The sequence below is a fragment of the Chryseobacterium potabilaquae genome, from assembly GCF_902728265.1.
GTDB lineage: Bacteria > Bacteroidota > Bacteroidia > Flavobacteriales > Weeksellaceae > Chryseobacterium > Chryseobacterium potabilaquae.
In genome coordinates this window covers 1-57,671 of record NZ_CACVBR010000012.1, presented here as the reverse complement: position 1 = coordinate 57,671, position 57,671 = coordinate 1, and the positions used below count along the sequence as shown (strand labels likewise).

At 31.8% G+C, this 57,671-nt stretch carries 52 protein-coding genes and 1 tRNA gene (1 of these 53 running past the window's edge); 33 read left to right on the top strand and 20 right to left on the bottom strand.

Annotation, left to right across the window (positions count from 1 at the left end; translation table 11 throughout):
- From CHRY9293_RS08625 to CHRY9293_RS08585, 9 genes are all read left to right on the top strand, one after another.
- On the top strand, positions 1 to 314 hold the 3' end of the coding sequence (locus CHRY9293_RS08625) for a pyruvate dehydrogenase complex dihydrolipoamide acetyltransferase (protein ID WP_162032622.1). The gene continues 1,282 nt to the left of window position 1, outside the view; the window shows 314 of its 1,596 coding nt (coding positions 1,283-1,596); its start codon lies off the left edge, out of view; the stop codon is at positions 312 to 314.
- 129 nt (positions 315 to 443) lie between these two features.
- Entirely contained in the window at positions 444 to 1,112 is a 669-nt protein-coding gene (locus CHRY9293_RS08620) for an ABC transporter ATP-binding protein (protein WP_122547076.1), read from the top strand.
- A 16-nt stretch (positions 1,113 to 1,128) separates the two neighbouring features.
- Positions 1,129 to 1,701 (top strand): murein L,D-transpeptidase catalytic domain-containing protein, encoded by a 573-nt coding sequence (locus CHRY9293_RS08615; RefSeq protein WP_162032621.1) that lies wholly within the window; start codon positions 1,129 to 1,131, stop codon positions 1,699 to 1,701.
- A gap of 33 nt (positions 1,702 to 1,734) precedes the next feature.
- Positions 1,735 to 2,412, top strand: a complete 678-nt coding sequence (gene radC / locus CHRY9293_RS08610; RefSeq protein WP_162032620.1) for a RadC family protein — start codon at positions 1,735 to 1,737, stop codon at positions 2,410 to 2,412.
- On the top strand, positions 2,409 to 3,275 hold the full coding sequence (locus CHRY9293_RS08605) for a hypothetical protein (RefSeq protein WP_162032619.1): 867 nt from the start codon (positions 2,409 to 2,411) through the stop codon (positions 3,273 to 3,275). The genes radC and CHRY9293_RS08605 overlap by 4 nt, the downstream gene beginning before the upstream one ends.
- Before the next feature lie 75 nt (positions 3,276 to 3,350).
- Positions 3,351 to 4,283 carry a phytanoyl-CoA dioxygenase family protein gene (locus tag CHRY9293_RS08600; RefSeq protein WP_162032618.1) on the top strand — a complete coding sequence of 311 codons (933 nt, stop codon included), beginning with the start codon at positions 3,351 to 3,353 and terminating at the stop codon, positions 4,281 to 4,283.
- 35 nt (positions 4,284 to 4,318) lie between these two features.
- Positions 4,319 to 4,831: a DUF7935 family protein gene (locus CHRY9293_RS08595; protein ID WP_162032617.1), complete on the top strand. Its 513-nt coding sequence runs from the start codon at positions 4,319 to 4,321 to the stop codon at positions 4,829 to 4,831.
- Between the two features lie 33 nt (positions 4,832 to 4,864).
- Positions 4,865 to 5,476, top strand: coding sequence for an inorganic pyrophosphatase (locus CHRY9293_RS08590; protein ID WP_122547082.1), 612 nt, complete (start codon positions 4,865 to 4,867; stop codon positions 5,474 to 5,476).
- Between the two features lie 218 nt (positions 5,477 to 5,694).
- Positions 5,695 to 8,400, top strand: a complete 2,706-nt coding sequence (locus CHRY9293_RS08585) for a sodium-translocating pyrophosphatase (protein WP_162032616.1) — start codon at positions 5,695 to 5,697, stop codon at positions 8,398 to 8,400.
- A 74-nt stretch (positions 8,401 to 8,474) separates the two neighbouring features.
- Here the strand turns inward: CHRY9293_RS08585 and CHRY9293_RS08580 are convergent, their stop codons facing one another.
- On the bottom strand, positions 8,475 to 9,614 hold the full coding sequence (locus tag CHRY9293_RS08580) for an aminotransferase class I/II-fold pyridoxal phosphate-dependent enzyme (protein WP_162032615.1): 1,140 nt from the start codon (positions 9,612 to 9,614) through the stop codon (positions 8,475 to 8,477).
- Between the two features lie 89 nt (positions 9,615 to 9,703).
- Between CHRY9293_RS08580 and CHRY9293_RS08575 the strand changes: the two genes are divergently transcribed.
- The 5 genes from CHRY9293_RS08575 (at position 9,704) to CHRY9293_RS08555 (ending at position 13,560) form a co-directional block, all read left to right on the top strand.
- Positions 9,704 to 10,753 (top strand): M28 family metallopeptidase, encoded by a 1,050-nt coding sequence (locus tag CHRY9293_RS08575; protein WP_162032614.1) that lies wholly within the window; start codon positions 9,704 to 9,706, stop codon positions 10,751 to 10,753.
- Between the two features lie 68 nt (positions 10,754 to 10,821).
- Entirely contained in the window at positions 10,822 to 11,199 is a 378-nt protein-coding gene (locus CHRY9293_RS08570; protein WP_228455497.1) for a GNAT family N-acetyltransferase, read from the top strand.
- A 3-nt stretch (positions 11,200 to 11,202) separates the two neighbouring features.
- A complete protein-coding gene (locus CHRY9293_RS08565; RefSeq protein ID WP_162032612.1) occupies positions 11,203 to 11,574 on the top strand; it encodes a VOC family protein in 372 nt (123 codons plus the stop codon).
- Positions 11,575 to 12,205: 631 nt separating this feature from the next.
- Positions 12,206 to 12,784 (top strand): hypothetical protein, encoded by a 579-nt coding sequence (locus CHRY9293_RS08560; RefSeq protein WP_162032611.1) that lies wholly within the window; start codon positions 12,206 to 12,208, stop codon positions 12,782 to 12,784.
- A 272-nt stretch (positions 12,785 to 13,056) separates the two neighbouring features.
- Positions 13,057 to 13,560 (top strand): hypothetical protein, encoded by a 504-nt coding sequence (locus tag CHRY9293_RS08555; RefSeq protein WP_162032610.1) that lies wholly within the window; start codon positions 13,057 to 13,059, stop codon positions 13,558 to 13,560.
- A 61-nt stretch (positions 13,561 to 13,621) separates the two neighbouring features.
- On the opposite strand, the gene CHRY9293_RS18600 is transcribed toward CHRY9293_RS08555, so the two are convergent.
- Positions 13,622 to 13,768, bottom strand: a complete 147-nt coding sequence (locus CHRY9293_RS18600) for a hypothetical protein (RefSeq protein WP_185153204.1) — start codon at positions 13,766 to 13,768, stop codon at positions 13,622 to 13,624.
- A 379-nt stretch (positions 13,769 to 14,147) separates the two neighbouring features.
- Between CHRY9293_RS18600 and CHRY9293_RS08550 the strand changes: the two genes are divergently transcribed.
- Positions 14,148 to 15,941, top strand: a complete 1,794-nt coding sequence (locus tag CHRY9293_RS08550) for a hypothetical protein (protein WP_162032609.1) — start codon at positions 14,148 to 14,150, stop codon at positions 15,939 to 15,941.
- Positions 15,929 to 16,282 carry a hypothetical protein gene (locus tag CHRY9293_RS08545; RefSeq protein ID WP_162032608.1) on the top strand — a complete coding sequence of 118 codons (354 nt, stop codon included), beginning with the start codon at positions 15,929 to 15,931 and terminating at the stop codon, positions 16,280 to 16,282. Before CHRY9293_RS08550 ends, CHRY9293_RS08545 begins: the two co-directional genes overlap by 13 nt.
- A gap of 167 nt (positions 16,283 to 16,449) precedes the next feature.
- On the opposite strand, the gene CHRY9293_RS08540 is transcribed toward CHRY9293_RS08545, so the two are convergent.
- Positions 16,450 to 17,652, bottom strand: a complete 1,203-nt coding sequence (locus tag CHRY9293_RS08540) for an IS256 family transposase (RefSeq protein ID WP_162032607.1) — start codon at positions 17,650 to 17,652, stop codon at positions 16,450 to 16,452.
- A 119-nt stretch (positions 17,653 to 17,771) separates the two neighbouring features.
- Here CHRY9293_RS08540 and CHRY9293_RS08535 point away from each other — a divergent pair, with 119 nt between their 5' ends.
- From CHRY9293_RS08535 to CHRY9293_RS08510, 6 genes are all read left to right on the top strand, one after another.
- Positions 17,772 to 17,972: an alpha/beta fold hydrolase gene (locus CHRY9293_RS08535; RefSeq protein WP_162032606.1), complete on the top strand. Its 201-nt coding sequence runs from the start codon at positions 17,772 to 17,774 to the stop codon at positions 17,970 to 17,972.
- A 4-nt stretch (positions 17,973 to 17,976) separates the two neighbouring features.
- Complete coding sequence (locus tag CHRY9293_RS08530; RefSeq protein WP_162032605.1) at positions 17,977 to 19,395, top strand: anthranilate synthase component I family protein; 1,419 nt, start codon at positions 17,977 to 17,979, stop codon at positions 19,393 to 19,395.
- Positions 19,396 to 19,399: 4 nt separating this feature from the next.
- Positions 19,400 to 19,969, top strand: a complete 570-nt coding sequence (locus CHRY9293_RS08525) for an anthranilate synthase component II (protein WP_162032604.1) — start codon at positions 19,400 to 19,402, stop codon at positions 19,967 to 19,969.
- A gap of 25 nt (positions 19,970 to 19,994) precedes the next feature.
- Positions 19,995 to 21,155 (top strand): FAD-dependent monooxygenase, encoded by a 1,161-nt coding sequence (locus CHRY9293_RS08520; protein WP_162032603.1) that lies wholly within the window; start codon positions 19,995 to 19,997, stop codon positions 21,153 to 21,155.
- Complete coding sequence (locus CHRY9293_RS08515; protein ID WP_162032602.1) at positions 21,139 to 21,555, top strand: DUF3995 domain-containing protein; 417 nt, start codon at positions 21,139 to 21,141, stop codon at positions 21,553 to 21,555. The genes CHRY9293_RS08520 and CHRY9293_RS08515 overlap by 17 nt, the downstream gene beginning before the upstream one ends.
- Positions 21,556 to 21,713: 158 nt before the next feature.
- Positions 21,714 to 22,769 carry an NAD(P)/FAD-dependent oxidoreductase gene (locus tag CHRY9293_RS08510; protein ID WP_162032568.1) on the top strand — a complete coding sequence of 352 codons (1,056 nt, stop codon included), beginning with the start codon at positions 21,714 to 21,716 and terminating at the stop codon, positions 22,767 to 22,769.
- A gap of 172 nt (positions 22,770 to 22,941) precedes the next feature.
- On the opposite strand, the gene CHRY9293_RS08505 is transcribed toward CHRY9293_RS08510, so the two are convergent.
- Positions 22,942 to 23,013: transfer RNA gene (locus CHRY9293_RS08505), tRNA-Arg, on the bottom strand.
- A 478-nt stretch (positions 23,014 to 23,491) separates the two neighbouring features.
- On the opposite strand from CHRY9293_RS08505, the gene CHRY9293_RS08500 reads away from it, so the two are divergent.
- The gene (locus CHRY9293_RS08500) at positions 23,492 to 28,114 is read left to right on the top strand and encodes an FG-GAP-like repeat-containing protein (protein ID WP_162032601.1); all 4,623 of its coding nucleotides are present in this window, start codon (positions 23,492 to 23,494) and stop codon (positions 28,112 to 28,114) included.
- A 1,002-nt stretch (positions 28,115 to 29,116) separates the two neighbouring features.
- Entirely contained in the window at positions 29,117 to 29,755 is a 639-nt protein-coding gene (locus CHRY9293_RS08495; protein ID WP_162032600.1) for an NAD(P)-dependent oxidoreductase, read from the top strand.
- Between the two features lie 43 nt (positions 29,756 to 29,798).
- On the opposite strand, the gene uvrA is transcribed toward CHRY9293_RS08495, so the two are convergent.
- Positions 29,799 to 32,585 carry an excinuclease ABC subunit UvrA gene (gene uvrA, locus CHRY9293_RS08490; RefSeq protein WP_162032599.1) on the bottom strand — a complete coding sequence of 929 codons (2,787 nt, stop codon included), beginning with the start codon at positions 32,583 to 32,585 and terminating at the stop codon, positions 29,799 to 29,801.
- Between the two features lie 433 nt (positions 32,586 to 33,018).
- On the opposite strand from uvrA, the gene CHRY9293_RS08485 reads away from it, so the two are divergent.
- Together CHRY9293_RS08485 and CHRY9293_RS08480 are read left to right on the top strand one after the other, a co-directional pair.
- Complete coding sequence (locus tag CHRY9293_RS08485) at positions 33,019 to 34,830, top strand: TonB-dependent receptor plug domain-containing protein (protein WP_162032598.1); 1,812 nt, start codon at positions 33,019 to 33,021, stop codon at positions 34,828 to 34,830.
- Positions 34,831 to 34,901: 71 nt separating this feature from the next.
- Positions 34,902 to 35,618, top strand: coding sequence for a DUF2490 domain-containing protein (locus CHRY9293_RS08480; protein ID WP_162032597.1), 717 nt, complete (start codon positions 34,902 to 34,904; stop codon positions 35,616 to 35,618).
- Here CHRY9293_RS08480 and CHRY9293_RS08475 read toward each other — a convergent pair.
- Both CHRY9293_RS08475 and CHRY9293_RS08470 read right to left on the bottom strand, forming a co-directional pair.
- Positions 35,615 to 36,061, bottom strand: coding sequence for a phosphohydrolase (locus CHRY9293_RS08475; protein ID WP_122547123.1), 447 nt, complete (start codon positions 36,059 to 36,061; stop codon positions 35,615 to 35,617). The two genes, CHRY9293_RS08480 and CHRY9293_RS08475, sit on opposite strands and share 4 nt — an antisense overlap.
- Positions 36,062 to 36,165: 104 nt before the next feature.
- The gene (locus CHRY9293_RS08470; RefSeq protein WP_162032596.1) at positions 36,166 to 36,618 is read right to left on the bottom strand and encodes a hypothetical protein; all 453 of its coding nucleotides are present in this window, start codon (positions 36,616 to 36,618) and stop codon (positions 36,166 to 36,168) included.
- Between the two features lie 153 nt (positions 36,619 to 36,771).
- Between CHRY9293_RS08470 and CHRY9293_RS08465 the strand changes: the two genes are divergently transcribed.
- On the top strand, positions 36,772 to 38,616 hold the full coding sequence (locus CHRY9293_RS08465) for a M12 family metallopeptidase (RefSeq protein ID WP_162032595.1): 1,845 nt from the start codon (positions 36,772 to 36,774) through the stop codon (positions 38,614 to 38,616).
- A gap of 102 nt (positions 38,617 to 38,718) precedes the next feature.
- On the opposite strand, the gene CHRY9293_RS08460 is transcribed toward CHRY9293_RS08465, so the two are convergent.
- The 7 genes from CHRY9293_RS08460 to CHRY9293_RS08430 form a co-directional block, all read right to left on the bottom strand.
- Positions 38,719 to 40,509: an acyl-CoA dehydrogenase family protein gene (locus CHRY9293_RS08460; protein ID WP_162032594.1), complete on the bottom strand. Its 1,791-nt coding sequence runs from the start codon at positions 40,507 to 40,509 to the stop codon at positions 38,719 to 38,721.
- Between the two features lie 94 nt (positions 40,510 to 40,603).
- Positions 40,604 to 41,785, bottom strand: a complete 1,182-nt coding sequence (locus CHRY9293_RS08455) for an acetyl-CoA C-acyltransferase (RefSeq protein ID WP_122547127.1) — start codon at positions 41,783 to 41,785, stop codon at positions 40,604 to 40,606.
- A gap of 110 nt (positions 41,786 to 41,895) precedes the next feature.
- Positions 41,896 to 44,301, bottom strand: a complete 2,406-nt coding sequence (locus CHRY9293_RS08450) for a 3-hydroxyacyl-CoA dehydrogenase/enoyl-CoA hydratase family protein (RefSeq protein ID WP_162032593.1) — start codon at positions 44,299 to 44,301, stop codon at positions 41,896 to 41,898.
- 7 nt (positions 44,302 to 44,308) lie between these two features.
- Complete coding sequence (locus tag CHRY9293_RS08445; protein WP_122547129.1) at positions 44,309 to 44,761, bottom strand: MarR family winged helix-turn-helix transcriptional regulator; 453 nt, start codon at positions 44,759 to 44,761, stop codon at positions 44,309 to 44,311.
- 162 nt (positions 44,762 to 44,923) lie between these two features.
- Positions 44,924 to 45,847: an ABC transporter ATP-binding protein gene (locus tag CHRY9293_RS08440; protein ID WP_162032592.1), complete on the bottom strand. Its 924-nt coding sequence runs from the start codon at positions 45,845 to 45,847 to the stop codon at positions 44,924 to 44,926.
- Positions 45,848 to 45,980: 133 nt separating this feature from the next.
- A complete protein-coding gene (locus tag CHRY9293_RS08435) occupies positions 45,981 to 46,952 on the bottom strand; it encodes a FecCD family ABC transporter permease (RefSeq protein ID WP_185153203.1) in 972 nt (323 codons plus the stop codon).
- Between the two features lie 22 nt (positions 46,953 to 46,974).
- On the bottom strand, positions 46,975 to 47,535 hold the full coding sequence (locus CHRY9293_RS08430; protein ID WP_162032591.1) for a TlpA family protein disulfide reductase: 561 nt from the start codon (positions 47,533 to 47,535) through the stop codon (positions 46,975 to 46,977).
- Positions 47,536 to 47,567: 32 nt separating this feature from the next.
- Here CHRY9293_RS08430 and CHRY9293_RS08425 point away from each other — a divergent pair, with 32 nt between their 5' ends.
- A complete protein-coding gene (locus CHRY9293_RS08425) occupies positions 47,568 to 48,692 on the top strand; it encodes a 2Fe-2S iron-sulfur cluster-binding protein (RefSeq protein ID WP_162032590.1) in 1,125 nt (374 codons plus the stop codon).
- A 44-nt stretch (positions 48,693 to 48,736) separates the two neighbouring features.
- On the top strand, positions 48,737 to 49,306 hold the full coding sequence (locus CHRY9293_RS08420; protein ID WP_162032589.1) for a SanA/YdcF family protein: 570 nt from the start codon (positions 48,737 to 48,739) through the stop codon (positions 49,304 to 49,306).
- Between the two features lie 6 nt (positions 49,307 to 49,312).
- Here CHRY9293_RS08420 and tamL read toward each other — a convergent pair whose 3' ends face one another.
- Positions 49,313 to 51,913, bottom strand: a complete 2,601-nt coding sequence (gene tamL / locus CHRY9293_RS08415) for a translocation and assembly module lipoprotein TamL (RefSeq protein WP_162032588.1) — start codon at positions 51,911 to 51,913, stop codon at positions 49,313 to 49,315.
- Here tamL and CHRY9293_RS08410 point away from each other — a divergent pair.
- On the top strand, positions 51,899 to 52,624 hold the full coding sequence (locus tag CHRY9293_RS08410) for a TrmH family RNA methyltransferase (protein ID WP_162032587.1): 726 nt from the start codon (positions 51,899 to 51,901) through the stop codon (positions 52,622 to 52,624). The genes tamL and CHRY9293_RS08410 overlap by 15 nt on opposite strands.
- A gap of 44 nt (positions 52,625 to 52,668) precedes the next feature.
- Here the strand turns inward: CHRY9293_RS08410 and CHRY9293_RS08405 are convergent, their stop codons facing one another.
- The 5 genes from CHRY9293_RS08405 to porQ all read right to left on the bottom strand — a co-directional run bounded on the left by CHRY9293_RS08405 (position 52,669) and on the right by porQ (position 55,733).
- A complete protein-coding gene (locus tag CHRY9293_RS08405; protein ID WP_162032586.1) occupies positions 52,669 to 53,166 on the bottom strand; it encodes a phosphoribosyl-ATP pyrophosphatase in 498 nt (165 codons plus the stop codon).
- Between the two features lie 5 nt (positions 53,167 to 53,171).
- Complete coding sequence (locus CHRY9293_RS08400) at positions 53,172 to 53,480, bottom strand: phage holin family protein (protein ID WP_122547136.1); 309 nt, start codon at positions 53,478 to 53,480, stop codon at positions 53,172 to 53,174.
- 79 nt (positions 53,481 to 53,559) lie between these two features.
- Positions 53,560 to 53,910, bottom strand: a complete 351-nt coding sequence (locus tag CHRY9293_RS08395; RefSeq protein WP_122547137.1) for a YtxH domain-containing protein — start codon at positions 53,908 to 53,910, stop codon at positions 53,560 to 53,562.
- A 92-nt stretch (positions 53,911 to 54,002) separates the two neighbouring features.
- A complete protein-coding gene (gene cmk, locus CHRY9293_RS08390) occupies positions 54,003 to 54,677 on the bottom strand; it encodes a (d)CMP kinase (RefSeq protein ID WP_162032585.1) in 675 nt (224 codons plus the stop codon).
- A 63-nt stretch (positions 54,678 to 54,740) separates the two neighbouring features.
- Entirely contained in the window at positions 54,741 to 55,733 is a 993-nt protein-coding gene (gene porQ / locus CHRY9293_RS08385; RefSeq protein ID WP_162032584.1) for a type IX secretion system protein PorQ, read from the bottom strand.
- A gap of 167 nt (positions 55,734 to 55,900) precedes the next feature.
- On the opposite strand from porQ, the gene pyrH reads away from it, so the two are divergent.
- The 3 genes from pyrH to CHRY9293_RS08370 all read left to right on the top strand — a co-directional run.
- Positions 55,901 to 56,608, top strand: coding sequence for a UMP kinase (pyrH, locus tag CHRY9293_RS08380; protein ID WP_122547140.1), 708 nt, complete (start codon positions 55,901 to 55,903; stop codon positions 56,606 to 56,608).
- A gap of 151 nt (positions 56,609 to 56,759) precedes the next feature.
- Entirely contained in the window at positions 56,760 to 57,314 is a 555-nt protein-coding gene (gene frr, locus CHRY9293_RS08375; protein WP_122547371.1) for a ribosome recycling factor, read from the top strand.
- A 110-nt stretch (positions 57,315 to 57,424) separates the two neighbouring features.
- Positions 57,425 to 57,671, top strand: a 247-nt coding sequence (locus tag CHRY9293_RS08370) for a transposase (RefSeq protein ID WP_162032583.1), incomplete at its 3' end; no start/stop codon positions are given.

Here is a 57,671-nt window from a genome sequence, read left to right as displayed (position 1 = left end):
AAGATATGGCTTCGAGAGCAAAGAATAAAGGTCTGAAAGCAAATGAAATGGAAGGTTCTACATTCTCTATTTCAAATTTAGGTATGTTCGGAATCGAAACCTTTACCAGTATCATTAACCAACCCAATTCTGCCATTCTTTCAGTAGGCGCCATTATTGAGAAGCCAATTGTAAAAGAAGGACAAATTGTTGTGGGGAATATTATGAAACTTTCATTGGCATGTGATCATAGAGTAGTAGATGGTGCTACGGGTGCTCAATTCTTACAAACATTAAAAATGTATCTAGAAAACCCTTTAACTTTGTTATTGTAATATTCTAGTCTTTAAAATATTAAAACCTCTCAATTTGAGAGGTTTTTTATTTAAACAAATTGTAGATTTATAAAAATTATCCTTACTATTCTTACTTGAATTTTAAAATCAAATTACTATTTTTGAAATATGATTAAAGCAAGAAATATCCATAAATCGTATGGAAATTTAGAAGTGTTAAAAGGGGTTGATATCCATATCAAAACAGGAGAGGTGGTTTCAATTGTGGGAGAATCCGGAGCAGGAAAGTCTACGCTTTTGCAAATTTTAGGAACGCTTGATGTACCTACGAATTCTAGTAAATACGATACTGAAATATCTATTGCAGGGGAATCCTTCATTAATATGAATGATAAGCAACTTTCTAAATTTAGAAATCAAAATATTGGTTTTGTATTTCAGTTTCACCAATTACTTCCAGAATTTACGGCATTGGAAAACGTGTTACTTCCTACAAAAATTGCAGGGACCAATGAAAAAGAAGCAATAGAAAAAGCGTATGCCTTATTTGAGGACTTAAATATAGAACAAAGAGGACACCATAAACCTAATCAACTTTCAGGAGGAGAGGCACAAAGAGTAGCGGTTGCTAGAGCTCTTATAAATTCTCCTAAAATTATTTTTGCAGATGAACCTACAGGAAATTTAGATTCAAAAAATGCAGATGACCTTCATCAATTATTTTTTGATTTAAGAGATAAATACAATCAGACATTTGTAATTGTAACACATAATCCTAATTTGGCAGATGTTACAGACAGGAAATTAGTTATGAAAGACGGAATGATCATAGAATAAGTAATAATATCGCTCAATGATGAAACATTTTCTTTTCATATTTTTTCTTCTTATTTCGCATGGAACGATTAAGGCTCAACACCTAGAAGGGTTGCCCCAAGAGGCGATTTCAGAGGTTAAAAATTATATTAAAGGAAAAGATTATAATCAAAATGTGGCGATCTTTATTAATTTTAAAATTCATTCGGGAAAATATAGATATTTTTTCTATGATTTGAAAAAGGACAGTATTTTACAGAGGGCCATTGTGTCTCATGGATCCGGTTCTGAAAATACAAAGACTACTTCCTTAACATTTAGCAATATTAATGGGTCTTATCAGTCTTCTTTAGGGAAATTTGAAGTTGGCGAAAGTTATATCGGTAAATTTGGAAAAGCATACCGTTTAAAAGGTTTAGATTCTACCAATAATAATGCTATGGAAAGAGCCATTGTTCTACATTCCTACCATTGTGTTCCCGATAAAGAATCGACAAATCCCACATGTTTAAGTCTTGGATGTCCTATGCTTTCACAATATGCTTTCAATCAATCAGCAAAATATATAGATGGCTCAAAACAACCCATTATTTTATATGCTTTCTATTAAATTATTTACAAACAATTTACTTAATTATTAAAAATGTCCATAAAGTTTCTTGCAGAAGATGATAGGCCTAGAGAAAAGTTTTTACTTAAGGGCAAGAACTCACTTTCCGACTCCGAATTATTAGCTATTATTATGGGAAGTGGAAATAAAGATGAATCAGCGGTAGAGTTAGCAAGACGAATTTTAACCTCAGTAGATAATAATTGGAACCAATTAAGTTTACTTTCTGTGAAAGATTTAGTGAAGTTTAAAGGAATAGGAGAAGTTAAAGCGATTTCCATAGCGACGGCATTGGAGATTGGAAGAAGAAGGGCAAGCCAGGATATTCCTGAAAAAATAACAATTTCCAATAGTAGAGATGCCTATAATGTCTTAAAAAACTATTTATCAGATTTAAGAACCGAAGAATTTTGGGCTATTTTTTTGAATCAGAGTAATAAAGTCATTCATGTGGCTCAATTAACTCATGGAGGAATTAGCCAATCTATTGTTGATGTGAGGATATTATTTAAAACCGCTTTGGATCATTTTGCCACTGCAGTGATTATCGCCCATAATCATCCGTCGGGAAGTTTAGATCCTAGTAAAGATGATATGCAGATTACTCAAAAAATATTAGGAGGAGGAAAGACATTAAGTATCCAGCTTTTGGATCATTTAATTATTACACAAAACTCTTATTTCAGCTTTTCAGACGAAGGATTATTATGATTAGAAAATTACGATATCAGGAAATTGATTTTGAAAAATATTCTAGATGTTTAGATGAATCTTGTCAGAAAAATTGGTATGCTAGGAAAAATGTTTTAGATAAACTTTCAGGAAAATGGCATATATTGGTATATGGTGATTATGAAGCTGTAATGCCCATACATTTAACCAAGAAATTTGGATTTAACTTTGTTCATATGCCTCTTTTTTGTCAACAATTAGGAATTTTCTCAAAAAAAGATGATAGTGAAATCAACCATCTTTTTTTAGCTTTTTTGAAAAAAGAGTATTGGGTATTCTTGTATTCTTTTAATCAATATAATAATTTTCCCTCTGTTTTAGAGAAAAAGAAAAATTATATAATTCCTATTTCTGATTATGAAATTTTAAGAAGAAAAAAATATTTTAAAGGAAGAAAGTCAACAACAAAAAGTACAAGACATCTCATTTATAAAGAGCTCAGTATCAATAAAGAATGTATGATGTTTATTGAGAAGAATTCTAAAGGAATTCCTACTCAAGCTGATTTTGAAATATTTAAGAAATATCTCGACTTTCTTATCACCAATAAATTTGTTACAATATGTGGGGCTTATTTGGGGGATCAATTAATTAGTCTTGCTTTATTAATCACCGAAAATAAAGAATTATCATTACTGGCTCTTTTCAACGATGAAGAATATAAAGTTGAAAATGGATCATCCTTTATTATTGATCGCATTCTACAACACTATATTCACGAAAAGAAATTTAATTTTATGGGAAGTAATATTCGTGGAATAGAAGTTTTTTTTAAAAGTTTTGGAGCGGAACTTCATGAATATAGTTTTATTGAAAATAAAATTTTAAAAAAATTTACATAATGCACTAGTTGTTTAGATTTATTCCAAATATTATTCCCTAACTTTATAAAGTTATTTCCAAAACATAATTTTACTATGTTTAAACAAGTTCGCAATTATAAATTACCTTATGTGTTATATAATTTTTTCAACAAGAGAAAATTAAGACATAATATCTCTCTTTATAAAAAATATGGTATAAGGAAATCCTATTTTTCAAGTATTTCAAGTAAAGATTTTTCTCATCTTCCTCCTGTAGAAAGAAAAATTGATCATGAGAAATTGATGGCGACTCTTTTTTATAAAAACCTTTCGGAAGAAAATAAAGTCAGTGTTGATAACTATGATGTTAATGGATATCTGATCCTTAAAAATTATCTAAGCTCGGATGTTGTGGATCAAATAAATAATGAGATAAATAATCTAATGAAAGAAGGGACTCTCAAGTTTCGTTATGGAAATAAGCTTATGTTTGCCATTCATTATTCTGAGATCATTAAAAATATAGGAAATGACAAAAATTTGATTGATTTTCTTTCTATTCTACTCGATGGGCAAGCAAAATTATTTCAAAGTATTAATTTTATTAAAGGCAGTCAACAAAAAACCCATTCTGATAGTATTCATATGACTACTTATCCACTAGGGGGACTTTTGGGAGTTTGGATTGCTTTAGAAGATGTGGATGAAAATAATGGAGCATTACATTATATTCCTCAAACGCATAAATTACCCTATTTCCTAAATTCAGATTATGATAATGAAGGAGATCGATTAAAAATAGGAAAGAAAAGCTACAAAGCGTATGAAGAGTTTCTTGAAAATAAGATAAAAGAGTTGGGATTGAAAAAGGAAATATTTAAAGCTCAAAAAGGAGATCTTCTTATTTGGCATGCTAATATTTTACATGGAGGAGAACCTCATTTGGATAAAAATAGAACAAGAAAGAGCCTTGTTTACCATTTTTTTGATGAAAATAGTATTTGCTATCATGAGGTCACACAAAGACCTGCTTTATTTGAGTTATAATTTCATAAAATATTAGTAATTTTGCCGTCTAGATTATGGCAAGTTTATCAGGATATTTACCCTATGCGTTTGCATTGATTATAGCAATTCCATTTTTGGTATTGCTACGGCAGTTTGTACACTCGTATATAACCCTAAAAAACCAAGAGATAAAGATTCTTTCTATAAAATCAAATTCTGAAAATAAGACCCATTCTTATGAAAGGATGACTCTTTTTCTGGAAAGAATAAAGCCATCTAATCTTATTCAAAAGTTTGACAAAGATTTAGAAACACATGAATTTATCTTTCTTACAGAAAAAACAATTAATGAAGAGTTTGAATATAATTCTTCCCAGCAATTATATATAACAAAAAATTCATGGCAGCATATTGTTGACTCAAAATTGGCTGTAATAGATCTGCTTCATACCACATATAAAGGATTTAATAATGGCCCGAATTTGGATGAGTTTAAAACTGTCTTTATTATGAGCTATATGAATGGAGAAGACTATATTTCATCTACCATAGAAAGTTTAAGAAAAGAAATTATAATAATAGCTTGATTCAAGCTTAAACTAAAAATAAAAATTTAAATAATGATTCCAAATTTTAAAGCACATCCATGGCATGGAATTTCTGCAGGAGAAGATGCGCCAAACGTTGTAAACGTTTTTGTTGAGATTGTTCCCTCAGATACTATTAAATATGAAATAGACAAAGAAACAGGATTTTTGAAAGTGGATAGACCTCAAAAGTTTTCTAATATTATTCCTGCTTTATATGGTTTTGTTCCAAGAACTTACTGTAATGAAGAAGTGATGAAGTTAGCTGTTGAAAGTGGGGCAACTGATGTTACGATGGGAGACCATGATCCACTTGATATTTGTGTGTTAAGCTCTCATAATATCCATGCAGGAGGTCTTTTGATGGAAGCTATTCCTATTGGTGGTTTTAAAATGATCGACGGAGGGGAAGCTGATGATAAAATTGTAGCGGTAATGATAGGTGATCATGCCTTCGGACATTTTAGAGATATTTCAGAATTACCTGAGGCTGAAGTGAAGCGATTAATGCACTATTTCTTAACATATAAAAACTTACCGGATGAAGTCGCAAAATGTAGAATTCAGGAAGTATATGGAGCAGAGCATGCACGACAAGTAATTAAAGCTTCACAACAAGATTATATTAATAAATACGGAGGATAAACTCTCGTATTAAAAAATAAACATTAAGGATAAATGGAATGAATTCATTTATCCTTTTTTTATGGGGTTATAATTTTTTAAATATGGTATTTTTTAATTATAAAATTGAATTATATTTTATAATTTATTTTTATTTATTGATGTTTAGAATATTTTTCGGTTTTTGATGGCTATTATTTATTATATTTAGTTTTCTATTACCAAAAAAATATTAAACTATGGATCTATTTGTACTAGTCCCTATATTTGGTGTAATTGCCTTACTTTATACTTTTTTTCAAAGTAATTGGGTAAACAAGCAGAATGCAGGGAATGAAAAAATGAAAATTATCAGCGGACACATTGCTGACGGTGCTATGGCTTTTCTCAAAGCTGAGTATAAAATTTTAACTTATTTCGTAGCGGTTGTCGCTATTTTGTTAGCTATAATGGGAGCTAGTAATTCAAACTCTCATTGGAGTATTGGGGTAGCTTTTATTGTGGGAGCTATTTTTTCGGCATTAGCAGGATTTATAGGGATGAAGATTGCCACAAAATCAAATGTAAGAACGGCGGAGGCTGCAAAAACATCACTTTCAAAGGCTCTTAAAGTTTCATTTACAGGAGGTTCAGTAATGGGAATGGGAGTTGCAGGATTAGCTGTTTTAGGCTTAGGTAGTCTTTTTTTAATTATTAAACAAATTTTTGCTCCTGATGCTATGGTAAACTCCCATGAAATGGAACGTACAATTGAAATTCTCACAGGTTTTTCGTTAGGAGCAGAATCTATAGCATTATTTGCTAGAGTGGGAGGAGGAATATATACAAAAGCAGCGGACGTAGGAGCTGATTTGGTTGGAAAAGTGGAGGCCGGAATTCCAGAAGATGATCCTCGTAATCCAGCTACTATTGCAGATAATGTGGGAGATAATGTAGGGGATGTTGCTGGTATGGGGGCAGATTTGTTTGGATCATATGTGGCTACTGTTTTGGCAACAATGGTTCTAGGTAGAGAAACGATTTCTCATGATTCTTTTGGAGGTTTTGCTCCTATTCTTTTACCTATGCTTATTGCTGGAACAGGAATTATTTTTTCAATAATTGGAACCTTATTTGTACGGATTAATGATAATGAGGAGTCGTCTCCTTCAAATGTTCAAAATGCTTTAAATCTAGGAAATTGGGGAAGTATTGTTATTACAGCAGTTGCGTCCTATTTTTTAGTTACTTATATATTGCCTGAAACGATGACTTTAAGAGGTCATGAGTTTTCTAAAATGGGAGTTTTTGGAGCTATTATGGTGGGATTAGTGGTAGGAACTTTAATGAGTATTATCACAGAATATTATACAGCAATGGGTAAAAGACCTGTTTCTAGTATTGTAAGACAATCTTCTACGGGGCATGCTACTAATATTATTGGTGGACTTTCTGTTGGGATGGAGTCTACTTTATTGCCTATTATTGTGCTGGCAGGTGGGATATATGGATCTTATCTTTGTGCAGGGCTTTATGGTGTTGCCATTGCTGCGGCAGGTATGATGGCCACAACGGCTATGCAATTAGCTATTGATGCTTTTGGGCCCATTGCAGATAATGCAGGAGGTATTGCTGAAATGAGTGAACTTCCGAAAGAGGTTCGAGAAAAAACTGATATTTTGGATGCGGTTGGAAACACAACAGCGGCAACAGGAAAAGGTTTTGCCATTGCTTCAGCAGCATTAACTGCGTTGGCTTTATTCGCAGCATTTGTTGGAATTGCAGGCATAGACGGGATTGATATATATAAAGCAGATGTTTTGGCAGGATTATTTATAGGAGGTATGATTCCTTTTATTTTTTCTTCCTTAGCTATCACTGCAGTTGGACAGGCAGCAATGGCCATGGTAGAAGAAGTGAGAAGACAATTCCGTGAAATTCCGGGAATCCTTGAAGGAAAAGCTCAACCTGAATATGAAAAATGTATTGCTATTTCTACAGATGCTTCCATTAAGAAAATGATGCTTCCGGGAGCCATAGCTATTATTTCACCATTACTTGTAGGATTTATATTTGGGCCAGAAGTGCTAGGTGGCTTTCTCGCCGGAGCTACCGTAAGTGGAGTACTTATGGGTATGTTCCAGAATAATGCCGGAGGCGCTTGGGATAATGCCAAAAAATCTTTTGAAAAAGGAGTAAATATTAATGGACAAGTTTATTATAAAGGTTCAGAGCCTCATAAGGCATCTGTAACTGGAGATACGGTTGGAGATCCTTTTAAAGATACTTCGGGGCCATCAATGAATATTTTGATTAAATTAATGTCCATTGTTTCATTGGTTATAGCGCCCACTTTGGCTGTTTTACATAAAGATAAGATTGAAAATAGCCGAAAGGCAAGGTTAGAAGCCTTAGTAGGTGTTTCTGGTGCTGTATCTCATCACTCTGTGGGGGAAATTAAAGGACATTTAGATAGAAATGGAGATTTTGTCTATGATACAGGAAAAATAAGAGAAATAAAGCTTACTAATGGGAAAACTATTTCTTTAGGTGAAGAAAGTCAGCTATATAGAATGTATAGTGCTTTGGAACAGAAAAGTAACGCTATTTTAGAACCTGATAGATGGTATACTATTGAGAATCTTTATTTCCAAAAAGGATCTAGTGACCTAAAACAAGGATCAGAAATTCAATTATTGAATTTGGCAGAGGTTTTAAATACTTATCCTCAAGTAAAAATAAAATTAGGAGGGTATACCGATAATACAGGGAGTGAAGAAGGTAATCAAAAGCTCTCTAATTTAAGAGCTCAAACTGCGAAACTTAAGTTATTAGAATTAGGAATTCCAGCAGATAGGATAGAAGTGGAAGGGTATGGATCTGATTATCCGGTTTGTAAAGCGAATGATACGGATGAATGTAAAGCTAAAAATAGAAGGATTGATGTAAGAGTACTTACTATTTAATTAAAGACATAGAGCACTGTATTTTTACAGTGTTTTTTTTATTTTTATAGGAGTTTATGAATTCTGTCCAAAGTTTATAAAGCTTTTCTTAGATGTTCTAATGCTTCAATAATCAAACTATCCTTTTTAGCAAAGCTCACTCGGATATAATTAGAGTCTTGCTTTGAATTATAGAATGCAGAAAGTGGGAGGCAAGCTACTTTTTTGTCTACTGTCAACCATTTTGCAAATTGAATATCCGTCATTTTATTAGAAATATTTCTAAAATTAATAATTTGAAAGATACTACCATTTGATTTTTGTTCAATCATTAAAGGTGTATCTTTAATTAATTCATGGAGGAGATCTCTTTTCTTTTGCATGATTTGTTGCATTTCTGAAGGGACAAAGACTTCTAAAAATTTTGCTAATGCATATTGAGCAGGTGCGTTCACTCCATAAGAAATGTATTGTTGATGAAATCTGAATTTAGAGGTGAGCTCTTCAGATGCGAGCATATAGCTTACTTTCCATCCGCTAATGTGGAGCATTTTTCCAAAAGAGAAAATACAAAAAGTCCTTTTTTTCAGTTCAGGATGAATGAAAGAGCTGAAATGTTCCCTATTATCATAACAATATAGGTCATAAATTTCTTCAGAAATCACATAGATTTCTTGATCTTTAATAATTTTATAAAGCTGATTCCAATCGGCTTGAGAAAATATTTTTCCCGTTGGATTTTGAGGAGAGTTGACAATAATAGCTTTTGTTTTGGGAGAAATAGAATGTTGAACATTTTCCCAGTCTATGGTAAAATCATTATTTAGAGTACAATATACGGGAACTGCACCATTTAATGTAACTGAGGGGCCATAGGTATAATAAGCGGGTTCAATGATGATGACTTCATCTCCTAGATTTACAATACATTTAAGAGCTGTGAATAATGCAAAAGTAGCACAGGGAACTACTGTAATCTCTTCTTTTGTATGTTGAATACTGTTTTTCCGATTCTTATTAAAGTGTATAATATTCTCAATTAATAGAGGATTACCTTCTAAGGGAGCGTAGTTATGCGTATTTGAATCAACAGCCTCTTTTAAAAAAAGTTTTAATCTTTCATCAATATCAAAATCGGGAAGTCCTAAGGAGAGGTCAAAGCTTCCGTGGGTTGCTGCCAGTTGAGACATTTCTGTAAAGAGCTCATAACGATTGAATTTGTAAATATTTTGCATCTCTAATGCATTTCTATCAAATATAATAAAAATAGAGATTGGTTTTTGATTAATTAAATTTTGTTATTTTTAATCAAATTATTCTAACAATGAAAAAACATTTGATTCCCGTATTTTCTATTTTCTTATTATTGAGTTGTGAAACAAGAAATGTTTCAAATACGCTGCAAACCTCTCATCCGACTGAGTCTAATGTAAAAGGTGATAAAGCCTTTTTAGCTGCGTATAAGATGATTAATGCTGATGAGCTTAAGAAAAATCTATATGTGATTGCTTCGGATGAAATGGAGGGACGGGATACAGGAAGTAAAGGTCAGAAAGAAGCAGGTGAATATATTATCAATTATTACAAAAATCTAAAAGTTTCATATCCAAAAGAATTAGGCTCCTATTATCAAAAAGTTCCATCAGAGTATATGAAAAAAAGAGGAGGAGAAACTCTTCCTGATTCCGAAAATATTTTGGCATTTATAGAAGGAAGTGAAAAACCCGAGGAAATTGTTGTTATTTCTGCACATTATGACCATGTAGGAATAAAAAAAGGGATGATCTATAACGGAGCTGATGACGATGGAAGTGGAACAGTTGCTGTAATGGAAATCGCAAAAGCTTTCCAAAAAGCTAAACATGAGGGAAAAGGTCCTAAAAGATCTATTTTATTTTTACATGTAACAGGGGAGGAACACGGATTATTTGGGTCAGAATATTATACTGATTATCCCGTTTTTCCTCTTGCTAATACAGTAGCGGATCTTAATATTGATATGATTGGCCGCGATGATCCTGAAAATAGAGGAAAGCAATATGTATATGTTATAGGTTCGGATATGCTGAGTTCTCAACTAAGGATCATTAATGAAGCTTCCAATAAAAAAACAAATAATCTAGAATTGAATTATAAATATGATGATCCTAATGATCCTCAAAGATTGTATTATAGATCAGACCATTATAATTTTGCTAAAAATAATGTTCCCGTAGCTTTTTTCTTTGATGGTATTCATGAAGACTATCACAAACCAACAGATGATGTAGAAAAAATAGATTATGTATTATTGGAAAAAAGAACACAATTAATATTCACAACAGCATGGGAATTAGCGAATAGAAATGAGCGTATTGTTGTTGATAAAAATTAAAAAAAGAAGTGGTAATTCGTGAAGCTAGATTAGAAGATATTTCTCAAATTCAAATAATAAGGAATTTGGTGAAAGAAAATATATTATCTGATCCGGGGTTGATCACCGATAAAGATTGTGAAGAATTCTTATTTATAAGAGGCAAGGGATGGGTTTGTGAAATTGAAAAAAATATTGTTGGCTTTTCGATTGTTGATAGGAAAGAGAATAATATTTGGGCATTATTTATCCATCCTGATTTTGAAAAGCAGGGCATTGGAAGAAAATTACATACTATTATGCTTGATTGGTATTTTGCTCAAACACATCAAACTGTTTGGCTTGGGACGGCTCCCACTACCAGAGCAGAAATATTTTATAGAAAATCGGGTTGGACAGAAATAGGAACTCATGGAAAAGGAGAGATTAAATTTGAAATGACCTATCATAATTGGAAAAACAAATAAGCTATGAAACAATCTATACGATCAATAAGACCATTTATTGGCGCTGAAAACTTTGATATAAGTAGGAATTTCTATCAAGATTTAGGTTTTGAAGAAGTAATATTAGAAGATAATTTATCATTATTTAAAAGACAAGATATTGCCTTTTATCTTCAAAGAGCTTATGTAAAAGATTGGATTGATAATACAATGATATTTGTTGAAGTAGAAAATGTAGATGAATTTTGGAATGAACTTTCATCTCTAAATTTAACAGAAAAATATAGGCATGTAAGATTGATTCCTGTGAGAAATTTGAATTGGGGGAAAGAGTGTTTTGTACATGATCCTTCAGGTGTGTTATGGCATTTTGGAGAATTTTATAAACTTTCTTGATTATAAAATATTATATAAAAATTGACAAGGATATGATTATTATTCTATTTTAATTAGAAAAAATGACAAAAATCACACTGTTGTTATTTTTATTAATTCTAAATAGTTATAAATTTGTCTCAACAAAAGTGAAAAACACATAACTAATCATATCCGTATCAATTTTTATTTTTAAAACCGGTAATTTAATTGCCGGTTTATTTTTTTAGAGGTTTGAATTATGAAAAAAATAGGGCTGTTTTATAATATTTTGTAAGTATTTATACTGGTATTTTAATTTTTTGGTTTTTTTTTATTAAAAAATTATATCATTAAACAAAATTTCCTAAATTTATGTAGTATGATTTAATATTAAAATTGCATATGCAAGTGTTAACAGGTTTGAATAAAATTGTAGATTTACAAACTAATATTTTAAAGAATATTAGAATTATGAAAGCTTTTAATATTTGAATTAAAGCTACATATTATAAAATAAGCAAGTATCTTTCAACAATATCTAATCTATGCGTTTATATGGATAGAAAAGATTAACTATTTTACAAACTCTTGTATATAAGCATAATTATATATGTCTTGTACTATCGCAATACGTACATTAGGACATTGTATGTCATTTTAAACTATCTATATGAAAAGAAAATTATATTTTTTATTTTTGATGTTTCTTGTGACATTAGCATATTCTCAAAACAAAGAATCAAAATATTTTGTTGGAAAAAGTTATGATGCAAGAATGTTTTTGACAAACACTCAAAAAGTAACTTTTAATAAGATATTTTCTGATTTTGCTACAACAGCAGTTAATAAAAACAATAAGTGGAATGATGTTGATCCTATAAAAATTTTCACTGTTGCAGAAAATAGGCTAAATCGTAGAAATTTATTTCTTTACGAGTATAATCCTGAAGAGATTGGAAATTCTAAACCAACCGAACAACAAATTGTATTCAAATCAATTTTAGAAAAAAATATTAAAAATTCTGTTGTTTTGCTTGATTCAAATGACATTAAAATTTCATTTCCTTATACTGAATCTTATGAAAAAATAAACATGCAAAAAATACTACTTGAAAAATTATCATATTTAGGTCTTCAATGGTCTCAGCTCGAAGGAGATAATCTCTATATTTATAATGGAAATATCTTGATTGGAAAATATAAATCTGGATATGTTTCGTTAACAAATTTAATAATTGATAAACCATAATTCAAATATATGAGCTGACAATTAAGAACTAATATTTTGATAATCCTGAATTCATATAGAAAAAATAAAATAATTTAAAGAAGTTGTAACTAATATATTGTCAGAATATATATATGAATATATGTGTTTGTTATAATTTAAAATATCAAAAATTTAAATTTATTGAAAGTTCTGACAATAAAGATATTTCAAAAAAAATATTGATTACCAATTGCTTTTAGAAGAATTAGATTCTCTGTCAGCTTACAATAGATAACACTAAATCTCAAAAAATGATTAAAACTATTTTTACCTTTCTTTGTACTTTGTTATCAGCTTTTTTATATAATCAATCCTTAAGTTTAATTTTGCCAGAACCGGATAGAAAAAAATTAGATAGTATTGTTATGAGTATGGTCCGCAAAAATGAAACGGATGATAACATTAGAGTGGTGATAGCTAATTTTAAATTGAAATATGGTCATCATCAATCTGATGATTGGGATTACATATCATCATCTGTTAGCGCTAATAAATACTATATAAAGCGACTAATACATAATTCAAATATTTCTGATTTTTGGGTTAAAATTATCTCAAAATCAAATGAATACTCTATTGAACATTGGAAAATTTATTGTAATTCAAACGAACTGGTGATCTTTTCTGCAACAGATTATTCAGCTCAAGGATTTGTAAAAGTATCTGAAGAATACACAGAAACTCCTAAACCAATAATACCAGATTCAATAGCTGACAGTATTCGTGAAAATGTTTGTGAGAAACCGATTAAATGATCTCATAAAACAATACTGGAAAGAATATAAAATTCCTAATTATCTAGTTATGAAAATTTTATTATTTTTTCTTCTTTTTACCGTCTGGTCTTTGGGTCAGCGCAGATCGTGCAGCTGTTTTAGCATTTTTTGATGAACGTTTATCTTTTAATATTTTGGAGGCAGTCGTTCCAGCCTTTTTACTTGTTTGTTCATTTTTCTTTGTCATAGTTATAAGTTATAATAAATAAATTTGCGGAAATTATTTGTGTTAAAAGAAATCAAAAAATTAAAACTTAATTTGATTCATATAGAATTGTAAAGTTCATGATTTTACCATTCTAATCTACTTAAATTAACATCATTTTTAATATACAAAATAATTCTCAAAAACGATAAAATTCACCTTCTCCATAAAAGTTTTGTGATGCTTCGGGGCTTGACATATTTAAAGATTATTTTGCTTATAAAATAAATGTTAGAATATGGAATTATTATTTGAGTTTCCTTCTTTTTATGTATTATTGCAGTCGTTTATAATTTCACCAATCAGTGAAATTATAAACGTAAATTTAGATGAGCAAAGATTTATACATAAAAAATAATTAATGAAGGATAATTCTAATACATTTTTACTTTTACTAGTGACAAGTATCTTTTTTTTTAATTCCTGTAGGAATAATGATCTTCTTCTTACCGAGAACGAAACATATAACACGGATACTAAATTTCGATTGAGCTCCAAAACCATACGGTTAGGTGAAAGTAGACATAAAGCGTCCCTTGCTTTAGAATTAGAAAAAATGCAAAGAACCTCCAACATACTTAGCAAAACAACAGACGGAGAGGTTTATATTGATACGGATAATATCACTTATATTGAGAATGGCCCTAACTATCATACCTATACTCTTAATCTTATACGGGAAAATTCATCAGGTAATTCACCCTTAGAAAATATCGTATTAACACCGCTCTCTGATGGTACCTATAAGGGGGTACTTGTATCTTACAATCTCACCCAACAAGAAAAACTAACATTAAAAGCAGGGGGATATGTGAACATAAAAGATAAGGTTACTATAACAGAACTTTCAAAAGGGGTCTTTAATCCGATTTTTAAAGGAGCAGGTATGACAACTTGTGGATTTGTGGAAACGTATACTATTAGAGGTTGTAGTGATATTCATAATGGAGTATCAACTCACAATGAAAACAATACTTCCGAATGGGAAAACTGTAAAGCTGATAGAAAACCTGGTGTACATATGACGATGACCTATCGATGTGATTTTATCAGTGATACCAATAGCCCCGGAACAGGTGGAGGAGATGGAGGTGGTGTGGATACTGGTGCTGGAACGTATGTTCCTGGTGGGGGTTCCTCAATCCCTTGCAATGGAAATGGAATTGCTACTGGGCCTTTTGACCCTAAAGAAGAAATAGGAGATGGGGGATGTACAGGAATTCCTACATCTCCCACTATATCGTTAAGTACATTTTTTGTATTTGTAAAAAATTTACCTATTAATTTACAAAATATTCTTAATAACCCAGAAAATCAAGACTTTTACGAAGGTTTGCTAAGTTATTATGATGGTACCTATACAAGTTTAGAAGCTAAAAATATTATAAAATGGGCATTACAGATTAAACAAACTAATCCAAATATTAAATGGAACCAATTTTCCGATTGGCTCTTACAAAATTATATAGATGAAAGTCAGCGAGACGAAATAACGGAAGACTGGACGGATCCCAATAGGGTAAAGCCTACCATCACATTTAAGAACCACACTAAACTAAATAGTATTTACAACCAAATTAAAACAGCAGCAAATTTTAATCAGTATTTAAAGAACTTTATTCCAGAAGGATCTTTGGCTCATTTAACTTTCGATATAGGTGCACTCACGATATCTGAAGCTCAAGCTGAAACCACAGAACCAATAAATTATTGGATAAAAATTGTATTCAACAAAAATAAAGACTGGAGTAGTATTCCCAGAGTTGTAGTCGCAGGGACTTTTATGCATGAGTTAATTCATGCAGAGATACTTAGGCAACTATTAACTGTGGCAAATTCCAACGGGAGCATAAATAAGATGGAGCTTTTAGATTATGCTAAAAAACATAAACATATAGAGTTATTCAATACATTTGTAAAAGCAAAAACAAATGATTCTGAATTTCAGCATGAATATATGGCAAAGAAATTCATTATAACAATAACTTCCTTTTTAAAGCAAGTCTATGGTACAAAATTTACAGAGGTGGAATATAAAACTGTAGTTTGGATGAGTAGTTTGAAAGGAACAAAGGCATGGAACTTGCTCCCTCAATCTGAAAAAGACTTATATATCAATACTTGGAATTCTAATTACTGGCTATGGGAACTTTAAAAAAAATTACAATAGTAACATTCTGCTTTTGCATGAGCTTTGCCTATTCTCAAAATTGTATTGTCAGGATACCTAAAACAGATTCAATAAAATTGGAAAAAATAGAAAATGATTTTTATGGAGAATATCTGCTACTTATTCCAGCTAAAAATAAGCATAATAAAGAAGTACTAATTAATCGTTATAGAGTAACACCTATTGAGAGAAAATATAATGAAAAGGAAATCATATATGATTTTAAAAGTATATCAGAGAGAAGATTAAAAAAAAGATGTCTAAATCATAATATTCTTTTTCTTATCGATAATCAACTTTATAAAAATATCAAAACATTTGAATAAGTTCTTTTAAGAGGGGGTGGTATATTTAAGATGGAAGAATACATACGTTACAAAGACGGTAAAGTAATTGATAAATATCCTCCACAAATTGATTGATTTGAAGAATTACTTTAAAGTTTCTGACACTATCTCGTAAAGTGTGTAAGTTAAAAAGTTAGGCTTGGATTTTATAATCTGAGCCTTTTTTCAAAAATAAGCATAAATTGGTTGAGAACAATACCCCAATTTCGAATAGGCATGGTCCATTTTTTAGTAGCTTCTTTTAAAGCGAGATACACTGATTTCATTACTGCATCATCTGTAGGGAAAGACATCTTGTTTTTGGTGTATTTTCTTATTTTTCCGTTGAGATTTTCAATTAAATTAGTGGTATAAATGATCTTACGTATCTCTAAAGGAAATTCAAAAAATATAGTCAGCTCATCCCAATTATTCCTCCAAGATGCAATAGCATACGAATATTTGCTTTCCCATTTTCCTGCAAAATCATTTAGAGCTGCTTCTGCGGCTTGTTTTGTTGGAGCAGTATAAATATGCTTCATATCTGCAGAGAACTCTTTTCTGTCCTTCCACACTACATATTTACAGGCATTTCTGATTTGATGTACCACACAAATTTGAGTTTGAGATTCAGGAAACACAGAACGTATAGTCTGGGTAAATCCGTTTAAATTATCAGTGGCGGTAATGAGAATATCTTCTACACCTCGGGCTTTTAAATCCGTTAGAACACTCATCCAGAAGGCTGAGCTTTCATTTTTTCCAAGCCACATTCCCAAGACTTCTTTCCTTCCGTCACGCTTTAGTCCAACAGCCAGATAAATAGTTTTATTAATGACTTTGGAGTTTTCCCTTACTTTGAAAACAATCCCATCCATCCAAACAATGAGATATAGATCTTCAAGGGGACGATTCTGCCAACTCACCACTTCACTTGTAACCGCATTGGTTATTCGTGATATGGTAGAAGTAGAAACCTCAAAATCATACATCTCATGGATCTGTTGTTCAATGTCTGATACACTCATTCCCTTGGCATAAAATGAGATGATGATGTTTTCCAAACCATCAATAATGTTGTGCCTTTTGGGAACTAATGCAGGCTCAAAACTCCCTTCACGATCCCTTGGAACTTTAATTTCAGACTCTCCAAAAGACGATTTTATTTTCTTACTGCCGTGTCCGTTTCGGTAATTTCCAGTGGGGGACTTCTGGTGTTTCTCATTATCCAGGTGAGAGTCCAACTCGGCATCAAGCATATGTTCTACAGCTCGCTTGTGCAGCTCTTTAAAGAATGAGGTTAAATCTTCTCCATTTTTGAAGGACTTGTAGAAGTCCTTGTTGTTTAGTAAATCTTCTTTGTCAATCATAACTATGTAATGGTTAAAAATAATAAAAAGTGAGTTCCGAAAAATTTCTTGAGCTGTAAGAGCTCTAAATTTTCCAGAATAACTTTTTAACTTACACAGTTAGTGAGACACTACCTTTGATGATAACACAACCTCTAGCGGTCATGAGGGGAGAGCAAGATGAATTATTTCCTACGATAGAATATTATGAAGATTGGAAATTACATACTTCTAATAAAACGGATTATATTTCTATAGAAGGGGGCCATCTATTTTCCATTCAATATCCCGAAAAAGTGGCAAGAATATTAACCCAGGTTATTAATAATATATTAAACTAATATTATGAAAGAGGTAATTACATCTTCAAGATATATAGATATTCCATTGGCTCGTTCAAGCCCTTTCAAAATTGAACATCTTTACCACTTTTTAAGACAAAAAAAATTAAAAAGCATTTGGTTTGAAGTTGCAGAAACAGTTAATAGTGAACACCAGAAACTTATTTTTATAGGAATAGATCCTATAGCTTCCTTACAAGTAAAGAATGAGGCTGAGCTTTACTATTTTATAGGAGATCAAGAAGAATATATAAATGAAATAACAAATGAAAAAGTTTGGCATTATGTAGAAGAGTGGCAGAATAAAATTCTTCCAAAAGAAGATTCTCATCCCTATAATGGAATATTAGGATTCAGCACTTATGATTCAATTCAATTGGTGGAAAATATCAGATTGAATAAGTATATACAAGGGCATAAAGATAGTAACCTTCCTATGTTCCAGTTTTCATTATACAGATATACTTATGTATTCAATGAAACTCTTTCTACTATTACATTAATTAATAATTTCTATGAACAAGAGGATGAACTGGATATCATGGAAGAGTGGCTGACAAATAGTAAAGAGGTTGATATAAAAAAATTCCATGTTGCTGATCAAGAAAATATAGATTGTAGTGATGAAGAGTTCTTGGAAAAAATCAAACAGGCCCAATATCATTGCCAAGTAGGAGATGTTTTTCAGCTAGTAATTTCCAGAAGGTTCTCCAGAGAATTTACAGGAGACCCTTGGTCATTTTTTCTTGAATTAAAAAAGAATAATGCTCAATACTATTTTTTTCTAGACGAAGAAAATTATATCATAACAGGAGCTTCTCCGGAGACACATTTTAGTTGTTCAAAAGGCGTAGGAATTGTAAAGCCAATAGCAGGAACTTATAAAAAGACAATGAATGTCGAGGAAGATGCTTTATTAGAAGAAAAACTATTGAAGGATCCTAAAGAAAATTCAGAACATAACATGCTTATTGATTTAGCTAGAAATGATCTAAGCAAGCATGCAAGAAATGTAGATATCAGTAAGTTGAAAATAATAGAACATTATAATAATGTAATTCATCTTGTAAGTCAGGTACAGGGTGAGATGGATACTCAACATAATCCTATACGTCTCCTAAAAGAATTTTTACCGGCAGGGACATTATGTGGTGCACCAAAATATAAGGCTGTACAGCTCATTGATGAAATAGAAAATAGTTATAGATCTTATTACGGTGGATTATTAGGATGGATTGGTTTTAATAATGATATCAATACTTGTATACTGATAAGAAGTGCTTTATTTGAAAATAATACAATGATTTATCGTGCAGGGGCTGGAGTGGTAATTTCCTCCGAACCTCAAAAAGAATGGGAAGAAGTGAATAATAAGGTTGCTCTAATTTTAAGTACTTTGAAGAAATTCGAAAATTTATCTTAATGCTATGAAAAAAATTCTAATCATTGATAATTATGACTCTTTTACATACAATTTAAAACAATTGGTATCAGAATGTAGCAATTATTCTGTCAGCGTATGGCGAAATGATGCTTTTGAATTAGAAGAAGTAGCGGGTTATGACTATATCATATTATCTCCAGGACCGGGCATTCCACAAGATGCAGGGCAATGTATTCCTTTGATTAATTATTATAAAGCTACTAAAAAAATATTAGGTATATGTTTAGGGCATCAAGCTATTGGAGTGGCATTTGGGGCGCAGCTTAAGAATACTTCACAGGTTTATCATGGTGTTTCTACTTCTATTAATATTAATAATAATGAAAGGTTATATTCACAATTACCAGATACAATACATGTAGCAAGATATCATAGTTGGATTGTAGAAAAAAAAGATCTTCCTAAAGATTTAATCATTACCTCTACAGATGATTCAGATATTATTATGTCTCTGAGACATGATCAATATGATATTACTGGGGTGCAATATCATCCTGAAAGTTTTCTTACTTTGGATGGCAAAAAAATAATCCAAAATTGGTTGGAATTATAAATTAAAATTTCCTAATGCTATAATGATGAAAAATAATGAAATTTCGATAGGCATTGTAGGTAAAGGCATTGGAGGCCTTACACTCGCTTTGGCTTTGGAACAGTCAGGATATAAGAATATTAAATTGTATGAGCAATCCGATACGATAGAACAATCAACTAAAGGGGCTGGAATAATGTTAGCATGTAATGCTATGCAGATAATGAAAAAACTAGGATTACATGAGGAATTGACTAGTGAGGGGAATATTTTAAAAAGGATGAATATCACCAATGAAAATTTAAAAGTTTTGTCATGTATCAATATGGAACCTTTCTCTACATTATATAACGTTAATATGGTAGCTATTCATAGAGAAAAATTGTATCATATTCTCAATTCTAAGATCAAGTGTGAGGAATTCCTTGGAAAAAGATTAGAGAAGATCAATCTAGTAAGTGATCAGTTAAGCATGATTTTCAAAGACTCGACAGAGAGTAATGCTGATATTATTATTGGAGCGGATGGTATACACTCTCAAGTGAGAAATAGTTATTTTTCAGAGGTCGAAATGCTTGATGCAGGACAATTGTGCTGGAGGGGGATTGCTAATATTGAGATGTCCAAATATACAGATGAGCTTAATGAGCTTTGGGGGAAGGGAAAACGTTTTGGTTTTGTAAAAATCAATAGTCATCAAATATATTGGTATGCCTTGGTTAATACTCCTTATAATGATCCTATTACTCTATCTAGACTTACTTATATATTTAAAGATTTTCATCCAGATGTTTTAGATATAATCAATAGTACTGAAGAAAGGACAATTATTACCAGAAAAATCTATGATTTCAAAACACTTCATAAATGGTACAAGTCTAGAGTTTGTTTAGTGGGTGATGCTGCGCATGCTATGACACCTAATTTAGGACAAGGAGCCTGCCAAGCAATAGAAGATGCATATATCCTCTCTGAATCTTTAAAAAGATATGATGGCGAACAAGCATTTGCAAAATTCAATGAAATTAGAAGAGATAAAGCTTCATGGATTGTTGAAAGAAGCAGAAAAATTGGTAATATGTCACAACTTAATCATACGATAGGGATATGGCTAAGAAATACAATCATGAGTGCTATTCCGTCCAATTTTGCTTATAGAGATACTAAGAAAATGTTAGATATTTACCAATATGAATCTATTTTGTAATATAGCATTAAGCTTAATTTTTTTATGTATAGGAGGTATACATATATATTGGGCTTTTGGAGGTAATTGGGGGAAACAACAAGCTGTACCAACTACGCCAGAAGGTACTCCTCTCTTTACCCCAAGTTTTTTTTCGTGTTTTGGAGTGGGAATAATTCTGCTGAGTTTTATTTTATTGATGAATAATGAAAATTTGGATTTCATATCTCCCAAAGTCTCTCTATATTCAAAAACCATTGTAGCGATCATTTTTCTTATGAGGGCTATCGGTGATTTCAAATATGTAGGGTTCTTCAAGAAAATTAACGGAACCGAATTTGCAAGGCTGGATGGAAAGTATTATACTCCTGTATGTTTGATTATTTTTATACTGATTATTATTAAATTAATTATCATTTAATATAAGAAGTTATAGGATTTAATTTTAGATAATTATGGAATGGGAGTGAGGCCATTTAATATTACTATTTACAAGAGATCTTATAGATCTTTGCGAGATATAACCTGGCCTATTTTGAATTTAAAAAAGAGATAACTTTACTTATACTTATGAATTTTATGATAACTACCGATATATTGATTATAGGAGCGGGACCTACTGGACTTTTTGCTGTATTTGAAGCAGGACTACTAAAAATGAAGTGCCATATTATTGATGCACTTCCTCAGCCGGGAGGGCAATTAGCGGAATTATATCCTAAAAAACCTATTTTTGATATTCCTGGGTATCCCTCGGTAAATGCAGGAGAATTAATTGATAATTTAATGGAGCAAATTAAGCAGTTCCAACCTGGGTTTACATTAGGTGAAACGGCAGTCTCTTATACAAAAGTAGATGATGAATGGTTTGAAGTAATCACCAATAAAGGTACTGTACATAGAGCTAAGGCTATTGCGATTGCAGGAGGCTTGGGTACTTTTGAACCTAGAAAACCTACTATTGAAAATATTACAGATTATGAAGAAAAAGGTCTTGAATATTTTGTTAAAGAACCAGAACATTTTAGAAATAAAAAAGTGGTTATTGCCGGAGGAGGAGATTCTGCACTTGATTGGAGCATCTTTTTATCCAACGTAGCGAGTGAAGTTACCTTAATCCATAGAAGAAATGAGTTTAGAGGAGCTTTGGATTCTGTTGAAAAAGTCCAGGACTTAAAGAATGAGGGTAAAATTAAATTAATTACTCCGGCTGAAGTTACTGCTATCAAAGGAGATGGTAAGGTGGAAGCAATTACTGTAGAAGTTGAAGGAGAGGAGGCTTATGATCTTGAGACGGATTATTTTATTCCTTTGTTCGGCTTGACTCCCAAATTAGGTGAAATTGGTAATTGGGGATTAAATATTGAAAAAAATGCCATTGTTGTCAACAATGCATTAGATTATCAAACCAATATTGAAGGGATCTATGCAATAGGAGATATTAACACTTATCCAGGTAAACTAAAGTTAATTCTTTGTGGTTTTCATGAGGCTACCTTGATGTGTCAAAGTGTTTATAATAGATTGAATCCAGGTAAGAAATTTGTATTAAAATATACAACCGTAAGTGGAGTAGATGGGTTTGATGGAAGTCGAAAGGAGGCGGAAAAAGCAGTAGTGAAAAAAATCGACTAAATTAGTGACTCTTATCCGTTGCTGATAATTTATGATGATCGTCATTATCATCAATTCTCAACACTTAAGTATGTTGTTTCAAAATAGTTCTTAAAGAGAGAATTCTTTCATAATTCACATAATGGAGATAATTTAGGAGCATCTTTTCGATAGTATTTGTAGAGGTTTTTTGTAGCCTCACCAGGAATCGAACCTGGATCTAAAGTTTAGGAAACTTCTATTCTATCCGTTGAACTATGAGGCCTTAGTAATTGTACCATTAAATTTCCTAAAAACTTTTTAAATATAAAAATATAAAGAACCCGTTCTTTAGGAACGGATTCAGTAGATAAAACATCTCATTTTTTTAATTAGACAACAATAAAAAAAGCATAGCCGACAATGCTATGCTTAAATTTTTATAAATTTAATTGCGATTTCAAAGCTGAAAAATGCAAAATATGTTTCCACTTCAGTGATATTACATAGTAAATATAGTGATATTTTTAATATGAAATATGAATTTAATATTAAATATTGTTGGGACTTTTTTTATCTCCAGTTTTTAGATTGTATTAGATTTATAGATATTCCATTACTCCTCTCCGTTATCATTCCAAAAAAAAGATAAAAGTCCAAAAAATGGATTTTTATCAACTATGCTACAATATTTAAGTTATTGATAATCATTGTTTTATTTGTTTGGGAATTCTAATTGTATAATAATTAGAAAATTAAATACTATGTTAAAAAGATTTATCACTTTACTTATTATACTCATAGGAATAAGTAAAATACAAGCAACCGGAGAACCATCAACCTATTTTCAAATATATGTTCCACCAAACGCTGATGCGGTACAAAGGAATGTTTGTCTGATAGTCACTGCAATATATGATGATACAGAATTTAATATCATTGATGATGGTGCAGATGGAGATACTGATGATTCTAAATCGGGAATCTTAAAGGCAGGACAAAGTTACATTTTATATATTAAAGACAATGGAATTAATGATGATGCGCGTTATGCTTCTGGAGGGACCTTAAAATGGGATGGGGATTATTTTATTGTAAAATCAAATAAATTAGTATATACTTCTCAAAGTACCAATAGTGATTGGCAACATGATTGGGTTCCCAGTGTTGATAAAAGTTCAATCGGGCAAAAATTTATGGTGTATGCGCCTATGATTACTTCTTCTAATAGAGATATTAATGTATTTGCTTATCAAGATAATACAGTAATAGATTTTTATAAAATTTCTACTCAACCTAAAACTAATACTGGGTTTACTGATGTTAATATGGAGAATCCGGTTAAAGTTTTTTCTAAAACCATCAACAGAGGCCAAGATTTAATTTACAATTCGACACTCGGAAGAGATGTGATGATTTCTGGAGAAACCTACATGTTGATTGCAAATAAACCTGTCACAATGCAATACGGGGCTCTCTATGGAAACGAACGAGACGGTGGGGGCTATGTTCCGACTTCCAATGGAAGCTCTTCAGGAGAATTGATGTATTTTGCTGTTCCATACCAATCGGGTGGAGAGCAAGAAATTAGAATAGTAAGTTGGGATAACTCTAATACAGTACAACTAGATCGCTTTGTAAATGGTAATTGGGTTGCTGTGAAAAGCTTTTCTCTTAATCGGTTAGCTGCGGGAGATTGGGTAGGAAAAACCAATGGAAATGTTTCTTATCCTAATGTTTTCAGAATTACTTGTTCCGCAGGAAAAAAAGTTTCTGTTTTTGAAGGCAATTGGTTTGAAACAGGCCAACCGGGAACTTCAGATATGGCTACTATGGTTTCTTCAGAAAACGGAACGACCGCCGGCAAAAATTTCTTAACCTATATTGCCCCTCCCGGAAATGAAATTAATGTTACTAATCCTTTAACCGGTTCAAAATATAATGGATCTTTCTCTCATTTATATTTATTTTCAAAAATAGGAGCCACGGTTACCGTAAAAGATGCTCTTACAAATGGTACGAAATTTAGTAAAACTTTTACAATAGCTCCAGAAAAATATGTTGACTGCTCAATAAGTTTAGCAGAGTGGAAAGCATTTTATAATGGAACAGGAACTAATTCCGGTGTAGAAAGACCTTATTTATTAGTGACTAGTAATAATGATATTGCGGTTATGAATAGTAATTTTAATGATAACTGGATGTGTTATACAGGGAGTTCATTAGGACATTCTTTTAGCCAAGTGAGTACTATAAATGATGATACCCTTATCCCGAAAGAACAAGCAACTATCGTCTCTCAAATTAAAACGAGCGCGGAGGTAACATCGCCCACTGTGGAAGTGATTGTACAAGATGGGCTTAAAGTTATTGAATCTAAAATAATTAATCCAAACCAAACACAAAGACCAGGCACTATTACAGAACTTGCGGATAAAACTAAAGTAGAATATAATAACTTACCTACTCTTCAGCCTAATTCAACCTATCAAGTAGAAACAAAAGTAATGGCTACAGTAGGCGCTAATAACGGAGAGCTGATTGGTACTGTACTCAACTCGACTGTAGAAACTGTAGTAACAGGAAAAGTGAATGGAGAGACGCAACAATCTACGAGTACAAAATCAGTATCTGTGGAAACTAATAATACATCTAAATTAATTTTCTCACATTTGGAAGATCCTGTTTTTAATGCGGTAAGCACCAATTCATGGACGATTAGTTGGATTGATATTAATAACGATGGTTATGATGATATATATGTTACCGATATGGGAACTGCAGCTCCTAATTTAATATTTATGAACAATAAACATGGAGGTTTTACGGCAGGCCAAGTAATGCCTGAGGATGGAATTTCTATGAGTAATACTTGGGCAGATATAGATAATGATGGAGATGAAGATTTATTAGTACTCAATAATACTCAAAAACCTAATCGTTTTTATAGAAATGACAATGGAGTTTTAGTGGCAGATAACACAAAATCCTTTACTCAAGATGTTTCTTATTATCACGGTGGAGCTTTTGCAGATTATAATAATGATAATAAAGTAGACTTATTCATGTGTAATTATTTTCCTACGAAATATAATGAATTACATAAAAATACCAGTAATGGTGCTTTCGCAAAAGAAACTGCTGATGCTATTCCTTTAGAAGCCAATTCGTCGCTTGGGCCGACATGGGCAGATTATGATCAAGATGGATTGATGGATTTGTTTGTCCCTAATGGATCTGGTAGTAAAAACTCTTTATTTCATAATGATGGGAATGGTACTTTTTCTAAGAAAAATATTATTATAAATCAAGAAGGTGGTAAATCGGTAGGAAGCTGTTGGGGAGATATTGATAATGATGGCGATTTAGATTTATTTGTTACCAATTCCAATACTACAAGCAATTTTTTATACAAAAATCTTGGAAATGGCAATTTTGAAAAAATTACAAATTCTATTGTAAATCAAGGAGGAAGTTCTCATGGATGTAGCTTCGCTGATATCGATAATGATGGTGATCTAGATTTGTTTGTTACCAATGATAGAATTAGAAAGTTTTTATATTTTAATGATGGAAATGGCAACTTTACTGAAAATAGAGATGAAGCAATTACTTATAATTTTGGACTTTCCTTTGGGCATGCGTGGAGTGATTTTGATCACGATGGAGATTTGGATTTAGCTGTAGCGACTCATTCTAATCAGAAAAATCATATTTTTATTAATAATGGGAATAGTAATAAATGGATAGAAATTAATTTAAAAGCTACTGTAAGTAACGGGTCTGCAATTGGAGCAAAAGTATATGTAGAAACAGGAACTAAGGTTCAAATGAGAGAGGTGAACAGTCAAAGTGGTTTTGGAGGGCAGAGTAGTTATACCCAACATTTTGGTTTAGGAAATGCTACTATTGTTAAAACCATTACGGTAAAATGGCCAAGTGGAATTACACAAACACTTAATAATATTGCTATTAATCAAATTCTTGAGATAACGGAGCCTGTTCAAACAAAAGTTACCGGTATTGTATATTTTGATAGTAATAATGATGGACAAAAACAAGATAATGAGCCTGTAGTAGCTAGAGCAGGGCTAAAAGTATCACCAAATAATGTAAAAGTATATGCAAATGATAATGGTGTATTTAACTTTTTTGTTACACAAAACAGTGTGGACTTGAAGATACTAGAGGAGAATGGATTGTCAGCAGGTTCTTTAGTTCACTATGATCTAAGTAATTATTTGCCTACTCAAAATATTTATATTGCAGCGAATGCAACTTGTGCAGGAACAGATTTAAAAATGAGTATGGGGGGGACTGCCATTAGAAAAGGGTATACTAATAATCAGTTTAAAATGGTAGTAAGTAATATATCTCGAAATATCTCTAATGCTAGTGTCGTTAATTTTGTTACCCCTGCTACTGTAAGCATTACGAATCCTTCCATGCCAATTGCTCAGAAAGTTAATTTTACAGAAAATGGTAAAAACTATATCCGATATAGCTGGAATATGGGCCCTATTAACCCTTTTGACAATAAAGTCATTACTTTTATGACAGGAACAGATGTTTCAGTTTCCATTGGAGATGAGTTGGATTTTAGCGGAGAAGTAATTAATTCTTCAAATGATTGTGTTCTTGGAAATAATAAAGTGACTCAAAAATATACAGTGTATGGAGCCATAGATCCTAATGACATATTTGTGTCTCCTAAAGGATATGGAGATAAAGGGTATATTTTACCGAATCAAGAGCTCACTTATACCATAAGATTTGAAAATGTTGGAAACTTTGCTACTCAAAATGTAACAATTATAGACAGATTACCAGAGGAATTAGATCTTGAAACATTTAAAATTATGTCTACGAGTCATGGTAATGTGAGTACTGAGATTTCTGATAATAAAATTATTTTCAAAATTGAGAATGTATTTTTACCACCTACTAGCCAGGATTCAGAGAGATCTCAAGGATATATAACTTTTTCAGTCTCTCCTAAAAAGAATATACAGCCTAATACTGTCATTCTTAATAAGGCAACTATTCAGTTTGATAATGAAAGCTCTTTAGATACGAATACTGTGATGAATACAATACAGTCTAAAGAAGATGAACAAAAAATGATTGAAGTAGTGCTTTATCCTAATCCAATGACTGATGTTGCCTATATTCTTCTAAAACATCGATTGGGAAGTGAGTTTACTAATAAAAAAATAAATAAAGCTGAAATATTTGATTATCAAGGGCATAATGTTTTAAATAAAGAAGCTAAATCTGTAGAAGAACTTAAAATTGATTTGCCTGCTGAAATAAAAGGAGTTTATTTACTAAAAGTAACAGACTCTGAAGGAAAAACATACTCTAAAAAAATGATGGTAAGAATGTAAATGGTTATTTGATTTAGGATATATGTGTGATTGGTACCTCTTGAATTTAATTCAAGAGGTTTTTTCTATAGGTAAAGGAGGATAGAAAAAAGAATGGGGCTAGACTTTCATTATATCGTTTTCCAAAAAAAAGACAAAAGTCCATTTTTTGGATTTTAATGCTGATAAGGATTGTTTTAAGTATCTGTAAATTAATATATTATATGTTTTGGAGCTCTAGTTGTATAATAATTAAAAAACTAATTATATGGGAAAGGTTTAATTGTAAGACATATGTCAAATGGTTATTAATTTAGATATATGTGTGATTGGTGCCTCTTGAATTTATTTCAAGAGGTTTTTTATTATTAAAATAAGGTTGAATTTCTTTAACTACCTCTGAATATCTAAAATACAAAGAACCCGTTCTTTAGGAACGGATTCAGTAGATAAAAACATCTCATTTTTTTTATTAGACAACAATAAAAAAGCATAGCCGACAATGCTATGCTTAAATTTTTATAAATTTAATTGCGATTTCAAAGCTGAAAAATGCAAAATAGGTTTCCACTTCAGTGATATTACATAGTAAATATAGTGATATTTACAATACAAAGTATAAAATAGATGTTAAAATTAATATTTTATCCACAATTGAATGTGGATAATTTTTGATTCATAGAATTATTCCTATTTATCTGCTGTACAGTATTGAGCGGATATTTACCTTATGTTATATTCTATAAATTATACCCTCTAAATTTTCATTAAATGTGGATAACAGTAATTTAGAAGACATTTACAGAAATATCTTTTGGTAGGTACAGGGAAAATGTTATTTTTATATCATTAAAATTGAGTTATAAATATTACCAATGTTCAAGCATTTACTCTTGCTTGAAAAATGCACAGTTCAAATAGTCTGAACTGTATTATCCTATTGTCTAAAAAATGAATAAGAATGTAAAAACAAAATCTGTTTTTATCTTTTTACTTATTGTTCAAAAATCAAATAAAATCATTATGAAAACACATACAATTGCTGTCATAGGGGGAACAGGAAAATCAGGTAGATATCTTGTAGATTCTCTTTTAAATAAAAAATATTCAATCAAGTTATTGGCTAGAAATCCTGAAAATCTTAATATTCAGAACTCTTTAGTAGAAATCATAAAAGGGGATGCAAGAAACGAATGTGATATTGATCATTTAATCAAAGATTGTAATGTCGTCCTGAGTACGTTAGGTCAGCCAAGAGGAGAAAGTTCAATTTTTAGTGAGGCTACTCACAATGTTATTAAAGCCATGGAATATTATCAAATCAAAAGATATATTGTGACAACGGGTTTAAGTGTGAATACTTTTTTGGATCAAAAAAGCGATAGAGTAAAAATGGCGACGGAGTGGATGTATAAAAATTATCCTGAAACTACTATCGATAAACAAAAAGAATATGAACTTTTGTTGAAAAGTAGTTTAGATTGGACATTAGTACGACTTCCTTTGATTCATGAAACAATAGAGCGGTTTTCTATGGAAGAAAATGTAAGAGATTGTGTAGGAGAGAGCATCAGTGCTACTGATCTTGCAGAATTCTTAGTTTCTCAGATTGAGGATCAAAGGTTCAGAAAACAGAGTCCTTTTTTATATAATATATTATAATAAAAAATAGAGAGTCCAATTGGGCTCTCTATCTTTATTCATTTTAAAGTTTCTCTTTAATGTATTTTGCAGTATGGGACTTCTTATTTTTAATTAAATTTTCCGGTGTTCCTGCAAAAATAACTTCTCCACCATGTTTTCCGGCTTCGGGACCTATATCAATAATATAATCTGCACATTTGATAATATCCGGCTGATGTTCAATAACAATCACAGAATGTCCTAGATCAATTAAAGCCTGGAGAGATTTCAATAGCTTTTGAATATCATGAAAATGCAATCCCGTAGAAGGTTCATCAAAAATAAATAAGGTTTTATCTGTCGTTATTCCTTTTACAAGAAATGAAGCTAATTTTACACGTTGTGCTTCACCACCTGATAGAGTAGAAGAGCTTTGCCCCAGTTGTAAATATCCCAAACCAACGTCCTGTAGTGGTCTTAGTTTGGTAACAATTTTATCTTCATGATTGTCTTTAAAGAACTCTAAAGCTTCATCAACCGTCATGTGAAGAATATCTGAAATATTTTTTTCATCGTACCTTACATCAAGAATTTCGTTTTTGAAACGGGTTCCTTTGCATACTTCGCATTCCAATTCAATATCAGCCATAAACTGCATGGAAACATTGATGATCCCTTCTCCTTTACATTCATCACATCTTCCTCCATCTACATTGAAAGAAAAATGTTTTGGCTTATACCCCATCATCTTTGCTATTTTTTGTTTTGCAAAAAGGTCTCGAATATCATCATAAGCCTTCAGATAGGTTACAGGATTGGAACGAGAGGATTTTCCAATAGGGTTCTGATCAATAAGCTCTATATTTTTTATTAACTTTTGAGGGAAATCTACCGAATCATAATCTCCTTTTTTTCCACCCATCCCCAATTGAATCTGAATATCGTTCGTGAGAATTTCTTTCATTAAAGTTGATTTTCCACTTCCTGAAACTCCTGAAATCACCACTAAATTTTCTAGAGGGACATCTACATCAATATTTTTAAGATTATTTTGGCGAGCCCCTTTGATATGGATCCATTCTTTGGCTGTTCGTCTTTTCTTGGGAACTTCGATCTCTAATCTACCGGTAAGATATTTTGAAGTTAATGTATCACCATTTTTTAAATCTTCATAATTCCCGGCAAATACTAATTCTCCTCCAAGATATCCTGCTTCAGGACCAATATCTATAATGTAATCCGCTGCTCTCATAACGTCTTCATCATGCTCTACAACGATTACGGTATTTCCTAAATCTCGAAGATTTTTTAGAACATCAATTAAGTTTTCTGTATCTCTAGAGTGTAACCCTATTGATGGTTCGTCTAGAATATAGATAGAACCCACTAATGAACTTCCTAAACTTGTCGCTAAATTAATTCTCTGACTTTCTCCTCCGGAAAGAGTATTGGAGGTTCTATTTAATGTTAAGTATCCTAATCCTACTTTTAATAAAAACTCAAGACGAGTTGTTATTTCATACAAAAGCCTTTTGGCTACTTCTTGGTCGTGTTTAGATAGTTTTAAGCTGTTGATTAAAGGAAAAAGTTCATCCAAAGGGAGTTCAATCATCGATTGAATATTATATCCGCCAACTTTTACCCAACTTGTCTCTTCACGGAGTCTCAACCCTTCACAAGTTGAGCAAAGTGTTTTACCCCGATATCTTGACAGCATGACTCTATATTGGATTTTATACAAATTTTCTTCAAGCATGTTGAAAAAGTTATTGATAGAAGGAAAGCTTTTTGTATTGTCTCCTTTCCAAAGAATATTTTTCTGTTCTTTGCTGAGTTGATGATAAGGTTTGTGAATGGGAAAATCTTTTGCTTTCTTAATAAAATCTTTTTTCCATTCACTCATGCTTTCTCCTTTCCACGAAGCTACAGCATCTTCAAAAATAGATAAAGCCTTATTTGGAATGACCAAATCTTCGTCTATCCCTATTACTTTTCCGTATCCTTCACAAGTTGGACATGCACCGTAAGGATTATTAAAACTGAAAAAATGTACATTGGGTTCAAGAAATTCTATTCCATCAAGTTCAAATTTATTAGAAAATTCTTTAATTTTCCCCGTCTCCAAATTCTTTAATGAACAATATCCATGGCCTTCATAAAAAGCCATTTGAATAGAATCAGCTAGCCTTTGGAGAAAATTTTCATTTTCTTCATAAGAGAAACGATCAATAACTAAGTTAATAACCATTCCTTTTTCCGGAGTAAAGCCAAAACTTTCTAAATCTTCAATACCCACTACATTTCCATTAACCTCAAGTCTTGTGAAACCTGCAAGTTTCAAGACGTTTAATGTTTCAGTAAAATTATCAATGTTATATTCCAAAGGAGTGGATAGTTGGAAAGAAGAACCTTTTTTAGATGCTTTAATATAATCTATCACATCGGATACAGAGTCTTTTTTAACTTCTTCCCCTGATACAGGAGAATATGTTTTTCCTATTCTAGCAAACAATAATTTTAAATAATCATAAATTTCAGTAGATGTTCCAACGGTAGAACGTGGATTTGAAGATATAACCTTTTGTTGAATAGCAATGGAAGGAGCAAGTCCTTTAATATCATCAATTTTTGGTTTTTCTAATTTCCCTAAAAATTGTCGGGCATAAGAACTCAAACTTTCCACATATCTTCTTTGGCCTTCTGCATATATGGTGTCAAAAGCTAATGATGATTTACCACTTCCAGAAACTCCGGTAATGACAATTAACTTATTTTTAGGAATGAGTACATCTATGTTTTTCAGATTGTTAAGATGTGCATTTTTAACAAAAATCTGTTTTTTTATATCTATATCTGTAGTTGAAGCCATAGTAAATTTAAGACTAACAAATTTACGAAATTTTAGGGATTTCTGCATAAACAATTAATTTATCCGATATTCTTTATGTATACTATTCCAAAATTAAAATTGTAAAAAAAATAATAAGTATAAGTTGTTATGCTATAATTGATTAAATACTTTTTTGTTTTAATTTTTATAAAAAAAATTAATCAAAATATTGTTTTGTGTTATAAAAACTGGTAACATTGTACTAATAAATATGTAATTATAAAAATGAAAAAACTATTCAGAGATTTAGTTACACATTTAATGAGAAAAAGGTAATAAATTACTAAAGATTTCCTCCAGAAAGATGCGGCAATCCCGCATCTTTCTTTTTTTATGATAACTATCATTTGTATCTATTGATGAACAATATTACTTTTGAACTTTCAAAAAAAAATAATAATCAGATAACTTTATGATTAAAAAAATACTTCCGGTTTTTTGTGTAGGATGTGTGATATACATGAATGCGCAAGAAAAATCAGTGGATATTGAAACCATAAACATTCAAGGAAAATTTATTTCTACACCCTATAAAATTGCAAATCAAAATATTACAGTCTTAACAAAAGAAGATATTGCCAATTCTCCGGCGAAAAGTATCGATGAGATCCTTCAGCAAATTCCTGGAATGGATATTAGAAGGAGAGGAGCTAATGGGGTACAAAGTGATATTGGTTTTCGTGGAAGTTCATTTGAGCAGGTGCTCTTACTTCTTAACGGTATCAGAATGAATGATTCACAAACGGGACATAATTCTTTGAATTTACCAGTTGATCTTGATGATGTGGAAAGAATTGAGGTAATTAAAGGACCGGCTGCCAGAAGGTTCGGACAAAATGCATATGCAGGGGTCATCAATATAATTACAAAAACGTATCTCGGAAAGAAAGTGAAAATAAGTGCCGACGGAGGAGATTATGAGACCTACAGTATGGGAGTGAATGCTCAGTTTGGAAATGAAATATTTTCAAATTCATTACAAACAAACTCCAATTCTTCCCAAGGGTATATGCATAATACAGATTATGAAATCAGAAATGTTTTTTACCAAAGCAGATATACTATAAAAGATGGAAATATTAGATTGCAAGCCGGATTTTCTGAGAAAAAATTTGGAGCCAATGGGTTTTATTCATCCCCGTTAGCCACTGAGCAATATGAAGAAACACAAGCATCGGTGGTAAGTTTAGCGCATCAACAAAGTTTTGGTAAATTAAGGATTAATTCAGATATCTATTGGAGAAGAGGGCAGGATATGTATTTGTATGACAGGCAAAAACCAGATGGATATAGAAATATGCATATTGGAAATAATGTGGGAGGAGAGGTGAATTCTAGTTATGAATGGGGATTAGGGACAACTGGTTTGGGTGTTGAATTAAGAAAAGAATATTTAGCAAGTAACAATCTAGGAAACAGAAATCGTTTTGTTTCACAAGTTTTCTTTGAACATTATTTTTCTTTATTAGACAAAAAATTGAATATCTCTCCAGGAATTTCTTGGGCCAACTATTCTAAAGAAGGTAATTTCTTTTATCCCGGATTAGATATTGGATACCATTTTACTCCCAATAACAAAGTCTATGGGAATATTGCAAGAGTATATAGAGTTCCCACTTTTACAGATCTTTATTATGCAAGTAAAACAGAACAAGGAAACGCTGATCTGATTCCGGAAAACGCTATTTCTTCCGAATTAGGATATCAATTTCAAAATAAAAATATTTTAGCCAAAATAAGTGTTTTTTTACGAGATTCCAATAACTCCATTGATTGGGTGAAAAAATCATTAAATGATCCTATATGGTATGCTCAAAATGTAGGTAAGATTAATACTAAAGGGATTGAAACAGAATTAAATCATAGAATGTTTCGTTGGTTAAAATATGCTATCGGATATAGCTATTTAGATACTTCTTTTAAGCAATCGAATGATTTGGTATCCAGATATGTTTTAGATAATTTAAAGCATCAGTTTATTGCGCGGTTGGAAACAAAATTTAGAAAAAATTTCACCAATGAATTTGTATACCGATATAATGAAAGGGTAAATTTAGGAAGCTATAATCTACTCGATCAGAAAGTAAGCTATACAAAAAATGATCTTTCAGTGTATGTTTTAATAAATAATGTTACCAATACAAAATATACTGAAACATTTGGCGTGAAAATGCCTCAAAGATGGTTTCACATTGGCTTTACCTATCAGATAAACATTAAATAAATGTTAATTGCACATTACGTAAAGTTAATATTAAGAATTTGTTAAATACTTTACTTTTGCAAAAATTTTTTATGAAACTATTTTTTAGTCTAAGTTTACTTTTTTGTATTGTTTTGTGCAGGGGACAGGATCATATTTCCAGTTTTAATGCGGTAACTTTGACCTATAAGTTTCATCCCAAGTTTTTTCTTTATGGAGAAGGACAATTACGTGGAAATGAAGATTATTCCTATCCTGATTATTATGAAATTAAAGGAGGACTAGGATACAATCTTACCAAGAATCATAAACCTTTTGTGGGATTGGGAAGATATGTTAATTATAAAAATCATAGTCTCAGTAGAGAAGAATTAAGATTTTGGCTTCAGGATGTGATTGACTTTAAAAAAGGAATTGTAAAATTTGAAAACCGATTGAGAGCAGAAAAAAGTTGGTTTTATGAACCTAAAACAGAAAAAAGTTCTCAAAGAATGCGTTATCGTTATCGTTTGAATATCAGTGTTCCGCTAAACGCGAAGGAAGTAAAAAAAGGAACTGTTTTTGCGAATGTTTATGATGAAGTCTTTTTTGTAAGTCCTATGAAGCCCACTTTTGCCAGAAATAGAATATATGGTGGATTCGGATATCAAATTGATGAGTATTTTGGAGTCCTATGTGGCTATCTTTGGCAAAGAGAGTTTGAAGCTGCTGGAAATAGAAATTTACATTTTATCTACTTGGCTCTAAATGTTAATATTGATGATACCAATCATCATAAGAAAACATATGAGTTTCCTGGTGCAGATTAATATTTATCTATTAAATATCGATATGCTTTTAGGTATTTATTAAATCTTTTTATATCTTTAGATGTAAGTTCTCTATTGACCCTTCTAAGATCCATATTATCTCGAAGATCGTTCAATTTGACAGCAACAGCAAGGGGTGATCTTTCTGTTCTTTTCACAAAATCATCATACTCTTCCTCAGGATCAAATTTTGTTAGACAGCTAATCGCAAAAATAATATATTCAGGAAAGCCTTCAGTTCTTAAATAATCAAGACTAAATTCTAGGGGATGATCTTCAACTACATCATGCAAAACACCTACTATTTTTTCATCCAATGTTTTTCCATATTCCATTACCCTCATTACATGAGCAATATAAGGAGCATGATATTTGTCGGTTTGACCTTTATGCGCTTTATCAGCAATTTTTATAGCTCTGTTTAATAACTCTTCCTTTGTCATTTTTAATAGTAAAAAATAGAATACAAAAATAAAAAATGTCCCAAAAACTTGAGACATTTTTTATGATCATTTTCAAATTAATTCAATGAATAAGATAATATTTCTTATTTTTTTCTACAAAAAGTAGCTAAATGCTTTATTGCTTTTTCTACCTCCGGGATAGATACGCTTTCTTCATTAAGTCTTAAACTACTGGTACGGCTTTTATTGATGAAGTATCCATCTTCTACTAAGGTGGTAACAACTGCTTCTTCACGATATACAAAATGACCAGGAAAGCTTTCATCAGAACGAACAATCCTATCTATATTGGTAGGTAATATCTCTTGAAATCGTATATTCTGTATTTTTCCCATCTTATCTTTCGAGCTTGACGTATAATTAACTACGATGTTACATTCGTCAATACTCTTTAACGTAACATTTGTAGCTCTAACGGCATTTTGCCCATATGCTTTTAATTTTTCTTTTAGCCAAGTAATTGTTTCTTCCTTAGTTTGTGCTGTTGTCATAAAAATACCTGTTAAGAAAACAAGTAGAGAAAATAGATGTTTCATAGAATTATTTTTATTTCATTATTTTATTTGATTTTTTTGAATAAGTTACTAAAATGTTATAATAAAATAATCAATATAGATGAAGTGATTAGGATTTTTCAGCAAATGTATGTTATGTATAAGAATTAGCTTTGCAACCTAAACCAATAAAATATGAAAAGATTTTTAATTTCGACACTATTTATAGTGCTTATTCCTCTTTCTTGTAGAGAAAATGATCTTGAAACTAATTCTACAGACTCAAAAAATTCATCTCAAACAATCATGGGAAAACCTGGATTGGTATCAATTGAATATCAAGGACAGCAAATTCAAGCTTGGAGAACAGATGAGGGCGACTATGTGGTCAATGATGATATACTACTGGATAAAGAAAGTGTTAAAGAATTAAATTCTACGCTTGCAAATACCTTGAGTTCAAAAGCCGTTGTAGATTGGGACCAAGTAACTGTAGGTAATTATGCCGTATGGCCAAAAACAAACTTCAATTATAAGATTGATCCTTCTATGCCTGCTCAATTAAAAACTTTTATACAGCAAGCTGTCGCCGAATATATTACCAAAACAAACAGTATTATTACTTTTACCGAGACTGCAGGTAACAATAATGATATTTTCTTTAAAAAAGCAATTTCAGGTTGTAACGCTGATATGGGATATAAGTCTGGTAGAGTGAATACAGTTAATCTATCTGAAACCTGCGATAAAATAAGTGTTATCCATGAAATAGGTCACGTTTTAGGAATGATACATGAGCATCAACGTTTAAATAGAAATGATGCCCTAAAATTTAAACCTGAAACATTCAATTACATAAAAACCAGCTATGCGAGCCTCTATAATACTGTAATTTATAATCTTCAGATGGAGAGTTCAACATTAAATGACCCTTTTGCATTTGACCTAACATCAGTAATGCTATATGCCGGATACCCTAGAAATGCTGTTGCTTTGGCAAATGATTTGAAAAGTCGAAACCTTCCTTTTTATACCAAAAAAGATGGAAGTGAAGTTACAAGACCCACGATAGGATTAAGTGATAAAGATATTGATTGGCTTTCCTATCATTATTCCAAAAAACTGGTCTTGAAAAATATTGATTATAATACCTTGAGTTTACAAATACAATTTGTTGATGGAATTTCCATTATGCGTAACCTAAATCAAAATGAGGAAATTCAACTCATATATAATATGAAGAAGAAAAAATATACTTATACATTCAATCAAAAATCATACGTTGTAGATTATATAAGTCTTAATGGAACTTCAGAAAGAAATGATATTCTTTTCAAGGATAATAATATTTTTTACGATAACTCTCAAACGGTAACAGATCCTTCAGAGCCGTATGTATATTTAAAATCAGATGTAAAAACTTTAATAGGAAATTATACTAATACGGCTACTACTAAAAACTATTTCTTTACAGATCCTAAGGGTATAAATGGAGGGAGCAAAAACGCTATAATTGAAGCTCGTAAGCAAAATGATAAATTAACATATATTAATATCAAAAAATGGGGATCCACAATTAATACTGATGGAAAAAGCCATACTTTTAATAAAAATGTACCTACAGAATTATACATCAGAAATCTTAGTTATGATAGATTAGGTCAAATTCTAATTAGATTAGGATGTACAATTTGCTTTAATCCGGGCCTTATTGCGTTGCCACCGTATCCAAATCCAACTTTAGATCAAATAATCAGAGTACAATATTCTGGAGGAAAAAGTTTTACATATGGAGGAAACTCTGTTACACAAATAAGCTTAAACAACGGAGCATACTATGATGATCTTAATTTTGGTAGTTATACTATAGGGAATGTCACTTATCAGGCGGATAATTTTTATATACCTACCCTCATTGACTTTGATAATGGGTATATATATGGAACTTTAGATAAAGATGGTATTGATGGGAAAAGTATTAATGCTCAGATTGATGCCTACATGAAAGATGGAAAAATGTATATTGACATTCTAAAATAGTCTATTTAACTTCTTTAAAAGTAAGTGAGAAATTATTCTCTACTAAAAATAAAAGCGTCTCAATTTTGAGACGCTTTTGAAATCAAATTTATCAATAAAAGACTAATATGCTCCTTTCTCAAGGTAATGAGCAGCTACTTTTTCTGTAAGAGCCACTACATTTGGATTATTTGCATATTTAGTAAATCTTCTTAATCCTGAAAGCATCATTCTTTGTTCATCTCCTTCAGCGAAAGAAATGATTCCTTCTTTAGCAGCAACAATCGTTTTTTCCACTGCTTTATATAGGTTCAACTGAGCCATTGCAGCTTCTACTGAATCTGCAGAGAAATGTTTTTCTACTCTTAATATCGTAGATTCTGCCATATAGATTTGATTCAGAATTTCAGAAGCGTTCAATAATAAGTGTTGTTGCTTCTCAATTTCTGTCATATATTTTTGAAGTGCAGCTCCTGAAACCATTAAGAAAACTTTCTTAAGATTAGCAATAATTGCTTTTTCTTCGCTCATGAATGAAGAGTAATCAGGAACTTCAAAAGAAGGAATACCCATAAGTTCTTTACTGATTGCCATAGCCGGAGATAATAAATCTAATTCTCCTTTCATAGCTCTCTTGATCAGCATTCCTACTGCTAAAAGTCTGTTAATTTCATTCGTACCTTCATAGATCCTTGAGATTCTGGAATCTCTCCAAGCTGCTTCCATTGGGGTGTCTTCAGAGAATCCCATCCCTCCATATACTTGGATTCCTTCATCAGCTGTATTTTGTGCTAAATCAGAAACAAAAACTTTAAGAATTGAACATTCAACAGCAAATTCTTCCACACCTTTCAATTCTGCAGCTTGATGATCTAAACCTCCATCAACTAATTCATGGATTTTATCTTCAATATTTTTTGCAGCTCTAAAACATCCGGCTTCACTTACAAAAAGACCTGTTGCCATTTCTGCAATCTTCTTTCTGATTGCTCCAAAAGTTGCGATAGAAACTCCGAATTGTTTTCTTTCATTGGAATATTGGATAGAATGATTTAAAATTCTTCTTTGTGCATCTAAACAAGCTCCAGCTAATTTGATACGTCCAACATTCAAGGCGTTTAATGCAATCTTGAAACCATTATTTCTTTCTCCTAATAGATTTTCAACCGGAACTTTCATATCATTAAAGAAAACCTGACGAGTAGAAGAAGCACGAATACCTAATTTATGTTCTTCTTCCCCGAAAGTTAAACTTTCAGGATTTTCAAGCTCAGATCTGTTAATAACAAAACCTGTAATATTTTTATCATCTTCAATTTTAGCAAACAATGTGAAAGTATCTGCAAAACCTGCATTTGAAATCCACATTTTTTGTCCATTAATGATGTAATGTTTACCATCTTCCGATAGCTTTGCTTTTGTCTTTCCTGAGTTTGCATCAGAACCCGCATCAGGTTCAGTCAAGCAATATGCTCCAAATTTTGTTCCTGCAGCCAAATCCGGAAGATATTTTTTCTTTTGTTCTTCAGTTCCATAAAGAACGATAGGAAGAGTACCGATTCCTGTATGAGCACCATACGCTGTAGCTAGAGATCCCGTCACTCCTGAAATATAATCGCAAGCTAACATGGTTGTTACAAAGCCCATTCCAAGACCACCATATTCTTCAGGTACTGAAATTCCAAGCATTCCCATTTCTCCAAGCTTACGCATTACTTCTTCAGTAAATGCATAATCTTTCTTTTCAAAACGTTCTTTTTGAGGAACAACTTCTCTATCGATAAATTCCTTTGCCGAATCACGAAGCATTTTTTGCTCTTCTGTTAATTCTTCAAGGCTAAAGATTTCGTTTGCCGGGATTTCTTTTACTAAGAATTCCCCGCCTTTTAATGTTTTGTTAAGGGTGTCGATCATTATTTTTATTTTTTTAGATTAAAAGGATGAAGAAAAAAAATTAAAGATTTATAATCTTCAAGATTTTCTGTAATTCTATGGTTTTTATTTTTACTTATAATAATTCAAAGATACTAGCTGCTCCTTGCCCAGTTCCTACGCACATGGAAACCATACCATACTTATTTCCACGTTTTCTCATTTCATCTAAAAGCTGAACGGTCAATTTAGTTCCTGTACATCCAAGTGGGTGGCCTAATGCAATAGCTCCTCCGTTCACATTTAAAATTTCAGGATTAAGGTTCAATTCTTTTTTAATAGCAACTGATTGAGAAGCAAATGCTTCATTTAATTCAATCAAATCAATATCTTTTAGCTCTAGACCTGCTTGTTTTAATGCTTTTGGAATAGCATATACAGGACCCATTCCCATAATTCTAGGTTCAAGTCCGGCTGCAGCATACGATACTAATCTTGCCTCTGGTTGAAGTCCCAGTTCTTTTACCATTTCTTCACTCATTACGATAACAAAGGCAGCACCATCACTCATTTGAGAAGAATTTCCGGCCGTTACACTTCCTCCGTTAGCGAATACAGGTCTAAGTTTGCCCAAACCTTCTAAAGAAGTATCTTTTCTTGGTCCTTCATCGATTGAAAAATCAAATTTCTTAGTTTGTATTTTTTGATTTTCATCCAAGAAGTTATATTCAACAGGAATAGGAACAATCTGGTTGGCGAATTTATTTTCCGCAATAGCTTTCATTGCTTTTTGATGTGATTCAAAAGCAAATTGGTCTTGTTCTTCTCTTGTTATTTTGTATTGTTTAGCAACTTCTTCTGCAGTATATCCCATTCCCCAATAATAATCAGGGTTTGTTTTTGCAATATCTGTTTCAGGAACCGGCTTATAACCTCCCATAGGAATATAAGACATGGATTCTGTACCTCCTGCAATAATACAATCGGCCATTCCTGCTTGAATTTTTGCAGAAGCGATCGCAATAGCTTCACTTCCGGACGCACAATATCTGTTTACAGTAACACCTGGAACTTTATCTGTATTTAATCCCATTAATGAAATTAATCGAGCGACATTAAGTCCTTGTTCTGCTTCAGGCATTGCGTTTCCTACAATCAGGTCGTCAATTCTATCTTTATCTAATTGGGGAACTTCAGCCATTAATTTTTCAATAACTGTAGCCGCCATTACATCGGGTCTTGTAAATCTTAAACTTCCTTTTGGTGCTTTTCCAACGGCAGTTCTGAAACCCTTTACTATATATGCTGTCTTTGACATTTTTTTATTAATTATTTATTTTAAACATATACTTTGTCTTTATAGAATAGCCTTGTTGATATCAAGATCATTTCTTAAAATGACAAAATGTGTGTTAATTTTGGTAGTTACTAGTTTCTTAATGGTTTTCCAGTTTGCAACATATACTGAATTCTTTCTAAAGTTTTTCTTTCTCCACAAAGTTGAAGGAAGGTTTCTCTTTCAAGATTCAATAAATATTGTTCAGTTACTACAGTTGGTTCAGAAAGATTTCCACCCACCATTACGTTAGCTAGTTTATCGGCAATTTTCTTATCATGTTCAGAAATATAGTTTCCTGTCAACATTTGATCCGTTCCTACATAAAACATACCTAAAGCATCTTTACCAAGAACCTTAACAGTCTGTTGGATCGGTTGAGTATATCCTTGTTCTGCCATTAGTTTTGCTACTTTTTTAGCTTCAGCAATCTGTCTGTTTTTGCTTACGACAACCATGTCTTTACCTTTTTCAAGGATTCCCATATCATATGCTTCATAAGCAGAAGTTGCTACTTTCCCCATGGCAATATTCATAAAGACATCACGAAGTCTGTTGTTTTTTACATCATCGCTATGGAATTCTCTTGAAGTTCTTAGGGCAAACTCTTTCGTTCCACCACCACCAGGAATGACACCCACTCCAGTTTCAACCAATCCAATATATGTTTCCGCTGCTGCAACAACTCTATCCGCATGCATTGTCATTTCACAACCTCCGCCAAGAGTCATTCCATGTGGAGCGACAACGACAGGAATAGAAGAATAGCGAACTCTCATCATTGATTTTTGGAAATAAGCAATAGCCATATTCAAATCGTCCCAATCCTGTTCGATGGCCATCATTAGAATCATTGCTAAATTAGCACCTACAGAGAAATTAGAAGCTTGATTTCCAATTACTAATCCATCATATTCTTTTTCAGCCAAATCAATAGCTCTGTTTAATCCGTCTAGAACTTCTCCTCCAAGAGAGTTCATTTTTGAACGAATCTCAAAGTTGATAATCCCATCTCCTAAATCTTCAATAGCAGAACCCGAATTACTCCAAAGCGTTTTGTTTTTTCTGATATTATCTAAAATAATGAAAGAATCTTGTCCCGGGATACTATTATAATTTCCGGAATTCTTGTCATAATAGATACTTTGTCCTTCGTCATTTACTTTATAGAAAGTACCTCCTTTTTCGGCTAAAGATTTTGCCCATTCTGAGATTTCATAACCTGCATCTTTTGCAAGCTCAACACCTTTTGCAATCCCTACAGCATCCCAAATTTCAAATGGACCATTTTCCCATCCGAAACCAGCTCTCATAGCATCATCAATTTTGTAGATGTCATCAGATATTTCAGGAACTTTATGTGAAACATAAGCAAATAATGCTCCTAGAGACTTTCTATATAATTCTCCGGCTTTATCTTTACCTCCAATTAATACTTTAAATCGATCAATTGGTTTGTCAATACTTTTAGTTAATTCTAAAGTTGGAAAGCTAACTTTTCCTTGCGGTTCGTATTCTAATGTGTCAAGATTCAATCCGTGGATTTCAGATTTTCCGGCAGCATTCTTAACTTTTTTATAGAAACCTTGTTCTGTTTTGGACCCTAACCACTTATTGTCCACCATTTTCTGAATATATTCTGGAAGTGCAAAAATAGTATTGAAGTCATTAGTTTCGGCACCACTTTGGCGAACACCATTAGCAACCATTACCAAGGTATCTAAACCAACTACATCTGCAGTTCTGAAAGTAGCTGATTTTGGACGTCCAATTACAGGCCCGGTTAATTTATCAACTTCAGAAACTGTTAAATCTAACTTCTTCACATTGTGAAGGAGATCCATCATAGAAAATACCCCAATTCTATTGGCAATAAATGCAGGAGTCTCTTTTGCTAAAACAGTTGTTTTTCCTAAAAACTTAGCTCCATAATTCATATAGAAGTCTACAATTTCAGGAAGAGTATCAGGGGTAGGTATTATCTCTAATAAAGGAAGATATCTTACTGGGTTGAAAAAGTGGGTTCCTGCAAAATATTTTTTGAAATCATCACTTCTTCCTTCCGTTAATAAATGGATAGGAATTCCGGATGTATTAGAAGAAATTAATGTTCCAGGTTTTCTGAACTGTTCAATTTTTTCGTATACTGATTTTTTGATGTCTAGTCTTTCAACAACCACTTCAATAATCCAGTCGGTGTCTTTTATTTTGGATAGATCATCATCGAAATTTCCGATTTTAATTCTCTCCGCAAACTTTTGTGAGTAGAGCAGTGCTGGGCTCGATTTCTTAAGTTTTTCAAAGTTCTCAGTAACAATTCTGTTTCTTACAGTTTTATCATCCCTAGTTAAACCTTTTTTCTTTTCAGCCTCAGTCAATTCAAATGGAACGATATCTAGAAACAAGACTTCTACACCAATATTGGCAAAGTGAGCAGCAATACCGCTACCCATAATTCCTGAACCTAGAACCGTTACATGTTTGATTCTTCTTTTCATTTTAAATTTATTTTCTGTTGTTTAGATCGTTTGCGATTTTCATAATTTCACACATTACTTCTTTAAATGTGTCCATTTTTTCCGGAGCTATTCTCTCCATAACTTTTTTGTTAAAGTTCACAACAACTTCTTTGGAAAGATTTCTAGAATTTAGTCCTTTATTGGTAAGCTTAATAATAACCTCTCTCTTATCGGTTGTCGTCTTTTCTTTGTATATATATCCATTATCTTCAAGAAGTTTAATGATTCGTGTTAAAGAAGTCGGTTCTATAGCCATCTTAGGACCTAAATTTGTACTTCTTGTTCCTTCTTTAGGATCGATTTTGAGAAGAGTGAGAGCTTGAACAGCAGTAGAGTCATGCTCTTGAGCAAGCTCTGTATACATTTTTGAAACCGCTAACCAAGTTTGTTTTAAAACTAAATCTACATTTTCTATTTTTTCCTTACTATTATTCGTCATTTTGGTTGTAATGATTTTATCCAAATGTAATAAATATTATGCATGCATAATATTTATTGACGTTAAAATTTGTTAATAAGTTGATATGAAATGTGTTAAAAGGTATGATAAGCATAGTGTTATGCATGCATAATATGTGAAATATATAGTAGAATATTAGTATTAACGAATTGTTTTTATGTAATTTAGTATTTCGTCAAAAGATTTACATGCTATTGTTTTATTTTTGTCGGAAATTATCCACATATTGTGATTAAATTCAAAATTTAATCCCGAAAAGTCCTGCTGAAAGTTCTTTTGGAGCAAAGAGTATAGCATTTCTTTATGAAAAGTAGGAGCGAAAATCTTAGGGGCAACGAAATTTTCATTAATCTGAAAGAGGGAAACATCAGTTAATTCTTCATGCTGGAATAAAATATCTTCAACAATTCCGGAGGATAATTGGTTCTCTTTTATATACCAAATTCTATCTGAAAACTCTTTTGCCAAACGCCAATCATGAGAAGAAAACAAAATCATTTTCTTTCTTTCTTTGGCTAGTTTTCTCAGTGTCTTAAGGATGATAATCTTGTTTTTCTCATCCAAGTGGGTGGTAGGCTCGTCGAGAATGATTATTGATGAATTTTGCGCAAGAGCCCTTCCAATAAAGGCTTTTTGCAGATTACCGTCTGAAAGATTTTTAAGGAAAGTATGTCGGTATTGATTTAAATCTAGTTCATCAATAATGGATGAAATTTCTTCTTTATCCTCTTTTTTTAACTCAAAATAGTAGGGATAATGGATGTATTTTCCCAGAGAAATAAGGTCTTCTACTGTGTAATTCTGAGGAATAATTGACTTTGAAAAAACAATTGCAATTTTTTCTGCAATTTCCTTGATGGAAAGGTTTTTTATATTTGTATTATTGATTAAAATTTCCCCATCCAACAAAGGAATTTGATGCAAAATAGATTTAATTAAAGTGGTTTTACCTACACCGTTATTCCCAATCAACAAACATACATCGCCTACATTTACATGGGTGTTTATATTTGTAACTAAAGGAACGCGATAGCCAATATTTGCTTGGTTGATGAGTAGCTGCATTTTTAATCAAAAAAAGGAGGTTATCTTACAAAAATACTGTTTTCAAAAAAGATAGGAGGTTTTATCTCTCTAAAATTCTATTTTCTAATGATTGTAATGGGATAATGGTTCTTTGATTTTTTCCGTTTGAAAACTATATTTTATTTTGCTTTAATAACATGGCTAGAATGACAGGAATTCCAAAAATAGAACTGATTACATTCAATGGAATATGAGATTTTTCTGCGGCTATTGAAAACAAAAGCATAATAAAAGCTCCTAATAACATATTTAAAATCCATTGTTGCCAAAGCTTTGCTGGATTATAAATCAATCTACAAAAGTGGGGTATAATAATGCCAATAAAAAGGATAGGTCCTAAAAATGCAGTGATTGAAGCAGAAAGTAGGGAAGAGGCAGCAATTATTAAAGCTTTTAAATAATTAATATTGACTCCTAAACTTTGTGCGTATGAAGTACCCAGTGAATTCCCAATTAAGGGTTTTATTGTTTTAAAGCTGATTAATAAACCAATAAAAACTAAAATAGTTAGCACATAAATTTGAGTTTTGGTGACCATATTATTGGCTCCAAAAGACCATAGAATGTAGTTTTTTAAACTTTGATTCTCGGCATAGAATTGCAGCAAGGAAACAATAGCTCCTGCAAAAGCAGAAATGAGGAATCCAAAAATAATGAGATATGATTTATCCTGAAATCTATTGGATAACGATAGTAAAAATAACATGAGCAATAAACTACCTCCAATTGCAGATAAACTTAGAAAACTATTTTGAAGAAAATCGGGAAGAGAGAGATTAAAAGATAAAAAAATATAAAAGGCTACGGATAAACTGGCTACAGAAGTAATACCTAGGATATCGGGTCCGGCTAGAGGATTTTGAAAATATTCCTGCATCAGAAAACCAGAGGTTGGAATAGAAATTCCGGCTAAGCACATTACTAAAACACGATTGATACGGATTTCAGCAATTTGATTGTTGGATGAAGTTGAAAGAAAATCTTCTAAATCTAAATGTAAAAACCCTGTATTCAGATTAAGAATCGCGCTTGATATAATTGCGATCAATAAACATAAACACAGGATTTTGAATTTTTTTGACATTATCAGAAAAGATTCTGTAATTTTATTTTAAAAGATCTTGAATTTTAGAATTTAAAACATCTTCTGTCATCATTCCTAAATATTCATCAGTTTTATCACCCTTTCTCATATAGGTAAATGGAATTGAACCTCCATCCCATTTTTGGAAATTTTTTGGAAAGAAATTTTCATCAAGCTTTTGGGCATCTAGTAAGATGATATGATCAGCAAGTCCACTTTCTTGTGCAAATTTTTTCACAGCTCCGTTCCATTCGGACTTCTGATCTAAGTTAACAAAAGTGAATTTTACAGGTTTTCCTTTTAACTCTTCTATTTTATTTTTAAAATGAGGTATTTCTTTCATACAGGGTCCACACCACGTTGCAAAGAAATTAGTCACATATAAGGTGTCATTTTTTTTAGCCAAATAATCTCCAATTTTATCTGGGACAACTTCCTTAGAAATATACGCTGTATTTTCAGATTCAGTAGTGGTTATAGAAGTTGAATCTGAACTATTTTTATCATCAATGGTTTTTTGCTCTTCTTTTTTACAACTTGAAAGGGAAAATAGAATAAGCAAGGATAAAATTATCTTCTTCATAATTATTTTTTTATCTATTTTTGAATTGAAGTATGGAAACACAAATCTATAAAGGGAAACGAATTCGGTTTCACTGGCTAAAAATAACGAAAAAGAAAGAACTGACCAAAAATACTTTTTCTTTGGAGTTAGAGATCCCGGAAGAATTAAAAGATGAATTCAGGTTTGAAGCGGGACAGTTTGTAAGTATACAATTTAAATCTCATCATAAGGAGGTCATTAATGATTATTCAATGACATCAGCTCCCTATGAAGACAAGATTGCTTTAGGGATAAAAATAAACTCTGAGGAGGGAGCTACAGCACAATTATTTAAAAATTATAATGTAGGAGATAAATTATTGGTAAGCGAACCTAATGGAAGATTTACTTTGATATCCAAACCCAGCGAATTCAGAACTATTATTGCTTTCGCAGCAGGAATAGGAATTACCCCGATTTTGAGTCATTTTAAAAATATCCTTTATAACGAACCCAGAACTAGATTATTTTTATTTTATGGAAATAAAAGTTCTGAAGATTTGGCATATAGAGAATTATTGGATAACCTTGCTAGGAAATGTGGAGAGAGACTACAAGTTTTTTATTTTTTTTCTCAGGAAAAAACGGATAATAAGTTTTTTTCCGGAAGATTGGACGAAAAGAAGCTCAATTTAATCATTAATCAAATTCTGCATTTAGATGATACTGATGAAGAATCAACTATTTGGGATGCAGTGGATGATGTATTAATATGTGGAAAAGGGGATATGATCAAAACTCTGGCAAACGCATGCTATCATCATGGAATTCCCAAAAAAAATATTCATTTTGAACTTTTTGAAGAATTTAATGACGATATTTACCCTATTGAAAAAGAATTTCCTCTCATTGAAGATATAGCCATAGACTTTACCATGTTAGGGAGAGAATATCAAACTGTAATTCCTAATAATAAAGAAAAGATCTTGCAACAATTGCTTATTCAAAAATTTCCGGTGCCTTATTCATGTAAATCCGGAATTTGTGGAAGTTGTGAATGTATTTTGGAAGAAGGAGAGGTAGATCTATTGGAAAACGAATATTTAACTGAAAAGGAAGAAGCGAAGGGGCATATTTTAGCATGTATGTCTATTATTAAAAGTAAAAAATTAAAACTTAATTTTGATCTTACTTGAGATTCATTAAGAACATATTAGCTCTATTTTTTTTATCAATAGAAATGGGAATTCTTTTGATCTGTTTGGCCAATGCATGGGTTTTTGCTCTTACTGATGGACGAACATATACTAAAATTTCTAAAATCCCACCACGGGAAGTAGCTCTTGTTTTAGGAACTTCACCTAAAATGAAATCAGGTCTTTCAAATCCTTATTTTACCAAAAGAATGGATGCTACAGCTTTACTATATCATCATGGGAAAATTAAAAAAATAATTGTCAGTGGCGAGAAAAGTAAAGGATATGATGAACCTGCTGCTATGAAAAATTATCTGATCTATCAAGAAGGTGTTCCGGAAGAAATAATTTCCGAAGATCCTAAAGGATTTAATACCTATAAAAGCATTTTACGATGTAAAGACATTTATAAGAAAAATAATGTTATAATTGTTTCACAAGGGTTTCATAACTTACGCGCATTATTTTTTGCCAGAAACAATAAGATGAACGCATTAGGATTTGATGCCCAGGATGTTACTAAGCCGGAAAGCTACTATCGCAATCAGTTTAGAGAAATTCTTGCAAGAATGGCAGCCGTGATGTCTTATATTTTAGGGATTTCCCCAGACTAATAATAACTAGAAAGGATATCCAAATGCAATATTCAATGTAGGTTTAAATGGTTGAAAATGATTTAGCCTCCATTTGCTTCCGTCAGGCTTATTAGGATCATAAATTTTATAAGCTAGATCAAGCCTTAACGTGATATAAGCAATATTTACTCTTATACCAAATCCACTTCCAACACCGACTTGCTTTAAAAATTTATTAAATTTAAATTCATCCCCATTGCTTTCATCAGAATGACGGAGGCTCCACGTATTACCAATATCCGTAAATAACGCACCTTCATACATATCGTTGAAAGGAACCCTAAACTCAATATTGGTAGTAAGTTTTAAATTTTCGGTCATATAAGTACGAACTCTTTCATCTACTTGAGAATCTGCTGGTCCAAGCCCTCCAAATGCAACCCATGCTCTAATATCATTGGATCCTCCATTAAAGTAAGATCGAATAACAGGCATTGTTTTGGAGTTTCCATAAGGAATTCCAACTCCAATAAACTGACGAAAGACCAACGTATTTCTATCAAACTTAAAATACTTTCTAATATCAAAATCAAATTTTATAAACTGAGCATAAGGAATTCCTAAGATAGTCCTTTGAGGACTGGTAACGATTCCACCTCCATCATCTCTTTTTTGATTAAAGACACTTAATATATTTCCGGCTAATTCTACTTTTCCATTAAAATAGAAAGCGTTTGGATAATCTTTATTCCCAATTTCATTATAAAGGAAATTATAAATTAAGGAAGAAATAATAACATCTTGTGTTTGTCTATCTTTATTGACCAATGTTCCTCTAAAGGCCGTGTAACGTTCACTCCCTTGTTGATTGAGTCCATTGATATAGGAGTTATCTTGAGTAATTATTTCAGATACTTGATCTATACTGAGCTGCCCATTGTCAAATTCCTGTTTTACATTAGGGTTTGTTGCAAAATAATCGTCGAAAACTTCTTTTCTGATTTCATTATCATTAACAAAGAAATCATAATACGCCGCTTTATTTTTCGTTAAACTCAGCTGGGTATTAAAAAGGGTGAGCCTATGAGATACTCTGTCACTTACAGTAGCAAGATAATTAAGTCCGGTATTAAAGTTTACTCTTCCTAAGCCAATATTATTTTGGATAGAAGCTCCTAAAACAATTGATGATGTAGGGCTATATCTTTTTGGAATTACTTTATAATAATTAAAAGGTAATAACAATCTAGGAAAGTTAAGAGAAGTCTGTGCTGAGATTTCATAAGCTAAAATCCTCTTACTAATATCTTTTGTACTTCTAATCGAACCAAAAGTTCCGGAAAGACTGGTTGAAAGGTTTTCAGCACCGTTAAAAACATTTCTAGTTGTCAAATCAATTGAAGGAGAAATACCTAGGTTTAATAGCTGAGAGTAATTGATATCTGTACCTACTTTTAGCTCATATTTAGGTAAAGGTTTTAATATATAGGTTACATCGATAATACTATCGTTAGGAGCTGTTCCTCCGCCTCTCCGTAAAGAATCTTTGGCTTTAAGAATACTGAAATTATTCATAGCCAAAAGGTTTCTTTTAGTAAGGTCTAATTTTTTTTGATCATAGATCTGTTTAGGTCCAATTGTAATAGCACGCCATAATGATCTGGATTGATATTGATCATTAATTTTATGAAATCTAATTCCTCTTAAGCTATCTTTAGTGGTATTCTTGGGAAAATCTCCCATTTCATCCACAATGGCAACATCTATATTCCCAATAGTCGATATTTTGTAGGGTGTATCCAAAGAGTCTTTATGAATTTCCAGAGTAAGCGGAACTTTTTTCTTACTTTTTAAAGAATCGGCAATAAAATAAATTTGATCATTAAGACTATTAAATTTATAAAACCCAAAGCCTCTCATGAGTTCTGTAATTCGAGTTACTTCTTTTTCAAGAATGGTTTGATCAAGAACTTGCCCGGCTCTTACAAGACTTTTATTAATATTGGGTTTATAATATCCTTTTATGCTTAAGTCCGGAATATTGTAATAATAATCTTTGATTAATGTAGGTTCTTTATGCTCAATAAAGTAAGTTACAGCTGCTTTATTCTTGGTGGAATCGAGTTGGTGTTTAAAATTTACTTCTGCATCCCAAAAGCCTCTATAAATAAGCCTTTTTTGAATAGATTCAGCACTTTTCCCTGTTTTTGTTTGGTCTAAAATAACAGGAGGAGAACCCCAGTTATGGTATAATCGATCCATCACTAATCCTTTTCCAATACTACTTTTCATATTGTATTTAATAAAAAGAGAATCTCTTAGTTTTTGATTTCTCATTTCATTAGGATACGTCATATATTCATTAAGAATGGTATCATATTTAGGATTTGCAGCATTATAAAACCAAAGACTTAACGGCATAAAAAGAAACTGCTTTTTATTTGGCTTTTGCTGAACGTAACCTTTTAATTCATTATCAAAAGGCTCTTTTTTATCTTTAAATTCGAAATTATTACTGGTAAGGAGATATTCACCTTTGGGAACTTTTTTCGTTGTACTACAAGCATAAAGTAGACCCACAAATGTTGCAAATGAGATAATTTTATAATACTTTTGAGGAGAATTCATATAATGCTTACAGCTCATACAATAAAAATTTTACAATCTTTGGATAAAAAAAAATTCAGACAAAAATACAATTTGTTTTTGGTTGAAGGGAATAAAATTATCCAGGAACTTTTCAATTCTAACTTTAAAATTAAGGAAATATTATCTACTGATTCACAAAAATTAGATTCTAACGATATACCTGTTTCTCATATTGCTGAAAATGAGTTAAAAAGAATAAGCTTTCTTAAAAATCCTAAAGATTCTGTGGCCATTTGTTTTTTAAATGCACAACAAGAAATTACATCTCCAAACATTCAATTGGTTTTAGATGGAATTCAAGATCCAGGTAATTTAGGAACGATTATTCGGTTAGCAGATTGGTTTGGTATTGAACAAATTATCTGCAGTGAAGATACCGTAGATTTTTATAATCCTAAAGTAATTCAAGCCACTATGGGCTCTTTTACTAGAGTTAATATGGTATATACAAATCTTGTAGAATATCTTTCTAAAACAGATCATATAAATATAGGTACAGATATGGAAGGAGAGAATATCTATACATTTAAAAAACCTGAAAAATTAAACTTAATTCTAGGAAATGAAGGGAATGGTATGAGGAAGGAAACAGAAAAACTTCTTCAAAAAAGTATTAGTATTCCTAGATTTGGCAATTCGCAATCTACAGAAAGCTTGAATGTTTCCATGGCTGCTGGCATTATTTTAGGCCAGTTGTTTTCAAAATAAATAATAGAAACTAGAGGGTAAAAAAGGGCTCTAGTTTCTAGTTACTATATTAATTGTTCCATGCTAGAAACACTTTTATTTTTCTGATAATTTTCTAATTTTTCTCTGACAAGCTTTAAAGCAACAGGAGCTATATATATTAATGCTGCTCCCAGAAGTTTTTTCTTCCAACTGGAACTTTTCATGTTTTTCTTTGCAAAATTACCAACCAACGCTGCTAAACCTAGTTTGATAAGCATATCAGCTGCATTTCCTGTAAGTGCAGAATTGGCAATTCCTATAGCCGTATTTTTATTAATGAGTAAATCTTTTACCTCAGTTGTAATTTGTTTAGCAATAACATCTTTTCTAATAACGACTTTTTCTTCCCCATCTTCATCTACTTTTTCTTGAAGATATTGATCTGTTAAGCCATTGGTAAAAGCGCTTAGGCTTTCTTTTGTATTTTTAAAGGTCAGAAGATTTTCTAAATCGACAACTTCTTGTTGTAATAAATTTTTCTTTCTTCTCAACTCTTCTAAGCTGTTATAATTTCTACTCATATCTATTAATGATTTAAAAATTTAATAACTGTATCTGCTACGGAATTTATAATTTTCTTTTTGAAAACGATAACCAAGATCATGATCACAAGATAAAGCCCTGCAACAGCTAAAAATCCATATGAAGTATTATTAAACGCTTTACCTATAAGAAATGCTATTCCAAAATTAAACAGAATAATAAAAAATATAAAGGCTATAAGTAATACGACAAAATAAGTGATTATTCCTGCTGATAAAGAAGTCTTTTCTGTAGCTTCAATTTTCAACAAGTCTATTCTCTTAGAAGCATATTCTTTAATAGTTTCAATCATTGTTTTTCGTTAAAGTTACAAAAAAAGGAACTTTTTATATGCAAAGTTCCTTTTCATAATTTACTAAAAAATAAATTATTTATTTTTTTAGATCATTCAATTCTGCTTCTATATCTTTTACTACATCCGTAGTACGAGCAACGATTTGATCTTTGTATTTATCATAACCATCTTTTACTGTATGAGCTACATTACTTGCGGTTTCTTTAAAGGTAGAAGAAATATTACCGTATTGATCTTTTACTTTTTCAGAAACTTCTCCATACTTGCTTTTAGCTTGATCTTTAAGATCATTCGCTTTATTTTTTATTTTCTTCCTTGTTTCCTTACCTTCTTCTGGAGCATAAAGCATTCCTAAAATAACACCTGCTGCAGCACCTGCAAGAAGTCCTGCCAATATACCCGCTGTATTTTTTCCTTTTCTAGACATTTCTTGTTTTTTAATAGTTAATAATATTAGTTTTTCCTTGGTATAATTACAACAATTAATATACCAAAGAAGCTCTATATAAGGAAAAAGTGCTAAATATTTTGTAGGTAGGATAAAATTGTTTCAATTGTCCCTTCTTTGGATAGAAATGTATTATCAATAACAATAGCATCATCCGCTTGTTTCAAAGGAGCAATTTCTCTTTCACTGTCAATTTTGTCTCTTGCAATAAGGTTTTCTTTGACTTTTTCTTTATCAGCAGTAATTCCTAGCTCTAAAAGCTCATTGTATCTGCGGGTAGTTCTTTCCTCAATACTTGCCGTAAGGAAAAATTTGAAATCAGCATCGGGTAATACGACGGTTCCTATGTCACGACCATCCATTATTATACCTCCTTTTTCTGCCAAATTACGTTGGGATTGTAGTAAAAAGTCCCTTACTTCTTTCTGTTTTGCTACTAAGCTCACATTCTCAGAAACCTCATTAGTTCGAATTTGCCTAGAGATATCAATATGGTTAAGGTAAAGCACAAGTTCACCCTGATCATTTTTGAATTCCAACTCGATTTGGTCTAACGATAAAAAAAGCTTTTTTAAATCTATGGAAGAATCTTCAAAAATACAATTTTGTAATGCAAACCAAGTAATGCCTCTATAAAGAGCACCCGTGTCCAAGTGGACTAATCCTAGTTTTTTAGCAATGATTTTAGAAATTGAACTTTTTCCGGTAGACGAATATCCATCAATAGCGATTACAGGTTTTTTCATAACGCAAATTTCAAGATTTTTTTTAATAAACCAAGAATAAAGGAATAATTAATTGGTTAAAATTTATTCTCCTCTATGACTACTAAGATCTATAGAAACACCTATCTGGTTGACATTTGAAGCATTATGATATCTTACGTGGGCATAATCTATACGAAACTTTGAAAGTTTAATTCCAAATCCTGCGGAAAGTCCGGAAAAATTTCTTTGGTCTGCTACCGCCAGTTCATTTCCTCTTTTCGCATTATAACCTAATCTAATATTAAAGCTTTTTTCTGGAAAAAGCTCTGCCCCAATTGAAAAGTGGTCTGCAATTTTTCGCCCGATGTTTACTTCTTGTCCATTGACATTGTACTCTGAAGAAATATCCAGTTTTTGAAGATCATGAGCGGTAATAGTTACAGCGAGTGGAATAGCTTTTAGAATTTTAGTATACCCTAAATCAACTCTAAAGGGAAGATTTTCTCTCGTCCCATTGAATGACTTGAATTGATAACCAAAGTTTCTGAAAACTACGGAAAGAACCTCTTTATTTTTTTTATTATGATAGGTAACTCCTGCATTTCCGGAAATCGCTGAGGAAGTATAATTGTCAATTTTTGAAGTAATAAAATTAATTCCTCCGCCAATCGTCCAATCCTCTTCAAATTGATAGGCATATCCTCCACCAATTGCTACATCGGATGCTGAAAATGTTCCATTTTCAAAACCACTTTCGTCTGTTCTGGGAATATCTCCATAGCTCATATATCTTGCATTGATTGTCGCCATATGACCATTGTCAAAATCTTTGGCAAAGGCGATGGTCCCATATTTAGAATCTGCCAAATAGGCAGTTGCATTTACCGCAAGCTGATTATCAGAGTCTTTATTCAATAAAGATGGATTGACAATAGCAAAGGAAACATCATGATCTCTGATGGACATTGCATCGCCCCCGAGAGCAGCTTGTCTTGCGGATACGGGAACATTTAAGAAAGGATACACATTTGTTCCTGTTTGTGCATAAGAAACAATTCCTGATAGGAATAATGAAAAAATGACAATTTTCTTCAATTCAATTTATAATTAATGCAAAAATAATCCTTTTTCGTACTTTTCAAAATATTTCTCATATTATTTCTCCTTAAATATTTTTCTTTTTTCAATATTATTAATGATTATATTTGCAAAGTTAAATTTTGAAGAAAATAATTCAACCCAAAAGTTAATATAAATAAAACATGAAATATAAAAGAATCCTTCTGAAACTTAGTGGAGAAGCTTTAATGGGGAATAGGCAATATGGTATTGATAATGAAAGGCTACATGAATATGCTGAAGAAATAAAAAAAGCAGTTAATAAAGGTTGTGAAGTTGCTATTGTGATTGGAGGAGGAAATATTTTCCGTGGTGTGGCCGGTGCGGCAAAAGGCATGGATAGAGTACAGGGAGATTATATGGGGATGCTAGCCACAGTTATCAATGGAATGGCCTTGCAAGGTGCTTTAGAGGATGTTGGAATTAAAACAAGGCTTCAGTCTGCTATTGAAATGGATAAGGTGGCGGAACCTTTTATCAAGAGAAGGGCTGTAAGACATTTAGAAAAGGGAAGAGTTGTTATTTTTGGTGCCGGAACAGGTAATCCTTATTTTACCACTGATACAGCGGCTACACTGAGAGCCATTGAAATTGGAGCAGATGTTATTTTAAAAGGAACAAGAGTTGATGGTATTTATGATAGTGATCCTGAAAAAAATGCAGATGCAGTAAAATATAACTCATTATCTTTTAATGAAGTGTATGAAAAGAACCTTAAAGTAATGGATATGACGGCTTTCACGTTAAGTCATGAGAATAAGCTTCCAATTATTGTTTTTGATATGAATAAGGAGGGAAATCTGGAGAAAATTGTAGAAGGAGAAAATATAGGTACTTTGGTGGACCTATAAGAAAAAAATTAGGTCATAAGATTTTGCATTTATTTCTATTGTAAAGATGATAGAAATTAAAATAAGGTTTTATAATCCCTGGCAAGCTTATTTTCACGACCAATTCATTAATAATAATTTAATGTGTAATCTATCAAATTTTAAATATATAATGGAAGAATTAGATCTTATATTAGAATCTGTAAAACACGACATGGATGCTGCTGTTAAACATTTGGATCACGCTTTTCAAAGGATTAGAGCGGGACGTGCTTCTACAGCTATGGTTCAAGATGTAATGGTAGAATATTATGGAGCTCCAACTCCTATTAATCAAGTTGCGAATGTTTCTGTACCAGATGCAATGACAATCTCTATTCAACCTTGGGATAAAACAGCCATCAATGCTATTGAAAAAGCTATCATTAATTCAAATTTAGGATTTGCCCCTTCTAATAATGGAGAGAATATTATTCTTAATGTACCTCCTTTAACAGAAGAAAGAAGAAAAGAATTAGCGAAACAAGCTAAAGCTGAAGCGGAGCAAACTAAAGTAACCGTAAGAAATGCTAGACAAGATGGTTTGAAGGAACTTAAAAAGCTAGAAGGTGTTTCTGAAGATGTAGTGAAAGGAACAGAGGAAGATATTCAAACTCTTACAGATAAATACGTTAAGCTTTGTGATGAGCATCTTAAGATAAAGGATGCTGAAATTATGAAAGTATAATTTTTAGTCTTATAAAAAATATGGTATCCGTCTCACAACTGAGGCGGATATTTTTTTGGATACCTCAATAGGATTTCGTATATTTATATTTGATAATCAGATATTTGCTTATGAATTTCAAGCATTATAACCAAAATCAGCTGGTTTTGTTTCCCTACAGTTTTGAGGATTTGATTCCTGAAAATCATCCCGTTCGAATTGTGAATGATATTTTGGATAAGGTAAACATAGCCCCGCTGCTAAAAGTCTACAGTAGAGAGGGAAATCCCAGCTATCATCCGGTGATGATGCTCAAAGTAATGGTTTTTGCTTACATGAACAATATTTATTCGTCGCGTAAAATAGAAAAAGCTATGC

Bases quoted from the DNA above. Each gene is read 5' to 3' on its own strand.
- CHRY9293_RS08440 (WP_162032592.1), bottom strand. From the start codon at position 45,847: ATGCAGCTACTCATCAACCAAGCAAATATTGGCTATCGCGTTCCTTTA.
- CHRY9293_RS08405 (WP_162032586.1), bottom strand. From the start codon at position 53,166: ATGAGTAGAAATTATAACAGCTTAGAAGAGTTGAGAAGAAAGAAAAAT.
- CHRY9293_RS08485 (WP_162032598.1), top strand. From the start codon at position 33,019: ATGATTAAAAAAATACTTCCGGTTTTTTGTGTAGGATGTGTGATATAC.
- CHRY9293_RS08515 (WP_162032602.1), top strand. From the start codon at position 21,139: ATGAATCTATTTTGTAATATAGCATTAAGCTTAATTTTTTTATGTATA.
- CHRY9293_RS08470 (WP_162032596.1), bottom strand. From the start codon at position 36,618: ATGAAACATCTATTTTCTCTACTTGTTTTCTTAACAGGTATTTTTATG.
- pyrH (WP_122547140.1), top strand. From the start codon at position 55,901: ATGAAATATAAAAGAATCCTTCTGAAACTTAGTGGAGAAGCTTTAATG.
- CHRY9293_RS08525 (WP_162032604.1), top strand. From the start codon at position 19,400: ATGAAAAAAATTCTAATCATTGATAATTATGACTCTTTTACATACAAT.
- CHRY9293_RS08420 (WP_162032589.1), top strand. From the start codon at position 48,737: ATGGGAATTCTTTTGATCTGTTTGGCCAATGCATGGGTTTTTGCTCTT.
- CHRY9293_RS08435 (WP_185153203.1), bottom strand. From the start codon at position 46,952: ATGTCAAAAAAATTCAAAATCCTGTGTTTATGTTTATTGATCGCAATT.
- CHRY9293_RS08460 (WP_162032594.1), bottom strand. From the start codon at position 40,509: ATGATCGACACCCTTAACAAAACATTAAAAGGCGGGGAATTCTTAGTA.
- CHRY9293_RS08620 (WP_122547076.1), top strand. From the start codon at position 444: ATGATTAAAGCAAGAAATATCCATAAATCGTATGGAAATTTAGAAGTG.
- CHRY9293_RS08495 (WP_162032600.1), top strand. From the start codon at position 29,117: ATGAAAACACATACAATTGCTGTCATAGGGGGAACAGGAAAATCAGGT.
- CHRY9293_RS08540 (WP_162032607.1), bottom strand. From the start codon at position 17,652: ATGATTGACAAAGAAGATTTACTAAACAACAAGGACTTCTACAAGTCC.
- CHRY9293_RS08600 (WP_162032618.1), top strand. From the start codon at position 3,351: ATGTTTAAACAAGTTCGCAATTATAAATTACCTTATGTGTTATATAAT.
- CHRY9293_RS08450 (WP_162032593.1), bottom strand. From the start codon at position 44,301: ATGAAAAGAAGAATCAAACATGTAACGGTTCTAGGTTCAGGAATTATG.
- tamL (WP_162032588.1), bottom strand. From the start codon at position 51,913: ATGAGCTGTAAGCATTATATGAATTCTCCTCAAAAGTATTATAAAATT.
- CHRY9293_RS08555 (WP_162032610.1), top strand. From the start codon at position 13,057: ATGATTAAAACTATTTTTACCTTTCTTTGTACTTTGTTATCAGCTTTT.
- CHRY9293_RS08560 (WP_162032611.1), top strand. From the start codon at position 12,206: ATGAAAAGAAAATTATATTTTTTATTTTTGATGTTTCTTGTGACATTA.
- CHRY9293_RS08395 (WP_122547137.1), bottom strand. From the start codon at position 53,910: ATGTCTAGAAAAGGAAAAAATACAGCGGGTATATTGGCAGGACTTCTT.
- CHRY9293_RS08530 (WP_162032605.1), top strand. From the start codon at position 17,977: ATGAAAGAGGTAATTACATCTTCAAGATATATAGATATTCCATTGGCT.
- CHRY9293_RS08400 (WP_122547136.1), bottom strand. From the start codon at position 53,480: ATGATTGAAACTATTAAAGAATATGCTTCTAAGAGAATAGACTTGTTG.
- CHRY9293_RS08585 (WP_162032616.1), top strand. From the start codon at position 5,695: ATGGATCTATTTGTACTAGTCCCTATATTTGGTGTAATTGCCTTACTT.
- CHRY9293_RS08520 (WP_162032603.1), top strand. From the start codon at position 19,995: ATGAAAAATAATGAAATTTCGATAGGCATTGTAGGTAAAGGCATTGGA.
- CHRY9293_RS08510 (WP_162032568.1), top strand. From the start codon at position 21,714: ATGATAACTACCGATATATTGATTATAGGAGCGGGACCTACTGGACTT.
- CHRY9293_RS08500 (WP_162032601.1), top strand. From the start codon at position 23,492: ATGTTAAAAAGATTTATCACTTTACTTATTATACTCATAGGAATAAGT.
- CHRY9293_RS08605 (WP_162032619.1), top strand. From the start codon at position 2,409: ATGATTAGAAAATTACGATATCAGGAAATTGATTTTGAAAAATATTCT.
- CHRY9293_RS08575 (WP_162032614.1), top strand. From the start codon at position 9,704: ATGAAAAAACATTTGATTCCCGTATTTTCTATTTTCTTATTATTGAGT.
- CHRY9293_RS08455 (WP_122547127.1), bottom strand. From the start codon at position 41,785: ATGTCAAAGACAGCATATATAGTAAAGGGTTTCAGAACTGCCGTTGGA.
- CHRY9293_RS08615 (WP_162032621.1), top strand. From the start codon at position 1,129: ATGATGAAACATTTTCTTTTCATATTTTTTCTTCTTATTTCGCATGGA.
- CHRY9293_RS08565 (WP_162032612.1), top strand. From the start codon at position 11,203: ATGAAACAATCTATACGATCAATAAGACCATTTATTGGCGCTGAAAAC.
- radC (WP_162032620.1), top strand. From the start codon at position 1,735: ATGTCCATAAAGTTTCTTGCAGAAGATGATAGGCCTAGAGAAAAGTTT.
- CHRY9293_RS08535 (WP_162032606.1), top strand. From the start codon at position 17,772: ATGATAACACAACCTCTAGCGGTCATGAGGGGAGAGCAAGATGAATTA.
- CHRY9293_RS08590 (WP_122547082.1), top strand. From the start codon at position 4,865: ATGATTCCAAATTTTAAAGCACATCCATGGCATGGAATTTCTGCAGGA.
- CHRY9293_RS08595 (WP_162032617.1), top strand. From the start codon at position 4,319: ATGGCAAGTTTATCAGGATATTTACCCTATGCGTTTGCATTGATTATA.
- CHRY9293_RS08550 (WP_162032609.1), top strand. From the start codon at position 14,148: ATGAAGGATAATTCTAATACATTTTTACTTTTACTAGTGACAAGTATC.
- CHRY9293_RS08430 (WP_162032591.1), bottom strand. From the start codon at position 47,535: ATGAAGAAGATAATTTTATCCTTGCTTATTCTATTTTCCCTTTCAAGT.
- uvrA (WP_162032599.1), bottom strand. From the start codon at position 32,585: ATGGCTTCAACTACAGATATAGATATAAAAAAACAGATTTTTGTTAAA.
- CHRY9293_RS08410 (WP_162032587.1), top strand. From the start codon at position 51,899: ATGCTTACAGCTCATACAATAAAAATTTTACAATCTTTGGATAAAAAA.
- frr (WP_122547371.1), top strand. From the start codon at position 56,760: ATGGAAGAATTAGATCTTATATTAGAATCTGTAAAACACGACATGGAT.
- CHRY9293_RS08445 (WP_122547129.1), bottom strand. From the start codon at position 44,761: ATGACGAATAATAGTAAGGAAAAAATAGAAAATGTAGATTTAGTTTTA.
- CHRY9293_RS08425 (WP_162032590.1), top strand. From the start codon at position 47,568: ATGGAAACACAAATCTATAAAGGGAAACGAATTCGGTTTCACTGGCTA.
- CHRY9293_RS08480 (WP_162032597.1), top strand. From the start codon at position 34,902: ATGAAACTATTTTTTAGTCTAAGTTTACTTTTTTGTATTGTTTTGTGC.
- CHRY9293_RS18600 (WP_185153204.1), bottom strand. From the start codon at position 13,768: ATGACAAAGAAAAATGAACAAACAAGTAAAAAGGCTGGAACGACTGCC.
- CHRY9293_RS08580 (WP_162032615.1), bottom strand. From the start codon at position 9,614: ATGCAAAATATTTACAAATTCAATCGTTATGAGCTCTTTACAGAAATG.
- CHRY9293_RS08475 (WP_122547123.1), bottom strand. From the start codon at position 36,061: ATGACAAAGGAAGAGTTATTAAACAGAGCTATAAAAATTGCTGATAAA.
- CHRY9293_RS08545 (WP_162032608.1), top strand. From the start codon at position 15,929: ATGGGAACTTTAAAAAAAATTACAATAGTAACATTCTGCTTTTGCATG.
- cmk (WP_162032585.1), bottom strand. From the start codon at position 54,677: ATGAAAAAACCTGTAATCGCTATTGATGGATATTCGTCTACCGGAAAA.
- CHRY9293_RS08465 (WP_162032595.1), top strand. From the start codon at position 36,772: ATGAAAAGATTTTTAATTTCGACACTATTTATAGTGCTTATTCCTCTT.